Source organism: Micromonospora sp. NPDC048905 (genome assembly GCF_040649655.1).
In the GTDB taxonomy this organism is placed as follows: Bacteria; Actinomycetota; Actinomycetes; order Mycobacteriales; family Micromonosporaceae; genus Micromonospora.
In genome coordinates, this window is the sequence record NZ_JBEZFV010000005.1 from 54,865 (window position 1) to 110,342 (window position 55,478).

The window sequence follows — 55,478 nt, forward strand, 5'->3', positions numbered from 1 at the left end:
CGCACGAGGAGGTGCACGGCCCGATCGGCCCGATGGAACCGGCGCAACTGCTCCGGCTCGCCGAGGGCATGCAGCTCAAGGGCAAGGGCGGGGCGGGTTTCCCGTTCGCCCGCAAGCTGCGCGCCGTCCTGGAGTCCTGCGAACGGCAGGACCTCGCCGCCGTCGTGGTCGTCAACGCCAGCGAGGGGGAGCCGGCCAGCTGGAAGGACAAGGTGCTGCTGACCCGCGCCCCGCACCTGATCCTGGACGGCGCGGCGCTCGCCGCGTACGCGCTGGACGCCGACGAGATCGTCATCGGTGTCGCCGACGACGGAGTCGGTCGGGACTCGCTGATGGAGGCCCTCGAAGAGCGCCGGATGCCGGTGCTGACCACGATCGTCACCGTGCCGCACCGGTTCATCTCCGGCGAGGGCGGCGCGCTGGTCAACGGGATCAACGGGCTGCCGCACATCCCGCCCGGCACCAAGAAGCGCTCCAGCGACTCCGGGGTCAGTGGCCTGCCCACCCTGCTGTCCAACGCCGAGACGTACGCCCAGTTGGCCGTCGGCGCCCGCCTCGGCCCGTACGAGTACGCGGCCCTCGGCACCGACGACGAGCCGGGCACCGTGCTGCTCACCGTGACCGGCGCGGCGGGCCGACCGGCGGTGGTGGAGTGCACCGCCGGCATGCCGCTGCGCGACGTCCTCGACCTGTGCGAGGTACCGGAGATTCAGGGCATCCTGATGGGCGGCTACCACGGCAAATGGATCACCCCGGAGGCGGCGGAAACGGCCGAGGTGTCCCGCAAGGGGCTGGCGGCGGTGGGCGGCACGCTCGGCGCGGGCATCATCATCCCGCTCGGCGTCGACACCTGCCCACTCGGAGAGGCCGCCCAGGTGGTGCGCTACCTCGCCGGGGAGTCCGCCGGCCAGTGCGGACCGTGCAAGATGGGCCTGCCGGACCTGGCCCGCGCGGTGGACCTGGCTGTGGCCGGCAGTCAGCCGGCCGAGGTGGTGCGGGCCGCCGCCGGCGAGGTGAAGGGTCGGGGCGCGTGCAGTCACCCGGACGGCACCGCCCGGTTCGCGCTCTCCGCGATCGAGGTCTTCGCCGAGGACCTGCGGCTGCACAGCACCGGTGACGGCTGTGGTCGACGCGTCAAGGGTGTGATGGGGCTGCCCGGCGCACCCGACGCGAACCCGCAGAAGCTCACCCTGGACTGGTCGCGCTGCGACGGGCACGGCCTGTGCGCGCACGTCGTACCGGACTTCATCCGGCTCGACGCGAACGGATATCCCGCCTTCCCGCCCACCCCCGTGCCGACCTGGCTGCGGGAGGGTGCGTTGAAGGCGGTCAAGGTGTGCCCCGAGCTGGCTCTCCGCCTCGCCAAGGCCGAGTAGGGAAAGGGCACCTCCCGGACAACTGTGGAACGGAGACACGGATGCGCAGCTGGCACGCTCGGGGGCGACGGTCCCGGATCGGTGTGGGCCGGCGGGCCGGCGCCGCCGTGGCGCTGGCCACCGCACTGCTCGGCGTGGTCTCCTGCACCGGTACGGCCGCCCCGCCCGCGGCGGTCGCCGCGCCGGCCACCACAGGTGCCCCGCCAGCCGCCAACGCCACCGCGACCGGATCGCCGAGCACGGCCCCGGCAGCGGTCCCGGACGCGCTGCGCTTCACCGGCACCACCCTCACCGGGGCGGCGTTCGACGCGGCGCAGCTCGCCGGCAAGCCCGTGGTGCTGTGGTTCTGGGCGCCGTGGTGCGCCACCTGCGCCAGCCAGGCCTGGACGGTCGCCGAGATCGCGCCCCGCTACCGGGAAACCGTGCCGATCATCGGCGTCGCCGGCCTCGGCGAGCAACGCGCGATGAAGGAGTTCGTCACCGAGTTCGACCTCGCCGGGACGCCGCAGATCGAGGACCGCAAGGGCGCGCTCTGGAAGCGGTTCAGGGTGACCGAGCAGAGCATCTTCGTGATCATCGACCGGAACGGCCGGGTCGTCCACCAGGGCTTCCTGGACGGTGAGGCGCTCGCCGCCCGGGTCGCCGCCCTGGCCGGGGCGTGACCGCCGCCCTGCTGCTCGCGCTGACCGCCGGCATGCTCGGCGCCGTCAACCCGTGCGGCTTCGCGTTGCTGCCCGCGTACCTCTCGCTGTTGGTCGCCGGGGCGTCGGACGCCCGCGGCGCGGTCGGCCGCGCGCTCACCGCGGCGGCCGGGCTGACCCTGGGGTACGTGCTGGTGTTCGGCGCGTTCGGCCTGGCGCTCGCGCCGCTGGCCGGCTGGCTGCGGCCCCGGCTGCCGTGGCTGACCGTGGTGCTCGGCGTGCTGCTGGTGACGGCCGGCTGTTGGCTGCTCGCCGGCCGGCGGCTGCCCGCCCCCGGCTGGTCGGCCCGAGCGCCCCGGCTCACCCGCACGTGGCCGTCGATGGCGCTGTTCGGCGCGGCGTACGCGCTGGCGTCGCTCGGCTGCGCCATCGCGCCGTTCCTGGCCATCGTGGTGACCAGCCTCCGGGCCGGCTCGACGGGTCAGGGGTTGGCGCTGTTCGGCGCGTACGCCCTCGGGATGGGCCTGGTGGTCGCGGTCGCCGCGCTCGCCGTGGCGCTGCTGCGCGACGGGCTGGTGGCCCGGCTGCGCGTCGCCGGCGCGCTGGTGCCCCGCCTCAGCGGCCTGGTGCTACTGCTCGCCGGCGGCTACGTCGCCTGGTACGGCTGGTACGAGCTACGCCTGTCCGCCGGCCGCCGCGACGCCCTGCGGGACCCGGTGATCCGGGTGGCCGCCGAGGTCCAGCGCACCCTGGCCGATGCCCTTGACGCCGTCGGCCCAGCGCCGCTGCTGGCCACACTGGCCACACTCCTGCTGCTGGCCACCCTGGCCCGCCGCCCCCACCCCCGCCGCCCCCACCCCCGCGATCTTGCGGTTTCTGTCGCGACAAAAACCGCGGAACACCACGTTTCGGCGACAGAAACTGCAAGATCGGCGACGTGAGCGGGGTCGGGGCGGGGACGGGTCGGGTTGGGGTTAGGGGGTTAGGCGGTCGGTGCCCAGGCGGTCTTGGAGGACCTTGGGGATCAGGACGCTGCCGTCGGGCTGCTGGTTCTGCTCCAGGATGGCCGGGAAGAGCCGGCTCGTGGCCAGGGCCGAGCCGTTGAGGGTGTGCACGAAGCGCGTCTGCTTGCCGCCCGGCTCGCGGTAGCGGATGGCCGCCCGCCGAGCCTGGTAGTCACCGGCCCAGGAGACCGACGACACCTCCTTGTACTTGCCGGTGCTCGGCATCCACACCTCGATGTCGAGGGTCTTCTTCATCGACGCACTGGCGTCACCGGCCGAGAGCAGCGTGCGCTGGTAGTGCAGGCCCAAGCCCTCGACCAGGCTCTCCGCGTGGGCGAGCATCTCCTCCAGGGCCGCGTCGGCCTGCTCCGGCAGGGTGAACTGGAAGATCTCCACCTTGTTGAACTGGTGCCCGCGCACCGTGCCGCGCTCGTCGGAGTGCGAGCCGGCCGACTCCCGCCGGTAGCACGGGGTGTACGCGAAGGCCTTCAGCGGCAGCTTCGGGGTCTCCAGGATCTCGTCCTGGTACGCGCCGAGGATCGCCGTCTCCGAGGTGGGCAGCAGGAACTGCCCGCGCGGGGCGGACTCGGCGTCGAGGTGGTAGACGTCGTCGTAGAACTTCGGGAACTGCCCGGCGGCGAAGCCGGCCGAGTCGAGCAGCAGGTGCGGCGGGAGCAGGAACTCGTAGCCGGCCCGGACGTGCTGGTCGATGAAGTAGTTGAGCAGCGCCCACTCCAGCCGGGCGCCGATGCCCGTGTAGATCCAGAAGCCGGAGCCGCCGAGCTTGACCCCACGCTCGTAGTCGACCAGGCCCAGCGCGCGGCTCAACTCCACGTGGTCGCGGACCTTGTCGATCACCGGCGGCTCGCCGAAGGTCTTCACGACCTGGTTGGCTTCCTTGCCACCGGCCACCACGTCGTCGGCCGGCAGGTTGGGCAGCTCACTCATCGCCGTACGCAGCCGCGACTGCACGTCGTCCAGTTGGGACTCCAGCTCGGCGAGCTGTCGACGCTCGGCCTCCGGCGCGGCGGCCTGCGGCTCCTCGCCGGCCCGCTTCGCCTGCGCGTACGCCCGGGCCTCCGCCTTGCGGCGTTGCCGCTCGGCATCGATCTCCGTGATCAGGGCGCGGCGTTCCTGGTCGAGCCGCTGGATCTCGTCCAGCGCCCGAGTGACCTCGGCGGGATCCAGACGCTTCGCCAGCGCGGTCGCCACCGCCTCGCGATCCTTCCGGATCAACTCCATGTCGAGCATGCTGCTCCGTACGCCTCCGTCCGGGGTTCACAGGTGAACCACCAGATGCTACCGTCGCGGGCTTTTCCTCCCGGAACGGGGAGTGCGGGCCACCGACTCAGAGCCGGATCGGCATCAACACCGAATAGGTGTCCGCGTCGTCCGTGCGGCGCACGGCCAGCGGGGCGATCGGTCCGTCCAGCTCCAACACGAGTTGCGCCGCGCCGGCCGCGGTCAACGCGTCCAGCAGGTAGCCGCCGTCCACCCCGACCCGCAGCGCGTCGGTGCCCAGTTCGGCGGCGGCCAGCAGCCGCAGCGCGCCCTGGTCGTCGACGCCGAGCACGGTGACCGCCCGGGTCGTGCCGTCGTGGTCGCGGGCGACCGTCGGGGCCGCCGGGTCGGCCAGCGCGGCGCGCAACGCCGCCACGTCCACCGGGACCCGGCGCGCGGTGGGCCGCTCGCCGACGGCCTTACGCAGCAGCCTGCGGTAGTCCGGGAAGTCGTACGGCAGGGCGGTGCCGGTCAACGTCCGGCCGGCCACCAGCACCCGCAGCTCCGCGCCGGCCACGGTCAGCCACACCGGTCCGGCGTCGGTGGCGTCGAGCAGCGGCCGGAGGTCATCGACGAGGGCGACCGGCACGAACACCCGCGCCCGGGGGCCGTCGACGTCGGCCGTGGCGCGGGCGAGCGCCAACCGGTACCGGTCGGTGGCGACGAGCCGGACGCCGTCCGGCTCCACGTCCAGCAGGACACCGGAGAGCATCGGCAGCTCCGGGTCGACGCCGACGGCGAAGCGCACCGCGTCGAGCGCGGCGGCCAGGTCGGTGGGGGAGAGCAGCAGCGTGGTGGTGGCCGGCTGGGCCGGGTCGACAAGCGCGCGGAGTCGGGCGGCCTCCCGGCGGGCGTCGGTGAGCCCGTCGGCCAACCGGCGCAGGTGCGTGTCGAGCAACTGGTGCACGGCCGCCGGCTGGGCGCGGACGGCGGCGGCGATCTCCGGGACCGGCATCCCGATCCGGCGCAGCCCGGCCACCAACCGGGCCGGCGTGATCTGCTCGTCGGTGTACCAGCGGTAGCCGGTCACCGGGTCCACCAGGGCCGGCTCCAGCACCCCCGCCGAGTCGTAGAAACGCAGCGCGCTGACGGTCAGGCCGCTGGCCCGGGCCAACTCGCCGATGCTGTGCAGGTCACTCACGTCGGGCATCCTGCCCCCTCGACCCGGTCGAGGGTCAAGCCGAGGGTTCCAGCACCCGGAAGGTGAGCCCGGCCCGGATCAGCCGGTCCAGCAGCGCGTCACCCATCGCGGCGACGGGGGTGAGCTGGCCGGCGGTCGGCGGCAGCTCGTCGAGCGCCAGGCAGAGCGCCGACTCGGCGAGCATCTTCGCCGTCTCGTCGTACCCCGGGTCGCCGCCGGCCACCTCGGTGACCACCCGCTGCCCGCCGCCGGTGCCGACGAACCGGACCCGGAACCAGGACGCCGCCCGTTGCTCGGGCGTGGGTCCCTGCCCGGAGGCGAGCCGGCCGAGCAGCCACCGTCGGCTGGGCGGCAGCTTCACCAGCCCAACCAGGGCGCCGAGCCCGACCGCGCCGGCCAGCACGGTGGGCAGCCGCTTCACGGCGGCGAAGTGCCGGTACCGGAAGTCCGGGCCGTACTCCGGACGGGCCGCCGCCGACCGGCGGACCACCTGCGGATCGATGGTCGGCAGCGGCACGGTCCAGATGCCCAGCTCGGCGGAGCGGGCCAGCCGGCCGGGCACCGCGCGGACCCGGCGGTCGGTGGGGCGCGGCTCGACCGCCCGGCGCTCCCGGGCGGCCTGACTGGCCTGCCCGCTACGGGAGAACGCGGTGAGCGCCGAATGGTAGGTGCCGGCGGAGAACCGGCCACCGGCGCGGACGTAACCGTCCACGGTGATCGGGGCGTCGGCGGGGAGCTGCTTGACCGTGAACCAGACGCCCAGGTCGTGCGGGATGGAGTCGAACCCGCAGGCGTGCACCAGCCGCGCGCCGGTGCGGGTCGCCTCGGCGTGGTGGCGCACGTACATGAGGTCGACGAACTCCGGCTCGCCGGTGATGTCCAGATAGTCGGTGCCGGCCGCCGCGCACGCCGCGACCAGCGGCTCGCCGTGGTGGACGTACGGGCCGACCGTGCTGGCGACCACCCGGGCGCTCTCCGCCACGGCCCGCAGCGAGTCGGCGTCGGTCACGTCGGCCGTGAGCAGCGGCAGGTCGGCCAGTGTCGGGTCGACCGCCGCGAGCCGGTCCCGCACGGCGGCGAGGCGGTCCGGGTTGCGGCCGGCCAGCGCCCAGCGCAGTCCGGCCGGGGCGTGTCGGGCCAGGTAGTCGGCGGTCAGGCCACCGGTGAACCCGGTCGCCCCGAACAACACCACGTCGTACGTCCGCTCCCCAGCCATTCTGAGAGTGTGCCATTCACGGTCCCCGACGGCAGCGCACGAGGAGGGCGTCAGGGTGTGAACACGGCTCGTACACAGCCGTCGGCCCGGTCCCGGAACAGCGCGTACCCCTCGGGGCCGCGCGCCAACGGCAACCGGTGGGTGGCCAGGTGTTCGGTGCGCAGCTCGCCGCGGGCCATCCGGTCCAGCAGCATCGGCACGTCCCGCAGGTCCGGCCGACCGGCCCCGCGCAGCGTCAGCCGTCGCTCGGTCACCGCGCCCAGGCCGAACGCGTCGACGAACCCGTCCGTCCCGCCCAGCAGCACCACCACACCGCCCTTGCGGCACGCGTACACGGCCTCGCGTGTCGCGTCCGGCCGGTCGGCACGGCCGCCGAGCCGCTCGGGCGGCGGCGCGCCGACCGCCACCACGCAGACGTCCGGCCCCCGCCCACCGCTGCGCTCGCGCAACTCCGCCGCGACGTCGGTGCGACGGTAGTCAAGCGGCTCCGCGCCGACGTGCCGCTCGGCCATCCGTAACCGCTCCTCGTACCGGTCGACGACCAGCACCCGGGCGGCTCCGCGCAGCACCGCCGCCCGAGCGGTCAACTGACCCACCGCCCCCGCGCCCCAGATCGCCACCACGTCGCCGGGACGCACGGCACCCAACTCGGCGGCCAGCCACCCGGTCGGCGCCGCGTCGGCGGCGAACACCGCCCGGTCGTCGTCGACCGCGTCCGGCACCCGGAACGCGCCCACGTCGGCGTACGGCACCCGCACGTACTCGGCGTGCCCGCCCGCGAATCCGCCCGCCGCGCGGGGACGGCCGAAGGAGCCGGCGTCCGACTGTCCCCAGCCGGGGTCGGCGCTCGCCGGGTCGGCATGGGCGTTGTCGCAGCAGGAGTGCAGGCCGTGGCGGCAGTACCAGCAGCCGCCACAGGCGACGCTCGCGCCGACGACCACCCGATCGCCGGTGCGGTGCCGGCGCACGCCGGGACCGACCTCGACCACCTCGCCCAGGAACTCCGCCCCGAGCACGTCACCGGCCCGCAGCAGCGGGTTCCGGCCGGCCAGCAGCGGCAGGTCCCCGCCGGAGGTGGCGCTGCGGCGGACCCGGACGATGACGTCCCGCTCGTTGCGCAGCTCCGGGTCGGGCACCTCGCGTACCGCCACCTCATCGGTGGCCACCCAGCACAGCGCCCTCACCCGCGGACCTCGGGGCGGTCGAGCACGGACCGGTCGGCGCACAGCACCTCGCCGGTCTCCGCCCGCTGCTTGATCTGGCGCAGGACCCGGCGGACCAGCAGATGAGGGTCGTCGCCGACCAGGTGCGCGGCCAGCCCGACCGGCGGGCTGGCACCGGCCACCGGTCGGGCGGCCAGCTCGGTGCCCCGATCGCCGGGCGCGGGGCGCACCCGCACCTCGACCGCGCCGTCCAGACGGCGCAAGGGCTCCGGCCACCGACCGGCCGGAAGCACCTGCTCGGGCGGCCGATCGACGGTCACCACCTCCCACCGGAGCGAGGTGACCGGGTCGCGGTCCGCGCCGGTCCGGCGGCCCCACCGGGGTACGCGCAGCCGGCGCAGCCCGGGCAGCGCCACGCCACCGAGGCCCGCCCGCACCAGCCGTCCCATCGCTCCCACCGGTTCCACGTCCTCCCCGTCCACGTCCCCGATCGTCGGTCGCGGTCGGGTGAAGCGTGCTCGCCCGGAAGGGGTGAACCGCCCCGCGCCGGGTAACCGCACGCCGACCGGGGGCGGAGCGCGTGGTGGGGGTGGGGCTGGGTGCCAGAACAGCAGAGTCGCGTGCGCGTCGACCCCGCGGCGGAGTCACCGCTGCTGGCGTCCCGGCTGACCCCGGCCGTGCCACCGGAGCCGGTGCTCGCCCGGCCCCGGCTGCTGCGCCGGCTGGACGAGGGCGCTGCCGGACCCGTCACCGTGGTCGCCGCCCCCGCCGGCTGGGGCAAGACCACACTGCTCGCCACCTGGGCCCGGCTCGACGGTGGGACGCCCGACGTCGAGCCGGGCGCGGTCGTACCCGACTCTGGTGACCTCTCGGTGTCGCCCGAGGACAGCCCGGTCTCGGCCTGGGTGTCGGTGGAGGTCGGCGACGACGCCGACCGGCTCTGGGCGTACCTCGCGGCGGCGTTGCGGACCGCGACCGGGTCGGCGGAGGACGGCCCGGTGCCCGACCGGCCACCCCGCCCCGACCAACTGGAACTGTTGGCCGCCACCCTCGCCGCCGCGGACCGGCCGGTGCTGCTGATCCTGGACGACCTGCACCGGGTCGCCGACCCGGCGGCGCTGCACGGCGTGGAGTTCCTGCTGCGGCACGCCGGGCAGCGGCTGCGTCTGGTGATCGGGGCGAGGGCCGGGCTGCATCTGCCCCTGCACCGGCTCCGCCTCGCGGGCGAGCTGACCGAGATCGGCCCGGACGAGCTGGCGTTCACCGACGACGAGGTGGCCGACCTGCTCACCGCGCACGGCGCGGCCCTGCCGGCGGCCGACGTGCGCCAGTTGCGCGAACGCACCGGGGGCTGGCCGGCCGCGCTGCGCATCGCCGCCCTGGCGGTACGCGGGCAGCCCGACCCGGGGCGCTGGGTGGGGCAGTTCGGGGGCGACCAACCGGAGATCGCCGGCTACCTGCGTGAGGAGGTGCTGGCGACGCTCGACGCGGCCGAGGAGGACCTGCTGCGCCGGACCGCCGTCGTCGAGAGCGTCTGCGCCGACCTGGCCGGGGCGCTGACCGGCCGCGCCGACGCCGGGCAGGCGCTTGCCGACCTGGCCGGGACGGGTGGCCTGCTGCACCGGGAGGACACCCGTCCGCCCTGGTACCGCTGCGATCCGCTGCTCGCCGACCTGCTCCGCGCCGACCTGGCCCGGCTGCCCGGCCCGGAGCTGCGCGATCTGCACGTGCGGGCGGCCGACTGGTACGCGGGTGACGGACGGCCGGCCGACGCGCTGCGGCACGCGCTGACCGCCGGCCGGTGGGACCTGGCCGGCGACCTGTTCGTCGCGCACTGGCCGGAGCTGACCCGGTACGACAGTGACCCCGTGCACGCCCCGGCACCGGGCGCTCCGCCGGTGGAGGTGATCCGGGCCGACCCGGAGGTGGCCCTCGCCTACGCCGCCGAACGCGCGTACGCCGGCGACCTCCCGGCCGCCACCGGTCACCTGCGCGCCGCCGCCGGGCACGCACCGGGCCTGCCGGTGCCTCGCCGGCAACGGTTCCTGCGGCTGGTCACCGCGCTGGAGTTGACGGTGGCCCGGCTCGCCGACGACCCGGTGGAGGTGCGGGCCGCCGCCGCCCGGCTGCTGCGGACCCGCCCGCCGGGCGCCACACCGACCCGCCTGCCGGACCCCGCGTCGTCGGGCGGTGCCGCGTCGCCGGGCGGTGCCGCGTCGCCGGGCGGTGCCGCGTCGCCGGGCGGTGCGACGTTGACGGCCGGCGGGAGCGGCGCCGCCGACGACGCCGACCTTCGGGCGTTCACCGGCACCGCCCTGGGGCTGGTCGAGCTGGCCGGCGGTGGGCTGCCGACCGCCCGGTTCGTCCGGGCCCGGGCTGCCGCTCGGGAGGCGGGCCGGCCACGTACCGAGCTGGTCGGCGTCAGTCGTGCCGCACTGCTGCTCGCCGTACGCGGTGAACTGCGGGCGGCCGAGCAGGCGGCCCGGGAAGCGCTGGGCATGCCGCCCTGTCGGGGCTGGTCCTGTCGACTCGACTGCGCCTACGCGTATCTGGCGTCGGCCCAGGTGGCGCTGCTGCGCGACCAGCCCGACGAGGCCACCGCGAACCTCAACCTCGCCGGCCCGGCGCTCGGCGTCGCCGGCGGCCTGGTCGACGGCTCCGCAGGGGACGCGGGCGGCGGCCGGCTCGCCGCCGTCCGGGGCGAGCCCGTGGCCACGGCGGTGGCCGCGCTGTGCCGGGCGCACCTGCACCGCGACTCCGGCGACCCGGCAGCCGGCCAGCGACTGCTCGTCCAGGCCCGGGAGGCGCTCGTCGACCTGCCGTCCGCCGCCGAGTTGACCAGCCTGCTGCGAGCCGCCGAGGCCGAACTGCGCGCCGAGCGCGGCGACCTGGACGCCGCCCGCGACCTGCTGGTCGGCGTAGACACCGACCCGGTGCTCGCGGTGGCGTCGGCGAAGGTGGAACTGCTGGCCGGCGACGCCGCTGCCGCCGGCCGCGGGCTGCCGGCCTGGCAGGCGCCGGCGGCCACCGCCTGGCCCCTGCCGGTACGCCTGGACGCCGGCCTGCTGGACGCGGTGCTGGCCGGTCGCGCCGGGGACGGAAGGCGGGCGGGTCGGCTCCTGGAGCAGGTGCTGGATCTGGCCGGGCCGCAGGGCTGTCGGCGCGTCTTCACCCACGCCGGGCCGCCGGTGCGCGACCTGCTGGCCGCGCACCTGGACGCGGGGACCGCCCACTTCACCCTGGTCAGTGACCTGGTACGCGGGGCCGGGCCGAGCACCGCCCGGCCGGCCGCCGAGCCGAGGGGCACGCTCGACGAGCCGCTCACCGAGCGGGAGTTGACCATCCTGCGCTACCTGCAGAGCATCCTGTCCAACGTGGAGATCGCCAGCGAGTTGTCCCTCTCGGTCAACACGGTGAAGACCCACGTTCGCAACATCTACCGCAAACTCGACGCGACCCGCCGGCGCGAGGCGGTCCGGCGGGCGCGCGAGTTGCGGCTGATCTGAGCGGGCCGACAGGTCAGGCGTCGCCCGCCGCGTCCACGGCCGCCAGCAGATCGGGCAGGTCGTACCCGCCCTCGTGGCGGACGCCGTTGACGAACAGGGTGGGGGTGCCGTTCACCCCGCTGCGGATGCCGCCCACGAAGTCCCGGCGCACCCGGTCCGCGTGCGCCCGGTTCTCCACCTCGGCGTTCAGCTCGTCCGGCGGCAGTCCGACCTGCTCGACACCGAGCGAGAGGTGCACCGGGTCGAGTTGGTCCTGGTGCTCGTAGAGCCAGTCGTGCATCTCCCAGAACCGGCCCCGGACCGCGGCGGCCTCGGCCGTCTCGGCGGCCCGTTCGGCGTACGGGTGCACGTTGGCGATGGGGAAGTAGCGGTAGACCAGCCGGACGGTGTCGGCCCGCTGCCGCAGCAACTCGTGCAGGTTCGGGTAGGCCGCACCGCAGAACTGGCACTGGAAGTCGCCGTACTCGACGACGGTCACCGCCGCGTCGGCCGGCCCCCGGACGTGGTCCTCGGTGGTGACCGGGTCCCGGAGTCGGGCGGTCACCTGCAGTGGCGTGGTCATCCGGTCATCACCTTCCGATCGGCGGCGAGTTGGTCGAGCGCGTCGAAGATGCCGTCGGCGCCCGGGTTGACGTCGGGCGGCGAAACGAAGCTCCAGGTCACCTGCCCGGCCGGGTCGAGCACCACGAGTGCGCGGTCCGCCTCACCCTGCGAGTTGTACGCGCCGTAGCGGCGGGCCACCTCGCCCTTCGGCTCGAAGTCGGCAAGCAGCGGGAACTCGATGCCCCGGCTCTCCGCGAACGCCCGGTGTGACCAGATGCTGTCCACCGAGATGCCGAGCACCACCGCCCGGTACTGCGCGAAGACGGGTGCCGCCGACTGGTAGAGCGACATCTGGTCGCCGCACACCGGGCTCCAGTCGGCCGGATAGAAGGCGAGCACGACCGGTCGTCCGCGGAACTGCTCGGGCCCGGTCAGGGCACCGTCCGGGGTGGCCGGCAGGGTGAAACCGGGCGCGGAACGCCCCGGCTGGATCAGCCCGTTCGGATCACTCATGCCCCCAGCCTGCTCCCGGGGTGGGTGAGTCCGGCTCACCCACCCCGGGTGGTTTCGCGCTCGCTCAGTGCCAGCCGGGCGCTCGCCCGCGCTCGCTCAGCGCAGCACCGGGGCGACCGCGATGTGGTTCTGCACCTCCCGGATGCCCGGGGCGGACCAGGCCACCTGCTCGACCTCGGCCCGTTCGGGCATGGAGTGCACCAACCCGGCGAGCACCGCGGTGTCGCCGTGCACCCGCACGCTGATCCGTTCGGCCTCGGTCGCTCCGGCTCGGGCGAGCGCGTCGACGATCCGATCGGCGAGCTGTCGGCCGTCCGGTGCGGTCGCGGGCCGTACGGTGATGCCGTTGCTCAGCCCCCGTACGCCGGTGAGCCGTCCCACCGCCCGCTCTGCCGCGCGGCGCTGGTATTCCCACTCGACGTCGCCGTGCAGCGTCACCCAGCCGGCCGAGACGGTGACCTGGAGCTTCTCGATGGGTACGAACGCGTCCCATTCCAGCGCGTGGCTGGCCGCGGCGGCCAGGTCGGGATCGGTGCGTTCGGCGGCGTCGGCCAGCTGCACGGCCAGGTCGTTGGCGACCGCCCGGACCCGGGCGACCCGGTGGGCGGCCCGTTCGGCGGCCCACTTCTTGGCGTAGCTGTCCACCCGGCCGGTCAGCGTGACGACGCCCTCGGCGACGGTCACACCGATCTCGTGCGGCTGCACCCTCGGTTCCCAGGTCAGCTCGTCGAGTACGGCGGACTGGATGTCCTGGTCGGTGCGGTCGATGTCCGCGATCGCCATCTGGGCCTCCTCCCTGCGTGGGTGGCGGACCGGTGGCGGCTGCGGCCGGAGGTCCGCCGGGGTCCGAGCCTGCCGTCGGTCCGGGTGAACCGTCCTCACCCACGGTGGGTGAGGAGTCGCAGCTCCGAGTGCCAGGGTGTCCGAAGGCAGATGCATGGGAGCGCTTCCAAAGCGAGCGCCTTTCGGTTACCGTAATCGCAGTCCTCGATTGCGGGAGCCGTCGCGTCGGGTGGTGGAAGTCAGGGCAACTCCACCTCGTCCCCGTCGTCGTGCTCGTCCCCCGGGCCACGACGTCCCCAGCGGATCGACTCCGTCCCCCGGTCTCGATCCGCGAGCAAGCCACCGATACCCGCACGTCTCGCGGGCCTGGTCCGCTGCGTGCTGGCCACCGCCGTCGTGGTGGGTCCGCACCCCGCCGGCCCCCGCCCGAACACCGGTCCGCCGGGCTGCCTGAGGGGTCCGGCACCCGGCGGGCCGGCCCACAACTTCATATTGGGTACGGCACCGGCCGGCGGCACGACGACGGACCCCGCCCGACCAGGGGTGAGCGGGGTCCGTGCTGGTGCTGGTGGACCTGTCGGTCAGACCGCCGGGGAGTTGGGTCGGTCCACGTCGACGAACTCCACGTCGTCGACAGCGTGGGCGTCCCGGCTGCCGGCGGCCCGCGCGGCGGAGCCGACGGCCCAGCCGACGGCGGCGCCGACAAGCGCGGCGCCGATCAGCAGCGTCCACGGCAGAGCCGGCTGTCGACCGGCGAGCGCGTCGAAGGCCAGCGAGGCCCGGCGTCGCGCCTCCTCGGCGGCGGAGCCCACCAGGTCACCCGCACCGTCGGCGATGTCGCCGCTGTTGCGACGGGCCGAGCGGGCGGTGTCCCGCACGCTGTCTCCGGCCGAGTTCACGGCAGAGAGCAGCTGCTCCCAGGCATGGTCCGCAATCCGCTCCGGCTTGCTGCGGCGGTCCAGCACGTTGGTTCCGAACATCGTGGTTACCTCCTCGGGTGCCGAAGCCGCCGGCCACTTCGGACTTCGGCGTCTGTTCAGCGCGTCACGGTTCGCCTACCCCGCCAGTGCCCAGGGCCGCCCGAGCGCAAACCCGGCCGGCTCCGGCCCGCCGCCGCGACTCAGCGCACCACCACCACGGCGACGCCGCGGGCGAAGTCGTCGTCATCGTCGTCATCGTCGTCTCCACCGCCGAAACCGCAGGCCAGTACGAGAGCGAGTAGAACGCCGACGCCGGCCAGACCGGCAAGTCGTTTGATCATCGAAGGTCCTCTCCGTATGGGGGGTGTCCCGGCCCGATGCTAGGTGGCGTCGGCAACTGGTGGGCCCGGGTCGGGGGGTGTCCGCGCGCGACACGCCGGTGGCACGGGGCGGGCCGCCGGTCGGGGGTCGGTTGTCGGGCGCGTCGGGTCGGGACGGCTACCCTGGTCCGCGGCGCATCGGTCGCGACCGGTCGTCGGAGGTCAAATAACAAAAAGTCTTGAGCAATCAGATACTCAAAAGTGCGGATATGGGTGCCTTTGTGGGTCCGGATCCGTGAATTGCTCATCCCGAGGGGTGGCGACCGAGGCTGTCAGAGGAATACTCTCGGTCGCGGCCCGCGTACTGATGAGGCGCCCGGGGGACGGGCGGGTGGAGGTGCTCGCGTGAGCCTGTCGATCGTGAAGTCTGTTCTGTCCGGTGGAGTCGTGGAGATCGCCCCGCGGGGCGAGATCGACGTCGACACAGCGTACGAGGTGCGCGAGGCGATCGCGGAGGTGCTGGCCAAGGGCCGGCCGCTCCGCATCGAGCTGAACATGAGGCTGGTCACCTTCATCGACTCCGTCGGCATCAGCGCCATGGTTGCCGGCTTCCAGACGGCCGAGGTCAGCAACGTCAAGCTGGTGGTCACCGAGCCGAGCCGGTTCGTGCACCGGCAGCTCTGGGTGACCGGTCTGCTCGGCCTGTTCGGTGCCCCCGAGCCCTACTTCGCCGGTGCCGCCACCCCCGAGGTGCTGCCTGGCGCCTGAGCGCCACCAGACAGCACGGTCAGGGCTGGTCGTCCAGTCCGGTCAGGTCGATGTCGGTCGCCTCGGTGACTGCTCGGATGGCCGTCACCGACGCGTACCCGGCGGCCAGCAACGCCACATCGGTGCCGGGCTGCGCGGCCTGCCCCGGCTCCTCCAGTGAGGTACGCACGAAGCCGTGGCCGGATTCGGCCACCGTCATCTGCACCTGACCGAAGCTGGCCAGCGTGCCGCGTCGCACCCCGCGCAGCCGCCCGTGCGGCAGATCCGGGGCGTTCACGTTGAGCACGCTCTCCATCGGCCCGGAGGTCAACCGGGGGAGCAGGTCCAGGGCGACCCGCGCGGCGGTGCTCCAGTGCCGCTCGGCGTCGCGTACCCGGGCGGCGGCGTCCACCGCGGCACCACCGCTGGCTGCCGTCGCCTCGCCCGCGGACAGCACGTCGAGGGAGACCGCCATCGCCCGGCAACCGTTCGTGGCGGCGGTGAAGGCGGCTCCCACCGTTCCGGAGTGCAGCACGGCCCGCCCCGCGTTGGCACCCCGGTTGATCCCGGAGAGCACCACCGACGGCGGTGGGCCGAATGCGCCGTGCAGCGCGATCAGGGTGATGAAGCCGGGGGAGCCACCCACCCCGTACGCCGGCACGCCAGCCAGGTCCGGCAGCGGATGGTCGTTCACGACGACCCTCCCGTCGCGCTCCACGGCGCTCATCGCGGCGCTGGTCCCGCTCGCCTCCTCCAACGGCGCGGCGACCACCACGTCCAGGCCCCGCTGTGCCGCCGCCCAGGCCAGTGCCTGAATGCCGGGCGCGGCAATCCCGTCGTCGTTGGTGATCAGCACCCGCAGCGTCATCGTTCGACCACCCGGCCGGCCAACTCGTCCGGGGTGGTCCGCTCCTGGGGTCGGCTGTCCGCCGGCACCAGCCGGACCCGGTCGACCAGGCCGGTGATCGAGTCCAGTCGTCCGGTGCCCAGACCGTGCCGGGTCACGTTCATCGCGCCGGCGGCGGCGCCGGTGCGGATGGCGGTCCGGATGTCCCCGCCCCGGGCCACGACGGCGGCCACCCCGGCGGTCATCGAGTCGCCCGCACCGCGCGGATCGGCGGCCTCCAACCGGGGCATCTCGACCTCGAACAACTCGCCGTCGATGAGCGCCAACGCCGGCTGTTCGGCCCGGCTCACCACCACCGTCTCGGCGCCGGCGGCGTGCAGTTCGTACATGGCCCGGGTCAGCTCCAGGCTGTCGTCGCTGCAGGCGCGGCCGTCGCGGATCAGCTCCTCGTGACTCACCTTGAGGAAGAACACACCGCTCTCCAACACCGCGCCGAGGTGGTCGCCGGAGAGGTCGACCACCACCCGGCCGCCGTTGGCGGCGAGGTCGGCGGCGAAGCGCCGGTACAGATCGGCCGGGACCAGCCACGGCTCGTTCGGCCCACTGAGGATGCTCACCGCGGCCCGCAGGCCCTCGCCGAGGGCCAGGTTGTACAGCTCGTCCAACTCGTGTCGGCTCAACGGCTGCCCCGGTATGTCGGCGATCTCCTGCCGCGAGCCGTCCCGGCGGTCGTGCACGTACCCGCCGCTGCCGGAGTCACGGACCACCACCTTCAGGTCCACGCCCTCGCTGACCAGGAGCGGCTCCAGCACCTGACCGATCTCGCCGCCGAGGGCGGCGCAGAGCACCACGTCGACACCGAGCGACATCGCCATCCGCGCCTGCCAGACGCCCTGCCCGCCGGGGTGCAGATGCAGCTCGGGGTGCTCGTTCGGCTGGTCCACGGTGACCGTGAGCTGCGGGGTGGGCGCGAAGACCATCACGTGCCCGCTCATCCGTCGTCGCCACTCATGATGCCGCCCTCCTGCACGGTTGGGTGATTCCTCACCAACCGACCCTAATGCGACATCTGGCGGCGGGGCATCCCATCGGCCGCGGTTCGCCCTGGCATCGGCGGCCGTCGGGCGTTGCCAGGCAGACATCGGTACGGGACGATCGTGCGACACGCGACGGTGGGAGAAGAGTGCTCAGCAGCGATACCTTCAGCTACACCGTCCAGGCCCGGTGCACGCTGGCCGACGCCGCGGCGATGCTCAGCGACCTGACCCGACAGGGCGAACTGCATCCGCTGATCGTCCAGGTCCGCCAACTGCCGCCCCGACCCGGCGCCCGGGCCAGCTACACGATCAACGACAGGCTGGTGGCCGGCCCACTGCGCTTCCGGACCACGTACCACGCGGACGTGCTGATCAGCGAGCACGACGAGATCGTCACGGTGGCCCGCCAGTGGCCCGCCACCACGGTGCGCAACCACACGCGACTGCGCGCCGAGCCGGAGGGTCTGGTCCGGATCGACGTCGAGATCACCCTGACCGCGCCGACGCCGCTGTTCCGGTACGCGTTCCGCCAGGCGCGGGCCGCTCACCTCGCCCTCGCCGCCCGCCTCGGCCCGGCCCTCGACCGAGCCGGTGACCCACCACCCCCAGCCTGACCGCCCCCGCCCCGCCGCCCCCGGCCTGGCCCCTCCACGCCGCCGTCCCGCCTCATGATCGTGCTCGATCCAGGATGTAGTGGCCTGCGGGCGTCGGGAGGCCACTACATCCTGGTTTTAGCGCGATCTCGGCGGCGCGATCTCGGCAGCCTGGTCGTGGTGGCGCGGTCACGGGTTGCGGCCGTGGCCTGCCAGGGCGGGTCGGGCGGCGGGACGTCGGCCCCACGGCTTGTACGTGGACAGCACCGTCGCGATGATCATCAAGGTCGTCGACACCGCCGGCGCGATGACCAGGTCCACGCGGTCCCGGGCGGGGAGGGTGGCGCCCACCGCACCGGCGTGCCGCAGATTCGGCGTGAGCAGGAACAACACCAGCCCGACCATCACCGTGGTGAGCACGAGCTTGGCCAGCACCCAGCGATGGCGCCACAGCCCCCACGGGGTGAGTAGCGCGCTGGCGACCCCGATCAGCCAGACCAGGACGCTCAGCGGCGCGAACAGCACCGTGCCGACCAGCGCCGTGACCGGGTAGACCACCGCCGGGTCGGCGCCCCGCTGCACGGCGATGCCGAGGGTGAGGAGCACCAGGTCGGCGCCGAGCCAGCCGAGCGAGGTGACCAGGTGCAGGGTGAGGAGCCCCTTGCGGGCGGTGGGTGGGATCCGACGCATACCGCGATGCTGCCCGCCGACCCGCGCCGGGTCGTCCGACCGCCGACGACATCCGGGGTACGCCCGGCGACGTACCCCGGCCCGGCGACACCATCCTGATCAACACGACAATCGCCGACTCCGGGGTATCCCGTCGTCCGGACACCCCGGAGTCGGCGACCGCGAGTGGATCACCCCCGGACCGGTCCGGGGGAGCCGTCGGGTGGGTCAGTAGACCGACAGGTGTACGTGGTTGGTGTGGTCGGTGGACGGGGTCCCGCTCGCGCCGCTGTACGACTTCCACCCGCTGCTGGGCAGCCAGATCTGCCGGTACCAGATCACGTACAGCACGGCGAGCCGGTCGGCGTTGCGGATGAAGTACGCGGCCAGGTTGTTGCCGTACGTCTTGTCGCCGCCGGTGGCGTTGCCGCCGAAGCCGCTCGCCTGGGCGGCGAAGTCGCAGGCCCGGCCCTTGGGATGTTCACCGGAGCCGCTGGGGCGGTGACAGGAGACGTACCGGGTGAAGCCGGCGGCCTTGGCCTGGTTGAGCGCGTGCAGGGTGCGCGGGGTGATGCAGCCGTTGGCGGGGGTGGGGTCGTTGACGCTGCACGACTCGGATGGCCAGGAGCCGTCGGAGTTGCGGGGTGCCGCCTTCGCGTTGGCGGTGGAGGTGCCCCGGTTGGAGCCGCTGTCGGCGGTGGGCTGCGGCTTGGGGGTGTTGGCCACGGTCAGGGCCCGTTCGGCCTGGTCCTTGCGCTTGGCCATCACCGCGACCTGCTTGCGCTGTTCGGTGATCTCGCCGTTCAGGGCGGTCCGGGTGCGGTTGGCCTGGTCCTTGGTGGCGAGCAGATCGCGCAGCACTCGGTCCTCGTTGGCGGCCACCGCCTCCAGGGCGGCGGCCCGGTCCATGAAGCCCTCCGGGCTGTTGCTGTTGAGTAGCGCCGACACCGCGCCGAGCCGGCCGGTGCGGTACGCCACGCCGGCGATCTGACCGACCTTGCCGTCGCGCTGGGCCAGCTCGACCTCGATGGTCTTCAGTTGGGTGGCGAGTTGCTGCTGCCGCTGCACGGAGGTGTCCAGAGCGCGCTTCGCGTCCAGGTAGCCCTTGCTGGCTGCCTCGAGTTGGGCGCGGAGCGAGGGGGTGCCGCCCTCCTCGTCGGAGTCGGGTGCGGCTGCGGCCCGCAGGCCGGTCGGGGGAGCGGCCGAGGCGGTGCCGGCCGGGATCGCGACGCCGAGGGCGAACATCGCGACGATCAGGGCCGCCAGTCGGGCGGCGGGTGGTCGTGCTGGTGCCACTGCGCATGTCCTTCCGTCAGCCGCCGACCGGGTTAGCTGACGGGTTCGGGACGGAAGATCCCTACCGCTGACGCGGATGCACCCCAGGAACGTGGTTCCCCGGTTCGCCCGGTTGGGCGATTAGGCGGCGGCCGCCACCGGCGCCTGGAGGGCGCCGCCTGGTGGAGGCCGGGACCGAGCCTACCGGTGCGGGTGGGGCGGCTGCAGCCGATGTGACGGACGGTGCGTACGTCGTCACGAGAAAAGTGTCACCACTCGATCGAGCCGCAGGCTCCGGAGGCGGCGCCGGGCTCGATCTGCAACGTCGCGTGTTCGATCCGGAAGTCGTCGTGCAGGGCGGTACGCGCTGCGGTGAGCACCGCGCCGACCTCGGCGCCGGGTGCCATGGTCAGGTGCGCGGAGGCCACGTCCATGCCGGAGGTGAGCGTCCAGACGTGCAGGTCGTGCACCTCGACCACCCCGGGGACCGCGGCCAGCCGGTCGTGCACGGCGGTCACCTGGAGGTGCTCCGGGGCGGCCTGCACCAGGATGCGGACGGCGGCCCGTGCCAGCCGCCAGGTGCGCGGCAGGATGAACACGCCGATGGCGACGGCGACCAGTGGGTCGGCCCACCACCAGTCGGTGACGGAGATGAGGAGCGCCGCGCCGATCACGCCGAGTGAGCCCAGCAGGTCGCCGAGCACCTCCAGGTAGGCGCCCTGGATGTTGATGCTCTCCCGGGCTCCGGCGCGGAGCAGGGCGAAGGCGGCGATGTTGGCGAGCAGGCCGAGCACGGCCACCACGAGCATCGGGCCGGCGACGACCTCGTGCGGGTCGCCGAAGCGGCGGATCGCGGTGATCAACACGTAGATCGCGACGCCGGAGAGCAGAACGGCGTTGGCCAGCGCGGCGAGGACCTCGAGTCGGTAGAGCCCGAAGGTGCGCTGGGGGTCGATGGTGGCCCGGCGGGTCGCGGTGATCGCGGCGAGCGCCATCCCGATGCCGAGCACGTCGGTGAACATGTGTCCGGCGTCGGAGAGCAGGGCGAGTGAACCGGTGTGCAGGGCGGTCACCGCCTCGACCACCATCAGGGCGGCGAGCAGCCCGAATGCCGCCCAGAGTCGACCCCTGTGCTGGTGTGCGGCATTGGCGACCGACCCATGGTGGTGGTCATGACCTGCGCCCACGAGATCCACCTTCCGCCGCCGGTTGGGGCCCGGTCAAATGTATGCTCACATCGCTATGTATGCAAGTGTGGCGTGGACCGCTGGTCCGCCGGGCGAGACGCGCCGGATCAGCCGGTTGGATCGATGGTGGTGAGCCGTTGCGTGGCCCGGGAGAGCGCCACGTACAGGGTGCGTACCCCCGCACCCGGATCCGCCCGGATCTCGCTCGGGGCGACGAGCACGACCCCGTCGTACTCCATGCCCTTGGCCTCCAGGCTGGTCACCACCTGGAGGCGCGGCGCGTCGAGCGCGGCGAGCCAACCGGCGACCTCGTCGCGGCGGGGGACCGGCGTGATCACCCCGACCGTGCCCTCCACCTCGGCCAGCAGCCCGGCGGCCGCCTTCACGACGGCGGTCTCCAACCCGCTCGCGGGCACCACCAGCTCGACCGGATCGACCCCGGTGGAGCGCACCGCGGTCGGCAGCGGCAGGTCGGGGTAGAGCCGGCGGATCTCCGCCGCCGCCACCGCGAAGATCTCCGCGGAGTTGCGGTAGTTGGTGGTGAGCGTGAAATCGTGCCGCCTACGCCGGCCCAGCGCCTGGTCCCGGGCCCGGGTCAGCTCCTCCGGATCGCCGGTCCACGCGGTCTGCGCGGGGTCGCCCACCACCGTCCAGGAGGCCAGGCTGCCGCGCCGTCCGACCATCCGCCACTGCATCGGCGAGACGTCCTGTGCCTCGTCCACCACCACGTGCGCGTAGTCCCGGTAGTCCTCCGGACGCTCCCGGGCCGCCGCCCGGGCCGCCCGCTGCCGCTCGCTCGCGGTGGTCAGCTCGCGTACGCCGCCAGCGAGCTGGAACGGGTCGCGGCGGGCCTTGGCCGGCTGCGCCGGCTTGCCGAGCAGGGCGTCCAACTCGTCGAGCAGCGCGATGTCGGCGATGGTCAACCCGTCGGATTCCAGGCTCCGGTACGCGGCGCCGAGCAGCCGGATCTCCGCGGAGGAGAGGATCCCGCCCGCGTACCGGCGCAGCCGCTCCGGCCGGGCCAGCCAGCCGAGCACGTGCCGGGGGTGCAGCCGGGGCCACCACGCCTTGAGGAACTCGCGGAACTCGGCCCGGTCGGCGATCTCCGCCTCGAAGGTCCGCTGGTCCGGCAGGCGAACGCCCACCTCGCGGGCCTGCGCCCAGAGCGCGGCGAACACCCCGTCGAAGCCGGCCCGGCGCACCTCGTTGCGACGGGCGCCGCGGTGCAGCGCGCGGTCCCGGATCCGGTCCAGTGCGGCCCGGTCCAGCCGCAGCAGCGTGCCCCGGTAGAGCAGCCGCAGCTCACCCGGGCCGTCCGGAACCGCGTCCCGGACCGCGCGTTCCAGCACCCGACGCATCCGCAGCGAGCCCTTCACCGCCGCCACCTCGGGCGGGTCGGTGCGGGTGGCGGTCATCCCCGGAAACAGAGTGCCCAGCGAGTGCAGGGTGGCGGTGTCCTCGCCGAGCGAGGGCAGCACCGAGGCGATGTACTCGACGAAGACCCCCGACGGGCCGACCACCAGGATCCCGCCCCCGGCGTAGCGGCTGCGCTCGGAATAGAGCAGGAACGCCGCCCGGTGCAGGGCGACCGCGGTCTTGCCGGTGCCCGGGCCGCCCGCGACGATCGTCACCCCGGAGCCGGGAGAACGGATCGCCTCGTCCTGCTCTCGCTGGATTGTCGCCACGATGTCGCGCATGCCCCGGCCGGTCGCCTTGGACAGGGTGGCCAGCAGGGCGCCGTCGCCGACGACCGTCATCCCCTCCGGGGCGGCGGTCGGGTCCAGCAGGTCGTCCTCGATCCGGGTGACCCGCTCGGCACGGGACTGGATCGTGCGGCGACGCACCACGTCCAGTGGCTGCGCCGGCGTGGCCTGGTAGAAGGCGGCGGCGGCGGGTGCCCGCCAGTCGACGACGAGCGTGCTGGCGTCCTCGTCCCGGATCCCGAGTCGCCCCACGTGCAGCACCTGCCGGTCCCGCAGGTCCAGCCGGCCGAAGACCAACCCCTCGTACTCGGCGTCCAGGACGTGCCGCCGCTGCGCCGCGTGGAAGACCATCGCGTCGCGCTCGACCAACGCGCCGAACGTGCCCACCCGGGCGATCCGGTAGCCGTCACGCTCGGCGCGGACCGCCGAGCGCCGCAGTTCGGCCAGTCGGGCGTACACCCGGTCGAGGTGTCGTTGCTCGACGGCGATCTCCTGCTCCAGGCCGGTCTGGTCGGTCAACACACGCTCCTTCGAAGGTCGCCGGCAGGCGGCGGAAACCGCGCAAGCCAACCGCAGAAGGGTACGGCCCCGGGCCGTGCCCGCCGCGCCCGAGGTGCGGGAACGCGCTCAGCCGCCCGTCCCGGCGGCGGCCGCGCCGGCGATCGGGGACGTCGGCCCGGTGAGTACCCGCCGCAGGACGCCGGTGAGCGCGGCGTTGACCTCGTCCGGGCGCTCCATCATCAACATGTGCCCGGCGCCCGGGCAGACGGTCAGCTCGGTGGCCGGGAGGGCCGCCGCGATCGACTCGGCGCAGGGCGGCGGGGTCAGCCGGTCCCGGTCGCCGACCAGGGCGGCGGCCGGCAGGTGCGCCAACGCGCCGAGGGTGTCCAGTCGGTGCTGGGTGCCGATGGAGGCACGGAACCCGCCGATCGAGCGCAGCGAGGCACGAGCCACCGCCGACGTCACCAGCCGGATGTCGGCCGGCTCGCAGCGGTCTCCGAACAGCATCCACCTGATGCTCGGTTGCAGCGCGTTCAGCAGCGCCCGGGGCGCTCGCCACGAGCCGCACCGGGCCAGCACACCGGCGCCTGTCGTCTCGGCCAGCCGGATCAGTCGGGCGATCCGCGGCGAGAGCCCGTAGACGGTGTGGGTGTGCCCCTCGGCGGTGGTGGACACGAAGACCAGACCGGCGGTACGGGCGGCGAAGTGCGCGGGGTGGCGGTGGGCGTACTCCATGATCGTCATGCCGCCCATCGAGTGCCCGACCAGCACCACCGGGCCGCCCGGCGCCACCGTGTCGAGCACCGCGGCCAGGTCGTCGCCGAGTTGGGCCAGGGTGGCCGAGGGCAACGCCATGCAGCTGGACCGGCCGTGGCCCCGCGCGTCGTAGGTGACCACCCGCACCGACCCGCCGACCGACGCCGCGGTGAGCGCGTCGACCTGCCGGTGCCAGGCGCGCCCGTCCAACGTCCAGCCGTGCAACAGGACGGCGGTGACCTGGGCGTCCGTCGGCCCCGTCACCTCGACGTTGAGCCGTACACCGTCGGGCATACCGACCTCGAAGCGCTCCGGCATCGTCACCTCCCCAGGGCCGCCCGGCACCACCAGTCCCTCCAATATCCGGCTACCCGCCAGGACACCACGCCAATCGCGCCGCGGCTGACATTCCCCGACCTCGCCCGTGGGGCCCGACGGCGGGCCAAGCTGGAGGACATGGGGTCGTCGGGAGCGCCCATGGGCGAGGCGTCGGGGCAGCGGCGGCAGGCCGGCGGCACTCCTCGCTCGGCACTGGCCGACCTGCTCGCCGGTAACCGGCGGTTCGTCAGCGGGCAGCCGATCCACGGGCACGACGTCACGGCCGCCGCGGCCGCCGCCTCGGGCGACCAGCAGCCGTACGCCGTGGTGCTCGGCTGCATCGACTCGCGGGTGCCGCTGGAGGCGATCTTCGACCAGACCTTCGGCGCGATCTGCGTGATCCGTACCGGTGGGCACGTCCTCGACCGGGCGGTGTGCGGGTCGATCGAGTACGTGGTCGGTCAGCTCGGCGTACCGCTGGTGCTGGTCCTCGGGCACGAGCGGTGCGGCGCGGTGGAGGCCACGGTGGCGGCGGTGCGCGCCGGGGAGCGCCCCGGTGGCTCGCTGGCGTACCTGGTGGACGAGATCGCCCCGGCGGTGACCGGGGTGGGGATCGACGACCCGGCGGTGCTGCCGCTCGCGATCCGCCGGCACGTCCGCCGGACGGTGCGCACCCTGCGCGAGGACGACCTGCTGGCCGGGCCGGTCGCCGCCGGTCGGGTGGCCGTGGCCGGCGGCCTCTACGACCTGGCCACCGGCGAGGTCGCCCTGCTCGATCCGGGCTGACCGGGACCGTGGACACGCGAAACCGCCCGCCGGGACTCCCGACGGGCGGTTTCGATGATGCGGTGGGGGAGGGCTCAGCCCTCGAAGACACCGGCCGCGACCAGGCGCTTCTCGGTGGCCTCCCAGCCGTCACCCGGGTGGGTGACAGCCAGGTTGTTGATCTCGGCCCGGATCTTGGCGGCGTGGCCGGCGGCGGCCAGCACGCGGATCTCCTCGACGAAGGCGTCGGAGTCCGTGCGCAGGTGCGCGGTCTTGCCGTTGGTCAGGTTCCGCACGTAGGCGTGCTTGCCGCCGTTGAGCGGGATGAGGTACTTGAACTCGCCCAGCACGCTGAGGGCGCCACCCTGGCCAGCCTGGCCGGCCCGGACGGACGCGCGCGCGGTCTTAGAGGTGTTGCTCGCCACGGAGGTACTCCTTGCAAGACGTACGGGAGGACTGGACGTCCGGGGGCTGTGTGCGGGCCACACTGCGCTCGGCCCGCGAAGGTGTAACGCGGCATAAGCCGCCGGTGGAACTGTACAGGACCACGACATCATGCTGGTCGTCGCGGTGTCCTGAGAGGTAACCGCAGCCACCCGTCCGGCTATTCCGGCCGGCGTTTTTTCCGATTCCCTGGCGCACCACGCGTCACAGGAGTCATCATGTGTTGCAGCAGCCACCTGGGTGGACGAGGTCGTAGGGGAAGACGCACCTCGCTCTCCCGGGAGGTCACCGTGCCAACGCGTGGCGTCGTATACGTCCATTCGACCCCGCTCGCCGTGTGCTCACACGTCGAGTGGGCGATCGCGCGCGTCCTAGCCGCGCCGGTCAACCTGCAGTGGACGGCTCAGCCCGTCGACCCCGGCGCACGCCGGGCCGAGTGCGGGTGGACCGGTCGTCCGGGGACGGGCGCCGAGCTGGCTGTTGCCCTCCGGCAGTGGCCCATGATCCGTTTCGAGGTCACCGAGGAGCCGAGTCCCGGTGTCGACGGCGAGCGGTTCATGTACGTGCCCGCGCGGGGTCTGTTCCGGGCCACCGTCGGTGTCGCGGGCGACATCCAGCTCGGCGAGGACCGGCTCCGCGCCCTGATGGTCGCCTCCCGGGCGCCTGAGGCGCTGGCACACGCTCTGGACAAGGCGCTCGGCACCGCGTGGGACGCCGACCTGGAGCCCTACCGGTACGCCGGCGACGGCGCCCCGGTGACCTTGCTCACCCGCGTGGGCTGACCCGGTCGCCCGTCCGCTGGCCGTACGCGTCGGGCCGGGCGCGACCGGTAAGGTCAAGTTGCCCCGATAAGGGAGAAGCTGGTGGGATGGGCGGCGTGTCGAATCGCCCCTGGCGCGCCACCGTCGCAGTCGCCGCCCTGACCGCCCTGCTCGTCTCCGGCTGCTCGGGTGCCGCCGAGCGCCCCACGCCGACGGCCAGCCCGGTCGGCGCGTCCGCCGCCCCGAGCGCCCCCGCCGCGACGCCGGCCAGCGACCCCGCCGCCCGTGCCGCGGCGCTTGTCGCCACGCTGTCCGACGAAGATCTTGTCGGTCAGGTGCTGATGCCGTACGCCTACGGCGACTCGGCGACGAAGGTCTCCGCCGGCTCGGCCGCCGGCAACCAGGCCCTCGCCGGGGTCGACACCCCCGCCGACATGATCACCAAGTACCGGCTGGGCGGCCTGATCCTGGTCGGCTTCAGCGCCGACGACCCGACCAAGGGCAACCAGGAGACCACGAACGTCGACAACCCGAAGCAGGTGCACGAACTCACCAGCGGGCTGCGTGCCGCCGCCGGTCGGCTCGCCGCCGGCCCCGCGCCACTCCTGGTCGGCACCGACCAGGAGTACGGCGTCGTCACCCGGGTGACCGACGGGGTCACCGTGCTGCCCAGCGCCCTCGCGGCGGGCGCGGCTGGCGACCCGAAGCTGACCGAGGCCGCCTGGCGGGCCGCCGGTGCCGAGCTGGCGGCGATGGGGATCAACGTCGACTTCGCCCCGGTGGCCGACGTGCTGGCCACCCGCAGCACCGTGATCGGCTCCCGTTCGTTCGGCGCCGACCCGAAGCAGGCCGCGGCGCAGGTGGGTGGCGCCGTCCGCGGCCTCCAGGCGGAGGGTGTCGCGGCCACCCTGAAGCACTTCCCCGGGCACGGCCACAGCGCCGACGACTCGCACCAGGATCTGCCGGTGCTCACCCAGTCGGCCGCGGCGTTGCAGAGCGGCGCCTGGCCGCCGTTCACCGCCGGCATCGACGCCGGGGCGATGGCGGTGATGTCCGGGCACCTGGACGCGCGCGCGATCGACCCGGGGACCCCGGCGACGTTCTCCCACAAGCTGCTCACCGACGTGTTGCGCGGTCAGCTCGGCTTCAAGGGCGTGGTGATCACCGACGGGATGAACATGCCGCCCGCGAAGCGCTGGGCTCCCGGCGAGGCGGCGGTCCGGGCGCTCAACGCCGGCAACGACCTCATCCTGATGACCCCGAACGTCGGTCAGGCGTACGACGGGCTGCTCGCCGCTCTGCGCGGCGGGTCGCTGCCCCGGACCCGGCTGGTCGAGGCGGTCACCCGGGTGCTGACCATGAAGTTCCGGCTTGCGGAGACCCCCGCCGCGCAGATGTCCACGCTCAACGCCCCGGCTCACCGCGCCGCGGCCGACGCGCTGGCCGCCGCCGCCGTCACCGTGCTGCGCGGCACCTGCGGCGCCCCGGTACGCGGGCCGGTCACCGTCACCTCCTCCGGCGGTCGGGACGGCACCCGCGCCGCGCTCACCGCCGCGCTGACCGCCGCCGGGGTGCAGGTCAAGCCCAGCGGCGGCACGATCGTGCACCTGGTGGGCTACGGCGACGGCGCCAAGGACCTGCGCGCCGACGCGGCGGTCACGGTCGCCATGGACACCCCGTACGTGCTGAGTGGTGCGACGTCACCGACGCTGCTGGCCACCTACTCCTCCAGCCGGGCGTCCATGACCGGGCTGGCCGCCGTGCTGGCCGGCAAGGCCCGGCCGGGCGGACGGTCCCCGGTGACCGTCCCCGGACTGCCCGCCACGACCTGTGGCACCTGACCGGTCGGCGCGGACCGGTCGGCACCCACCTCACTCGCTCTTCGCGAGCCCTCGCACCGCGAGCCGATACGCCGGCAGCACGTCGGTCCGTTCGACGATCAGCCCCTCGCTGACCTCGAAGACCAGCGTCTGACCCGCCGACTGGACGGCCAGCGCCCAGTTTCGCGACTCCTCCTCGGCCAGCGCGTCGGTGGCGAGCCAGGTCATCTCGGTGGCGTCGAAGCCGCCGGCGCGCAGGTCGCGGAACTGCTGGCCGGCAACTTTCTCGCCGCCTCCGGTGGCGTAACTCTCCAGCGCGGCGCGCGGGGTGACCGTCGGTGAGTCCGCCGCCCAGATCCGCAGGAACCCGCCACCGGCCGCCCGGCCGTCCACCTCGCAGCGCACGGTGGTGCCGCCGCGTTTGGTGAGCGCCTCGCCGACCAGTTCGGCCAGCTCGCCCTTGGGCGGCTCGATCGCCTTGGCCGTCCACCCTTCGGCCAGCGGAAACGACACAGGTACCGGGCAGGGGGAACCCGGGCCGCCGGCGGTGCCGCTGGGCGATGCCGGGGCCACCTCGTCGTACCAGGGCTCGCCCGTGGCCTGCGGGGCCGGGCCGCCGGCCGCGGGCCGGGCGGGAGCGGCGGCGTCGTCGCCGCAACCGGCCAGCAGGCCGAGGGCGAGCGCCGCCGACACGGCGACGCGGGTACGAGTGTGCATGGTGGTGGTCCCCGTCAATTGATCTACAGTCGGCCCATCCAATCCGTGCGGTGTTTCCATGTCAACAGGGGATCGTGTGCCCGCGCGACGGAAATCGGGTCGCCGCCGCCCCGCTCGGTCTGACAACCTCACCGCATGGGAGAGGCAGCGGGATTCCGGCACACGCAGCGGGCGGACGGCACGGTGGTGATCACCCACCACGGACGGGTCGCCGGCACGTTGCGCGGCGCTCGGGCCGCGGAGTTCCTCGCCGAGGTCGACGACGACCCGCAGCTGGTGATGGCCCGCTGGACCGGCAACTACCGCCACGGCAACGAGCGCACCGCGAAACAGCACCCCCGCAACCGCGGCTGAACGACGCAGGGCCCCTCCTCGACGAGGAGAGGCCCTGCGCGCAGCGTCTCAGGGACGGGCGAAGACGAGCGCCACGTTGTGGCCGCCGAAGCCGAACGCGTTGTTCAACGCGGCCGGGATCTCCATGTGGCGGGCCTTGTGCGCCGCGACATCCAGCGTGAGACCGGGCTCCGGGTCGTCGAGGTTGATCGTCGGAGGGACGACACTGTCGCGGATCGCCAGGATGGTGGCGATCGACTCCAGCGCGCCGGCCGCACCGAGCAGGTGACCGGTCATCGACTTCGTCGCGGACAGCACCGGGTGGTCGCCGAGCGCCTTGTGCAGCCCGCCGATCTCCAGCATGTCACCGACCGGCGTCGAGGTGGCGTGCGCGTTGACGTGCACGATGTCCCGCTTGGCCACGTCTGCGTCCGCGATCGCCTTGGCGATGGCCCGGATGGCGCCCTCGCCCTCGGCGTGCGGCTGCACGATGTCGTACGCGTCGGACGTGATGCCGGCGCCGGCGAGGCGCGCGTACACCCGGGCGCCCCGGGCCGCGGCGTGCTCGGCCCGCTCCAGCACCAGGATGCCGGCGCCCTCGCCGAGGACGAAGCCGTCGCGGCCCCGGTCCCACGGGCGGGAGGCGCGCTCGGGCTCGTCGTTGCGGGTCGACATGGCCCGCATCGAGCTGAAGCCGGCGATCGGCAGCGGGTGGATGACCGCCTCGGTGCCGCCGGCCACCACCACGTCGGCCCGGCCGGAACGGATGATGTCCAGGCCCAGCGCGATCGCCTCGGCGCCGGTGGCGCAGGCGCTGGCCACCGCGTGCACCCCGGCCTTGGCGCCCAACTCCAGCCCGACCCAGGCGGCCGGACCGTTCGGCATCAGCATCGGGATCGTGTGCGGGGAGACCCGCCGTGGCCCGGACGCTTCGAGGATGTCGTCCTGGGCGAGCAGGGTGGTGGCACCGCCGATGCCGGAGCCGACGCTGACGGCCAGCCGCTCCCCGTCGAGGTCGGAGCCGGCGAGGCCGGCGTCCGCCCAGGCCTGCTGCGCCGCGATGATCGCGATCGCCTCGGAACGGTCCAGTCGGCGCAGGCGGATCCGGTCCAGCACCTCGGACGGCTCCACGGCCAACTGGGCGGCGATCCGGACCGGCAGTTGCGCGGCCCACTCCTGGGTGAGGGCACTCACCCCGGAGCGGCCGGCGAGCATGGCGTCCCAGGTCGACGCGACGTCCCCGCCGAGCGGGGTCGTCGCGCCGAGCCCGGTGACGACGACGTCAGGACGACTCATGATCAGGACTGCGCCGCGATGTAGCTGACGGCGTCACCGACGGTCTTGAGGTTCTGCACCTCGTTGTCCGGGATCTTGACGCCGAACTTCTCCTCGGCGGCCACCACGACCTCGACCATGGAGAGCGAGTCGACGTCGAGGTCGTCGGTGAAGGACTTCCCCTCGGCCACGTCGTCCGGGTTCACTCCGGCAACCTCTTCGAGGATCTCGGCGAGGCCGGTGGTGATCTCGTCACGGGTCATTGCGGTTGGTTCCTTTCATCGGGGTTGTCCGACGGACGGCGTCGCCGACCGCCACTCCTCGACGCGTACGCGTCGAAGGGGGTCTTCAGGGGCAGCGGACGACCTGACCGGCGTAGGTCAGGCCGCCGCCGAAGCCGAACAGCAGCACCGGTGCGCCCGAGGGCACCTCCCGGCGCTCGACCAGCTTGGACAGGGCCAGCGGCACGCTCGCGGCGGAGGTGTTGCCGGACTCGACGATGTCCTTCGCGATGATCGCGTTGGGGATGTTGAGGCGCTTGGCGATGCCGTCGATGATCCGGGAGTTGGCCTGGTGCGGCACGAACGCGGCCAGCTCCGACGGGTCGACCCCGGCCCGCTCGCAGGCCTGCAGGGCGAGCGGCGCCAGCTCGGTGGTGGCCCAGCGGAACACCGCCTGTCCCTCCTGCTGGACGTACGGGCGCCAGCCCTCGATGCGGACCGCGTCGCTCTTCTCCGGCACCGAACCCCAGACCACCGGCCCGATCCCGGACGGCTCGTCGTCGGCGGTGGCCGTGACCACCGCCGCACCGGCGCCGTCGGCGAAGATGATGCAGGTGGAACGGTCGGTCCAGTCGGTGAAGTCGGACAGCTTCTCCGCCCCGATGACGATCGCGTTGCGCGACGCGCCGGCCCGGATGGCGTGGTCGACGGTGCCCAGCGCGTACGCGAAGCCCGAGCAGGCGGTGTTCAGGTCGTACGCGCCCGGGGCGGTGATGCCCAGCTTGGCGGCGACCCGGCAGGCCACGTTGGGGCTGCGGTCGATCGACGTGCAGGTGGCGACCACGACCAGGTCGATGTCGGCGGCGCTCAGACCCGAGTTGGCCAGCGCCTTGCCGGCGGCGGCGGCGGCCATGTCGGCCACCGTCTCGGTGTCGGCGATCCGCCGGCTGACGATGCCGACGCGGTCGCGGATCCACTCGTCGTTGGTGTCGACGAGCTGGGCGATGTCGTCGTTGGTCACCACCCGGGACGGCTGGTAGTGCCCCATCGAGACGATGCGACTGCCAGTCATGAACGACCTCCGATGCGGGCGATCAGGTCCCGTGCGGCCGGCAGGTCGTCCGGGGTGTTCAGGGTGACGATCTCCGGCGCGCCCTCGCCCTTGAGGTCTCGCTTGACCAGCCCGGCGAGAGTGCCGGCCGGTGGTAGTTCGATCACGCCGGTGACCCCGAGGTCGGCCAGCGTACGCATGCACAGATCCCAGCGCACCGGCGCGGTGACCTGGCGGACCAGGCGCCGCACCAGCTCGGGGCCGTTGTCGACGGCGGTGCCGTCGAGGTTCGACAGCAGGATCCGGACCGGGTCGGCGGGGGTGATCTCGGCGGCGACGGCGGCGAGCGCGGTCTCCGCCGGGGCCATGTACGGGGTGTGGAACGCGCCGGCCACCTTGAGTCGGATGACCCGGGCACGGGCGGGCGGCTCGGCGGCGAGCTTGTCGAGCCCGTCCAGCGCGCCCGCGGCGACGGTCTGCCCGGCGCCGTTTCGGTTGGCCGGGTACAGCCCGTGCGTCGTGATCGCGGTGAGCACCTCGTCCGGGTCGCCGCCCAGCACGGCGGCCATGCCGGTCGGCTCCAGCGCGCAGGCGGCGGCCATCTCCCGGCCGCGTACGCCGGCGAGGGTGATCGCGGCTTCCGGGGTCAGCACGCCGGCGACGGCGGCGGCACCCAACTCGCCGACGCTGTGCCCGGCGGTGAGTCCGACGCCGTCCAGGGGCAGGTGTTCGGCCGCGAGCAACGCCGCCGCGACCAGCAGCGGCTGGGTGCGGGCGGTGTCCATGATCTCGTCCGCGTCGGCGGCGGTGCCCAGGTGCACCAGATCGACCCCGGCCAACGCCGACCACTCGCGCAGCCGCGCCTCGGTGCCGGTCAGGTCGAGCCAGGGGGTCAGGAAGCCGGGTTTCTGAGAACCCTGGCCGGGACTAAGTACGGCGAGCACGCCTAAGACTCTCCCGGATTCGCGCGGGTAACGCTGTGCCGCCTTCGACCAAACCGCACTAGAACCTTTGGAGGTTTCCTACAAAAATCGGCGAGGATCATCCTCGTTTTGTGCCGTTTTCCGGTTGGCCGGGGTCATTGTCTGGGTCGGTCCGGTCGAGGAGAGCGGGACGACCGGGTCCAACCGCCCCACGGTCAGCGCGACCTGAAGCGCGAACGCGTCCCGGGGCGACAGCGGCGAGAAGCCGGTCACCTCGGCGATCCGCCGCAGCCGGTAACGCACCGTGTTCGGATGGACGAACAACGCGCGGGCGGCGCTCTCCAGCGTGCCACCGGCGGCCAGGAAGGCGTCGAGCGTCGCCAGCAACTCGCCGCCGGCGCGCACCAGCGTCGCGTACACGTCGTGGCGCAACCGTCGACGAGCCTCCGCGTCGCCGGCCAGGGCCCGCTCCGGCAGCAGATCCGCGGCCGGCACCGGGCGGGGAGCACCGGGCCAGGCCGGCGCGGCCCGGAAACCGGACAACGCGGCCCGCGCCGACTCGGTCGCCTCGTCCAGACTCGGTACGGCCGGACCGACCACCACCGGCCCGTCGCCGAACGCGCCGAGGAGTTTGGCGGTGGCGGTCAACGGGTCCGCCGCCCCGCCCAACACGATGACCAACCGGTCGCCGTGCACCCCGCCGATCACCTCCACACCGATCCGGCGGGCCTGCCGATAGACCACGTGCAGCACCGCGGAGACCTCCCCACCGGGGGAGCGACCGACCGCCACCGCCACCGGCGGCGCGTCCGCCCAGCCGAGCGCGGCGGCCCGACTGGCCAGCACATCGGGTGAGTCACCGCGCAACAGCGCGTCGACGAGCAGGGCCTGCAACCGGGCGTCCCACGCACCACGCGACTCGGCCGCCCGCGCGTACACCCGGGCGGCGGCGAACGCGATCTCCCGGGAGAAGCGCAGCACCGCTTCGCGTAGCTGCTGCTCCTCACCCTCGGCGGCCAGGTGCGACACCTGCTCCTCGACCACGTCGATGGTCACCTTGATCAACGCGACGGTCTGCTGGAGGGTGATCGACCGGGCCAGCGCCTGCGGGGCGGCGGCGAAGACCTCGTCCGAGACCTCCTGGGTGCTGTCCGCCGTGCCACCACCCTCGCTCAACCACTGCACCAGCGACCGGGCGCCCGCCTGGGCCACCAGCATCACCCAGGAGCGCTGGTCGGCCGGGAGCGCCCGGAACCACGGCAGCGTCTCGTCCATCCGGGCCACGCTGGAGGTGGCCAACGCCCCCGCCGAACGCTCGATCCGGCGCAGCGTGGCCGCCAGCTCTCCACCCCCCGGCGTACTCACCGCCCTAGCCTGACACGTCGTGAGCAGGCCATCCACGTCGGCACCGGTCAGCGGGTCGCCGGGAGCACGCGTCGACCGGCGCCCTTCACCGAAGTGTTGAGCACTCGGCCGGGGCTGTGCAGGAAACACCAGGCGCCGGCGCCCGCCTGCCACTCGGGCTCGGTCGTCGGGAAGAGCGCCGCCACCTCGAACCGGTCGCCCAGGTCCCGCTCCGGCAGCCCGACGTGTTGCGCGATCCGTGACCGGCAACCCGCCTCCATGACCTCGTCGGTGACCTCGCCGGCCTCCGGACCGGGCCGCCAGAGGCCGGCGAACTCGGTGGCGTGCGGCCCGGTGCAGTCGGTTGGCGGCAGGTTGACGCCGCTGGCGGTCTCCTCCGGTTCGGTGAAGCAGCTCAGCCGCAGCGGCGAGTCACCGGTCAGGGCGCCGGCCAGGGTGTTGGCCCGGGGATTCGGAAACCACCGGTCCACCGCATGCATCTCCAGCAGGTCGCAGCGGTACCACCGCTCACCCGCATCCCAACGGGCCGCCGACGGGGTCAGCACCCGCATCGCCAGCCGTGACTCGCGCCACTCGCCGCCCAGGAACAGGGCAGCCTCGGCGTCGCAGGACTTGTACGCCCGCCCGATGCCCTCGCTGTCGGCGGGCGGTGGCTTCGACGCGTCGGCGTCCGCGCCACCGAACAGGCCGGCCAGAAAGGTCTCCGTCTCGTGCTTCGACGAGCAGGGGATCGGCGTGTACGCCTCCGGGCTGCGCTCGTCGGAGGCGGTGGCATGGCACACCCCGGCCTCGGGCATGAGGAACGAGGATGGTTCCTCGGCGAGGATGGCGTCGCAACCGCCCGCGCCCATGATCAACACCGTCAGGGCCGTCGTCCCCCACCACCGTCGCACGGTCTCCCCATTCTCAGCGGCCGACATCGACGTCGGTGGCGCGCAGCGTACGGCAGGCAGGCGGTCCGTCGGCGTCCGGAGTGGACGCGGGGACTCACGGTTGCGGGGGAGCGGGCAACCCCAGCTCCTGGGCCAGGATCGCGGCCTGTACCCGGCTGCGCAGCCCCAGTTTCGCCAGGATCCGGCTCACGTGCGTCTTGGTGGTGCTCTCCGCCAGCACCAGCCGGTCGGCGATCTGCTGGTTGGACAGGCCCAGGCCGAGGCAGGCCAACACGTCGCGTTCCCGCGGGGTGAGGGTGCCCAGCGCGGCCCGGGTGTCCGCCGACGCGCCCGGTGCGGTGGCCGCGAAGGCGGCGATCAACCGGCGGGTCACCGCAGGGGCGATGAACCCGTCGCCGCTCGCCACCGTCCGCACCGCGGCCACCAGGCCCTCGGCGTCGGTGTCCTTGAGCAGGAACCCGGCCGCACCGGCGCGCAGCGCGCCGAAGACGTACTCGTCGAGGTCGAAGGTGGTGAGCACCAGCACGTCGGCGAGTAGTTCGGCGACGATCGCCCGGGTCGCGGAGATCCCGTCCCGGCGGGGCATGCGAACGTCCAGCACGGCCACGTCCGGGCGCAACTCCCGGCACAGCCGGACCGCCTCGTCGCCGTCGGCCGCCTCGCCGACCACCGTCAGGCCGGCGGCGGCGCCCAGGATCAGGGCCAGGCCGGCGCGTACCGCCGGCTGGTCGTCGGCAAGCACCACCCGCACCGTCGCGTCGTCCGCCGGCCCGGTCACCCGACCTCCCCGGTGGGCAGGGCGGCCCGGACCTGCCAGCGCCCGTCCTGCGGCCCGGCGGTGAACCGCCCGGCCAGCAGCGTGGCCCGCTCCCGCATCCCGATCAGCCCGGCTCCGGCGCCCGGCAACCCGGCGCCGGGTGCGCGCACCGGATTCTCCACCGTCACCACCACCTCCGCCGGCCGGTACGCGATGGTCAGCTCCGCCTCACCCGTGCCGTGCTTGAGCGCGTTGGTCAGCGACTCCTGCACGATCCGGTACGCGGCGAGGTCCACCCCCACCGGCAGCGGGCCGGGGGTGCCGTCGGTGCGCACCCGCACGGCGAGGCCGGCGGCCTGGATCCGCTCGACCAACCCGTCCGCCTCGGCGAGCCGCGCGGTGACCACCTCCGGCAGCGCCGGGCCGTCGCCCGTCGGAGCCGGCCCGCGACCGGTCGCCGGCTCGCGCAGCAGCTCGATCATCTGACGCATCTCCGCCAGGCCCTGCACGCTGCTCTCCCGGATCACCCGCAACGCCGAGGAGATCTGACCGCGGTCCAGGCCGGGTACGGACAGCACGGCGGTGGCGTGGATGGCGACCGCGCTGAGGTGGTTGGCGACGACGTCGTGCAGCTCCCGGGCCATCCGGGCCCGTTCGGCGCTGACCGCCTGCTGGCGGTCCAGCTCGGCCAGCCGGGCGGTCTGCTCGGCCCGCGCCCGTTCGGCGGCGGCCTGGTCGCGGTACTGACGCACGCTGATCCCGGTCAGGACCGGCAGCAGCCCGGCGAGCACCACCAGCACCCCGATGGTGACGCCGCGCCAGTTGTCGAGGGAGATTACGCCGACGACGGCACCGACGAGGCTCAGTCCGATGGTCACCCGCAGCAGCCAACGCCACAGCCGGGGCGGGCCGTACACGCAGGCGTCGTAGAGCACCTGCGTGTAGACCAGGATCGTGCCCAGCGAGTTGCCGAGCGCGGTGTCCACCGCCAGCGCCCCGGTGCCCACGGCCAGGCTGGCGCGTGGGGCCACCCGACGCATGCCCACGGCGGCGCACATCACCAGCAGCGGCGGCAGGAACAGCGCCGAGGGCACGCCCGTGTTCGGACGGACCTGCGGCTGCCAACCCAGGGCGTAGAGGACCAGGCCGCCGGCCAGCGACGCGGCGGCGAGCGCGAGGTCGCGGCCGAGGGTGCCGGAGCCGAGCCACGGTGGCGGTCGCATGCCCACGATCCCACCACAGCCGCCGACGCTTCGACACCGCCCGGAGAAGGAGCCCGACGGCACCGACATGCGCCGAAAGGGGTACGCGCGGCAGTGCTCGACAGCGCGAGAATGATCAACATGACTGATCGGGAGAACCTGGCCGCCCTGGCCCGCGAGATCGACGCGACCTGCCGACTGACCGGCACGTTCGTGCTCCGCTCCGGGCGGACCGCCGACGAGTACTTCGACAAGTACCGCTTCGAGGCCGATCCCCGCCTGCTGGACCGGGTGGCCGCCCACCTCGCGCACCTGGTCCCGACGGGCACCGAGGTGCTGGCCGGGTTGGAGATGGGCGGGATCCCGGTGGTGACCGCGCTCGGCCGGCACACCGGGCTGCCCTGCGCGTTCGTCCGCAAGAGCGCCAAGCCGTACGGGACGGCCCGGCTGGCCGAGGGGGCGGACCTGGCCGGGCGGCAGGTGCTGGTGGTCGAGGACGTCGTCACCTCCGGCGGACAGGTGGTCATCTCCACCGGCCAACTCCGCGAACTGGGTGCCCGGGTGGAGCACGCCCTCTGCGTCATCGACCGCGCCGAGGGCGGGGCCGAGGCGCTCGCCGGTCACGGCGTGGCATTGCGGGCGCTCCTGCGCCGGGCGGATCTGGAGGCGCACCGCGCCCGCTGAGCGCCCGCCCGACCGGGTTGCGGGCCGCCGCGTGAACGGCACGAAAAGAAGCTGTGAACTGCGCGACCAGGTTCCGCGCTCGCCGTCGTCTGCGTGAGCTGGCCGGTGCCGACCCCGGGTACGCGGCGCGCGGCCCGTCGGTCCCGGCCAGTACGGTGACAGGGGCACGTCGGGGAAGTACCCGCGGGTGAGGCGAGCGTGAGGAGACCGGGAATGGCGCACGGGGAGGCCGAGCACGGCTGCGCCCAGGGCGAGCCCTGCCGGCCGGGGCACCACGACCCGCAGGCGAGTGGCAAGCACCGTCGGCCGACCGCCGGCGCGCCGTCGCACCCGGTCGAGCCGTGGGCCGACGACGAGACCACCCTCCCGCGTCAGCGCTCCGCCGAGCCGCCCGCCCGGAGCGAGCCCGACGCGGACGTCCCCGCTGGTTGCCTCAGCGACCTTGCCGGCTGGGCCGGGGCCCATCGGCACGGTCCGGTCCGGCCGCGCCGACGCGCCACCCGCCGGGAGCGGCCACCGCGCCGCTGGTGCTGAGCCCCCGGCGCCTCGGCGACGGCGGCCCGGAGCTAACGGGTACGACGGCGGATCAGCAGGGCGATCCCGGCGAGGCCGACCGTGATCGTCAGCATCACTCCGACGTTGAGCAGTAGCAGGCGCTGCAGATCGCCGAGCGCGTCGTCGAGGTCCTTCGCCGGGTCGAGCGTGTCCTCCGGGAGCACCCGCTCGCCACCGCCCGCGCCGCCACTGACCGTGTCGAACTGCCGCTCCAGCGGCACACCGGCGGTGCGCAGGGTCTCGGACATGCTGAGCCGACCCAGGAACCAGCCAGCACTGATCTTGCGGGCGTCCGGCTGCTTCGCCGGTCGGTAGACCCGCGGGCCGCCGACCGCCTTGGGATAGAGGTCGTACGTCTGCTGCGCCGTCTCACCGGCGAACACCACGACCGTGTACTTCGGACCGAGGTCGGCCGGCTTCGGCCCGGTCCGCATGCCGGTCTGCCCGAGGAAGTTGACCTGGTCGATGACCGCGCCGACGTGTGCGGGCTGCGTGTCCGCGCGCAGGCGCAGCGGCGCGTCGAGGCCCACACCGGTGATGTCCACCCCGGCTGGTGCCGGGTTCGGCGCCGCCGAGGCCGGACCGGCGGTGCCGAACGACAGCAGCGCCGTCGCCAGCGCGCCCACCACCACGGTGGCCAACCGCCTCATGTGTCGGACCATCCCGCCTCCTCGCCCCGTTCGATGGATGGCTTCGGTGTGACGCCTGGAGCGGTCTGCCGATGCGACGCCGACCAGGAGGGTCGGTCCTACACCTACAGACTCCGCAAAACGTCGATGAGTTGCAGCCTGTGGAACAGTAATTGGAACTATCTGCGATCTCTGCTCGACTAATGAGGAGCCGTTTGATCAGCGGGCGGATCGTACCCTTACGGAGGGGTTCATGGGGGGCAGGGTTACACGTATGGCACGGGTCGTGCCAGTGGTGCTCGGCGTGGCGTTCGGTGTGTCGTTTCTGGTGCCGGCCACTCCGGCCGCCGCGCACAACTCGCTGACCGGCAGCGATCCGCGCGACGGTGCCCGAGTGGCGACGGCGCCCGCCCGGATCGAGCTGCGGTTCCTCGCCACGCCCGCACCGGCTACGACGAAGATCACAATAACGGGACCGGACAATGTGGTCGCTGGCGGCCCGCCCGTCTTCGCTGGCAAGCGGGTGCGAGTGCCGTTCACGCCGGCGGCCGCGGGGCTCTACGTCGTCGGCTACCAGCTCGCGTCCAGCGACGGGCACCCGGTGAAGGGCGAGGTGCGGTTCACCCTCACGACCGGGACCGCCGCCAGCCCGGCCGTCCTGCCGTCGGCTGACGGTGGCGCCAGCCCGGCCGGTTCGCCCTCGGCCGTCGGCACACCCTCCGTCGGTCCCGCGTCGGAGACGCCTGGCAGCTTGACGGCCCCTGCGCTGCCGGCGGCGTCGGAGCAGTCCGACTCCGGCGGTCGCTGGTGGATCTGGGCGCTCGGCGGCCTGCTGCTGCTCGCCGCACTCGCAGCCGGCCTCTTGTTCCGCCGCCGGCAACGAGTTCGGTGACCCTCTGCTACTCACCGCTCCCGGTGGGCCAGGTGAGCACTCGGCTTTGACCAGAGCCGTGTGAGTTCTGAGCGCAGATCGTGCCCCTGCTGGTGGTCGGGAGACAGAACCGCTGATGGGATGTCGCGCTATCGGGAACGACGCTCGGTCTCCGGCGGCAAGAGTGACACCGCCGACGCCCACACGCTGGCCGACATGGTCCGCGCCGACCGGCACCAGCTGCGCCCGGTGGCCGGCGACAGCGACCCGCCACGGTCCGCCGCTTGACGGCCCAGCCGTAGCTTCCAGCAAGAGACCAACGATTTCCGTTGGCCAGGCCCGCGACTCCTCACCGTACGGACCGGTCGACGGGGTCAGGGCAGAGGCTACCCGCGCGCCTGCCGCAGCAACCGAAGTTGGCCGACCTCGGCGGCATTCTTCATCAGCTCGGCGTTCACCCAAGCGATCATGTGGGCGACGGTGTGCACGGGATCGTCCTGCCACGGAAACGGCGCGGTACCGTCGAGGTCGGCGTCGCTGAGCTGGTCGAACACCGCCAACCATTCGGTACGGAGGTCACACAGCCACGCCACCGTCTTGTCGCCGTCACCGGGCCAGCTGATCTCGGTACGCTCCCGTGGCGTGCGCCCCTGGGCATGGTCGATAGCGACCGTCCACCACCAGCCGATATGCCAGGTGATCCACCCGACCGTCGGGACGGGAATCGGGTCAGGTTCGGCATCCGCCCAGTCCGGCGCCCACCCGCCGTCGGCATCCGGGCGTACCGTCCAGCAATGCGTAGCGGGCTCCCAGAGGAAGTCCGCCGGCTCCAGGCGTTCCAGGTGGTACTCGAACAGCGACCAGGTCAGGTCGAACTGCCAACGCAGCAAGTCACGACGGGATACAGGCACCAGGCGACCTTGCCACACCCGCATGTTCCGGGTCGAACGGGATTCTTGCCCCGATCGGCAACCCCAGGGACCATCACGGCGGCCGGCACGGGTTGCCGCCTCCCTCAACTGGCCCCTCAACGTTGATCTTTTCGCTGGAAGCTGCGGCGGGCCTTGACAGCCAACGCACATGGGATGCCTTTGCTCTGCACCCGCGGATGCGACGGCTACGGTCTGTGACCGGCGCCTATCGGGGTGCAGAGCAAAGGCGGGGCGGTGCGGAGTTGCGCCGGTGACGCGTTCTTGACGCGTCGCCGAGCGACAGTCAGACCAGTCGGAGTCGGGCGGCGCGCATCCGGGTCAGGGTGCGCTCGCGACCGAGCACCTCCAGCGACTCGAACAGCGGCAGGCCCACGGTGCGGCCGGTGACCGCGACGCGTACCGGTGCCTGGGTCTTGCCGAGCTTGAGGCCACGCTCGGCGCCGACCGCCTCCAGCGTCGACTTCAGGGCCTCGGCGTCCCACGGCTCCAGCGCCTCGAACGCCGCGATGGCGGCGTCCAGCAGTTCGGCCGAGCCGTCCTTCATCGTCTTGGCCCAGGCGGCCTCGTCGATCAGCGGGGAGGCGAGGAACAGGAAGTCGACGTTCGGCACGATCTCGCTGAGTAGCGCGAGCCGGGTCTGGGCCAGCGGGGCGACGGCGGCGAACGCGTCGGCGTCGAACTCCTCGGGCTGCCACGGCGGCGGCGCGATGGTCCCGGTGCCGGTCAGCCACGGCTGGCAGGCGTCGATGAAGTCGGGCACGGGCAGCGCGCGAATGTACTCGCCGTTGAACGCGCGCAGCTTCTTCTCGTCGAAGAACGCGGGGGAGGGGTTGACCTCCTCCAACCGGAACTCGTCCTCGATGACCGACCAGGGGACGATCTCCCGGTCGCCGGACGGTGCCCAGCCGAGCAGCATCAGGTAGTTGCGCATCGCGCCGGCGAGGTAGCCCTCGTCGCGGTACGCCTCCAGGGCGACCTTGTCCCGGCGCTTGGAGAGCTTCTGCCGCTTCTCGTTGACCACCACCGGCACGTGCGCCCAGATCGGCGGCTTGACCCCGAGGGCGTCCCAGAGCAACTGCTGCTTGGGCGTGTTGGGCAGGTGCTCCTCGGCCCGGATCACGTGGGTGATCCCCATGGTCATGTCGTCGACGACGTTGGCCAGCAGGAAGACCGGCGAGCCGTCGCCGCGGGCGATGACGAAGTCCTCGATGAGCTTGTTCTCGAAGGTGGGCTCACCGCGGATCAGGTCGACCACCACTGTCGTGCCCTCGTCGGGCGTCCGGAAGCGCAGTGCGTGCCCCGGACCCGGGCCGAGGCCACGGTCGCGGTGGTAGCCGTCGTAGCCCTGGTACTGGGAGCCGGTGCGGGCCTGCACGTCCTCGCGGGTGCAGTCGCAGTAGTAGGCGCGGCCCGAGTCGTAGAGACGAGCGGCGGCGGCCCGGTGCTCGCCGGCGTTCTCCGACTGGAAGTACGGACCCTCGTAGCTGCCCCGGGAGATGCCGATCCAGTCCAGCGCGGAGAGGATGCCCTCGGTCCACTCGGGCTTGTTGCGCGCCGCGTCGGTGTCCTCGACGCGCAGCACGAACACCCCGCCCTGCTGCTTGGCGTAGATCCAGTTCTGCAGCGCCGAGCGGGCACCGCCGACGTGGAACATACCGGTCGGGGAGGGGGCGAAGCGCACACGTACCGTCACGTCCCCCAGCCTACGGCGGCCCGCGACCGCATTCCGCCAGGGGCCTCGACTCACGGCACCGAGCGGATCTTCACCACCAGGGCGCTGCCGACCAGGGTGACCACGGCGGTGACCGCGTAGAGCGTGGGGTAACCGCCCAGGTACACCACGAGCGGGGCGGACAGGGCTGGGCCGAGCACCTGCGGCGCCGAGTTCGCGATGTTGATGACGCCCAGGTCCTTGGCCCGGTCGGTGGCCCGGGGCAGCACCTGGGTGATCAACGCGGCGTCCACCGCGAGGTAGACGCCGTAGCCGGCGCCGAGCAGCAGCGCGGCGACGATCGCCATCGGCCAGACCGGCGCGACCGCGAGCAGCAGCGCCGCCACCGCCATGATCAGCCCGGACACGATGACGTAGATCTTGCGGCGCCCGGAGCGGTCCGAGAGCCGGCCGGCGACCACCGCGGTCAGCATCATGCCGAGCGTGTAGAGCAGGATCAGCACCAGCAGCCCACCCTCGGGGTCGGGGTGGCGCACCCCGTCGGTGAGGAAGTACAGCAGGTAGAGGGTGCCCAACGCGTTGCCGAGCTGGACCAGGAACCGGGTGATCCAGGCCCAGGCGAAGTCCGGGTGTCGACGCGGGCTGATCCACATCGAGGCCAGCAGCGCCCGCGTGCGCACCACGGGCCGATGCGCACGCGGCAGCGGTTCGTCGGGAGTGAACAGCGCGAACGGCAGCGACAGCACCAGAATGGCCACCGCGATGGCCAGGTAGCCGGCCGCGTTGCCGGTGACCACGGCCGTGACCAGCACCGCGCCGAGTACCAGCCCGAGCGCCTGCGGGATGCCCACCCAACCCGAGACGCCGCCGCGTTGCGTGACCGGCACCCGATCCGGGATGGCCGCGCTGAGGCTGGCCAGCATCGCGTTGAAGCAGACCTGCGCCGCCACCCAGCCGAGGGCCACCCCGAGGATGGTCCGCTGCTGGGCCAGCAGCACCAGGGCCACCGCGCCGAGCAGCGCCCCGCCCGCGGTCCAGACGTGCCGGCGGCCGAACTCCCGGCCGGCGATCCGCAGGCAGGTCCGGTCGGAGTACGCCCCCGCGAGGGGGTTGGCGAGCACCGCGGCCAGGGCGCCGAGGCCGGTGACCACCGCCAGCATGTTCTCCTTGTCGCCGGGCGCGATCTGCTCGATCTGTTGCGGCAGCAGCACCTGGATGGGCGTGAAGAACGCCATCCACACCCCGAGGTTGGCCGCGAAGATCAGACCGATCCAGCCGCGCCGGACCGGCACGGTCGGCTCGGCGAGCGCGGCCGGCAGCGACGCCGGCGTCGGGTCGAGGGTGGTCACCGCGCCGACCCGTCCCGGGAGGCCGCGATCACGTCCCGCAACCAGGTGTACGACGACTTCGGCGTACGCGTCTGGGTGGCGTAGTCGACGTGCACCAGACCGAAGCGCTTGGTGAACCCCTCGGCCCACTCCCAGTTGTCCAGCAGCGACCAGACGAAGTACCCGCGGACGTCCACGCCGTCGTCGATGGCGGCCCGGACCGCCCGCAGGTGCCCGTCCAGGTACGCGATCCGCTCCGGATCGGCCACCTGCCCGTCGGCGTCGGGCGCGTCGTCGTACGCGCAGCCGCCCTCGGTGATCTCGATGGGCGGCAGGTCGTCGCCGTAGGTGTCGCGGAGCCAGCCGAGCAGCTCGCGCAGGCCGTCGGGGGCCACCGGCCAGTCGAAGGCGGTCCGTGGATAGCCGTCCAGCGGCACCAGGTCGAACGGCAGCGGCGAACCCTCCTCGGCGGCCCGTACGCCGGTGGGGTTGTAGTAGTTGACCCCGAGCACGTCGATCGGCGCGGCGATGGTGTCCAGGTCGCCGGGGCGCACGACGCTCGGGTCGAGGCCGGGCAGCTCCGGGTAGCCGCGGCCGAGCAGCGGGTCGGTGAAGAGCCGGTTGTGCAGCGCCTCGTACGCCGCCCCGGCGGCCCGGTCGGCGTCGCGGTCGCCGAGCACCCGCACCGGCGAGTAGTTGTTGGCGATCGCCACCGGGCTGCTGGTGTGGGTGCGCAGCGCGGCGACCGCGAGCCCGTGCCCGAGCAGTTGGTGGTGGGCGGTCGGAAAGGCGTCGAAGAGCAGCGCCCGGCCGGGGGCGTGCTCGCCCATGCCGTACCCGAGGCTCATGTGGATGAACGGCTCGTTCAGGGTGATCCAGAGCCGGACCCGGTCGCCGAGTCGGGCGGCGGTCAGGTCGGCGTACTCGGCGAACCGGGCGGCGGTGTCGCGGTGCAGCCAGCCGCCGGCCTCTTCGAGTGGCTGCGGCAGGTCCCAGTGGTAGAGGGTCGCCACCGGGTCGACGCCGGCGGCCAGCAACTCGTCCACCAGTCGGTCGTAGAAGTCCAGGCCGGCCGGGTTGGTCGGGCCGGTGCCGGTGGGCCGCACCCGGGGCCAGGCGATGGAGAACCGGTACGCGCCGACGCCCAGGCCGGACATCAGCGCGACGTCCTCGGCGTACCGGTGGTAGTGGTCGCAGGCGACCTCGCCGCTGCTGCCGTCGCTGATCCGTCCGGGGGAGTGGGCGAACGTGTCCCAGATGGACGCTCCGCGACCGTCGGCCGTGGCGGCGCCCTCGATCTGGTGGGCCGAGGTGGATACGCCCCAACGGAAGCCGGCGGGGAACCCCGGCATCGGTGCGGTCGACATGCGCCCTCCCGGTCAACGTGAAACGTGCTCGGGACTTTAGGGCGCTCTCCATCAATGCGCCATAGGCCGGCTTGGCGCAATCCGCAATGGTTGATCGGCGTGTCTTTTTCCGAACCCGTCCAGGTAAGTCCGATTTAGCGCATAGAGTGCCGATATCGTGTGATGTCCTCACCGGAGGAAAGACGGAAATGATCCTCGTTGAACGCAGTGCGCACGTGGCGGCGCCAATTGAAGTGGTCTGGGATGTCGTCCAGCGGGCCGAGCAGTTGCCGGCCTGGCTGGCGGGCGTCCGCGCGGCCGAGGTGCTCTCGGGAGAGGGCTTCGGCCGGCGACAACTGGTCCAGGCCGGGCGCGGCTCGGCGCATGAGGCCGAGGTGATCGCCTACCAGGAGCCGACGCTGATCGGCTGGCGGGAACGGGCCAAGGGCGCGGGCTCTCGGGCGGAGGCGCGCACCGAGATCTACGTCCAGCTCACCACCGACGAGGAGGAGGGCGGGACCATCGTGCGGCTCATCGTGGTCCGCTGGCCGGCCGGCCCGGTCAAGGCCGCCCTGCTGCGCCTCGGACTGCGTCGGGTCGGCGCCGACCTGGAGGACTCGCTGGCCCGGCTCACCGACCTGGCCGCCGTCGGCTGACGAGCGCCCATCCTCCCGGCGTCACCCGCGACGGCGGTGGTCCGGATCCCCGCCAGGGACCCCGGACCGCCGCCGCTTCCGGCTCCCGACCCCGCCGGCCCGCGGTCGCGCCCACCCCTGCTCGGGTCGATCATGGAGTCGTGGTGCCCGGTGCGAGGTGTCTTGACTGCTTCGTCCCCCACCACAACTCCATGATCGACCCGAGCGGGGGGTGTGGGTTGTGATCGAACAGAAGGGCCCGGCGCGCAAGCGCCGGGCCCTTCTCGATGGTGCTGGATCAGCTGTCGCCGCCGGTCTCGCCGACCGGGGCGGCGTTGACGTCGTCGATCGCGTACTTCTTGGCGGCCTCGGCCGGCACGCTGGCCGCCACCGCACCGCTGCGGGCAAGCTGCCGCAGCGTGGCCACCACGATGGACTCCGCGTCGACGTGGAAGTGCCGGCGCAGCGCGTGCCGGGTGTCCGACATGCCGAAGCCGTCGGTGCCGAGCGACGTGTAGTCGCCGGGCACCCAGCGGGCGATCAGGTCCGGCACCGCCCGCATCCAGTCGCTGACCGCGACCTTCGGCCCGTCCGCGTCGGCGAGCTTCCGCGCGATGTACGGCACCTTCGCCTCGGCGCCCGGGTTGAGGAGGTTGTACTCCTCGGTCTCCACCGCGTCGCGACGCAGCTCCGTCCAGGAGGTCACCGACCAGACGTCGGCGGCCACCCCCCAGTCCTGGGCGAGCAACTGCTGGGCCTTGAGCGCCCACTGCATGCCGGTGCCGGAGGCGAGCACGTTGGCCTTCGGGCCGTCGACCTCCGGCGCCGGGGAGTAGCGGTAGATGCCCTTGAGCAGGCCCTCCACGTCCACCCCGGCCGGCTCGGCCGGCTGCAAAATCGGCTCGTTGTAGACCGTCAGGTAGTAGAAGACGTTCTCCTGCGCGTCCCCGTACATCCGGTGCAGGCCGTGCTCCATGATGTGCGCGATCTCGAACGAGAACGCCGGGTCGTACGCGACCACGGCCGGGTTGGTGGCCGCGATCAGCATCGAGTGGCCGTCCTCGTGCTGGAGGCCCTCACCGTTGAGCGTGGTCCGACCGGCGGTGGCGCCGAGCAGGAAGCCTCGCGCCATCTGGTCGGCTGCCGCCCAGAGCCCGTCGGCGGTCCGCTGGAACCCGAACATCGAGTAGAAGATGTACATCGGGATCATCGGCTCGTCGTGCGTGGCGTACGCCGAACCCGCGGCGGTGAACGAGGCGACCGAGCCGGCCTCGTTGATCCCCTCGTGCAGGATCTGCCCGGTGGTCGACTCCTTGTACGACAGGAACAGCTCCCGGTCGACCGAGGTGTAGCGCTGGCCGTGCGGCGAGTAGATCTTCGCGGTGGGGAAGATCGAGTCGAGACCGAAGGTACGGGCCTCGTCCGGGATGATCGGCACCCAGCGCTTGCCGAACTCCTTGTCCTTCATGATGTCCTTGAGCAGGCGGACGAAGGCCATCGTCGTGGCCACCTTCTGCTTGCCCGAGCCGCGCTTGACGTCGGCGAACCGCTCCGGACCGGGGATGGTCAGCCGCTTGGTGCTGGTCCGCCGGGACGGCAGGTAGCCGCCGAGCTGCTCGCGCCGCTCCTTCAGGTACTGGATCTCCTCGGACTTCTCACCCGGGTTGTAGTACGGCGGAAGGTAGGGGTTGTCCTCCAGCGCCTTGTCCGGGATGTCCAGGTAGAGCCGGTCGCGGAAGGTCTTCAGGTCCTCCAGCGTCAGCTTCTTCATCTGGTGGGTCGCGTTGCGGCCCTCGAAGTGCGAGCCGAGCGTCCAGCCCTTGATCGTCTTCGCCAGGATGACGGTGGGCTGACCGGTGTGCTCGGTGGCCGCCTTGTAGGCCGCGTAGAGCTTGCGGTAGTCGTGCCCACCCCGCTTGAGGTTCCAGATCTCGTCGTCGCTGAGCGGGTCGACCATCTTGCGGGTCCGCGCGTCGCGGCCGAAGAAGTGCTCCCGCACGTACGCGCCCGACTCCGCCTTGTAGGTCTGGTAGTCGCCGTCGGTCGTGGTGTTCATGAGGTTGACGAGCGCGCCGTCGGTGTCCGCGGCGAGCAGCGGGTCCCACTCCCGGCCCCAGACGACCTTGATGACGTTCCAGCCGGCACCCCGGAAGAACGACTCCAGCTCCTGCATGACCTTGCCGTTGCCCCGGACCGGGCCGTCCAGCCGCTGGAGGTTGCAGTTGATCACGAAGGTGAGGTTGTCCAGCTCCTCGCGGGCGGCCACGCCGATGGCGCCCAGCGTCTCCGGCTCGTCCATCTCGCCGTCGCCGAGGAACGCCCAGACGTGCTGCTGCGAGGTGTCCTTGATGCCGCGGTGCTGCAGGTAGCGGTTGAACCGGGCCTGGTAGATCGCGTTCAGACCGCCGAGACCCATCGAGACGGTGGGGAACTCCCAGAAGTCCGGCATCAGCCGCGGGTGCGGGTACGACGGCAGCCCACCGCCGGGGTGCGACAACTCCTGGCGGAACCCGTCGAGCTGGTGCTCGCTGAGCCGCCCCTCCAGGAACGCCCGCGCGTACATGCCGGGGGAGGCATGGCCCTGGTAGAAGATGTGGTCGCCGCCGCCCGGGTGGTTCTTGCCCCGGAAGAAGTGGTTGAAGCCCACCTCGTAGAGCGACGCCGAGCTGGCGAAGGTCGAGATGTGCCCGCCGACGCCGATCTCCGGGCGCTGCGCCCGGTGCACCAGCATCGCGGCGTTCCACCGGACGTACGCCCGGATCCGCCGCTCGACGTGCTCGTCACCCGGGAACCACGGTTCGCGTTCCGACGGGATGGTGTTGATGTAGTCGGTGGTGGTCAGGGGCGGAACCCCGACCTGGCGCTCACGGGCCCGCTCCAGCAAGCGCAGCATGACGTAGCGGGCGCGCTTGGCACCGCGTTCGTCGATGACACCGTCAAGCGACTCGACCCATTCGCTTGTCTCTTCAGGGTCGATGTCCGGAAGCTGGCTCGGTAGGCCGTCGCTGATCACCGGGCGCTTGCGTTCCGTAGCCACAGGCGTTCCCTCGGTTGTGTGTGGGATAGGTCTCTAGCGCCATCCTGCCCTCTCGTGGCACCCCTCGTCACGCCTAGGTCCCCCGGACGCGATGCTGAACACAGGTACCCGCCGGTAACTTAGCGCTACGAAGTGCCCTCGACCCCTTGTCTGGGCCTTTTATCGTGACGCCATGAATGGGCGACGAGTGGGTGCGGGCGGTGCGCTTCTGGCGGTCGGGAGGCGCTGAGGGCTGGTCCGACGGCGGTGGCTGGTCCGGAGGCGGTGGCGGTTCCGGTGGTGGCGGTGGCGGCGACTCGGGTGGCGGTGGCGGCGGATCCTGACTCGTGCCTGCGGCAGAATGCGACGTATGCGCAGCGACGTCATCACCGTCCAGACCGGGTCACGGCCGACCGTCCGGGACATCACCGCAGAGGCCCAGCAGTTCGTCTCCGGCGAGGACGACGGCCTGTTGCACGTCTTCGTGCCGCACGCCACCGCCGGTCTGGCGATCATCGAGACCGGGTCGGGCTCCGACGACGACCTGCTGAGCGCGCTGGACGACCTGCTGCCCACGACGGATCGTTGGCGGCACCGGCACGGATCGCCCGGCCACGGCCGCGACCACGTGCTGCCGGCGCTCGTCCCCCCGTACGCCACGCTGCCGGTGCTCGGCGGCCGGCTCGCGCTCGGCACCTGGCAGTCGATCTGTCTCGTCGACACCAACGGCGACAACCCGACCCGCCAGGTCCGCTTCTCGTTCCTCCCCGGCTGATCGCCGTCCTGGGCCTCGACCCGTGCCGCCGCTCCGTGCCGGCGCTCAGCTCAAGATCCGCGCAACATCTCCGAAACTGCTGCCTCAGCCTGTGCCGAGGCAGCAGTTTCCCCGATGTTGCGCGGATCTTGCGGCGTCGGGCGGTTAGGGGCGGACGGTTTCCTGATCGACGGTCTGCTGGCCGGGGTCCGCGGACGGCGCGGCGCTGCGAACCGCCGACGGGACCGGGTTGTCCGCCGTCTGGTGCAGGCCGGGCACGCGGTCCTCGATCACGAACGAGGCCCGGGTGTACGCGGGCGCGCCCGGTCGGCTGACGTACGGCAGCACGTCGAAGTCGGCGGTGAGCTGTCCCGGGGTGATCGTGGTGCGCACGTATCCCCGCAGGTTGTTCTGGAAGCGCAGGTGCGGGTTGAACGCGAACCACGGGTGCGAGCCGGACGTCGAGTCCGCGCCGTCACCCGTCGAGGTGATCGAGGAGCAGACCAGCTCGGTACCGACGGTGCGCGAGGTCGGATCGGCGTAGTCCAGCTTGAGGTCGCTGGCCCAGTGCGCGTGCACGTCGCCGGTCAGCACCACCGGGTTGCGTACCCCGGCAGCCAACCAACCCCGGGTGATGCGGTCCCGGGAGGCGACGTAGCCGTCCCAGGAGTCCATGCTGGTGACGGTGAGCGGACCGGAGTTGTTGTCCCGTTGAGCGAAGAAGACCTGCTGGCCCAGGATGTCCCACTGGGCGTCCGAGCGACGGAAGCCGTCCAGCAGCCACGCCTCCTGCTCGGCCCCGGTGATCGACCGGGACGGGTCGGCTGCCGCCGCGCAGTCCCGATAGCCGTCGCCGCAGGCCTGGTCGTCGCGGTACTGCCGGGTGTCGAGCAGGTGGAACGTGGCGAGCCGCCCCCAGCGCACCCGCCGGTAGAGCTGCATGTCGATGCCGCGGGGGATCGAGGTGCGCCGCAGCGGCATGTTCTCGTAGTACGCCTGGAACGCCGCCGCCCGCCGCGCGGGAAACTCCGGGTCCGGCGCCTCGGGCACCTCGTCGGCCCAGTTGTTCTCCACCTCGTGGTCGTCGAACACCACCGCCCACGGCGCCACCGCGTGCGCGGCCTGCAGGTCGGCGTCGGTCTTGTACTGGGCGTGCCGCTGCCGGTAGTTGGCCAGCGTCCGGGTCTCCGGTCCCTCGTGGTCACGCGGGTTGCCACCGGGGACGTTGTACGTGTCCGGGGCGTACTCGTACTGGTAGTCGCCCAGGTGCAGGATCAGCTCCGGCTCGGTCTCGGCCAGCCGCCGGTAGGCGGTGAAGTAACCGTGCTCGTACTGGGAGCAGGAGGCGAAGCCCATCGCCAGGGCGGCCGGCATGCTCCATGGTGCCGGGGCGGTGCGGGTACGTCCGGTCGGCGAGACGTGGCGCTCGGCCCGGAACCGGTAGAAGTACTCGCGCCCGGGCAGCAGGCCGGCCAACTCCACGTGCACGCTGTGCGCCGAGCGGGTGCGGGCGACGGCGACGCCGCGGCGCACCACATGCCGGAACCGCTCGTCGACGGCCAACTCCCAGTGGACCGGCACCGCGCGGTCCGGCATGCCGCCGAGGCCGTCCTCGGCCAGTGGCTGCGGGGCCAGGCGGGTCCACAACACGAATCCGTCGTGGTCGGGGTCGCCGGAGGCCACACCGAGGGTGAACGGGTAGGCCAGCGGCCGGGCCGCCGCCGCGCCGGCCGCCGCCGGCAGCCCGGTGACCGCGCCTGCGGCGCCGATTGCGGCGCCGGACAGCAGGATGGTACGTCGGGACAGTGACACGAATCCTCCCCAGAGTCCGATCTGCGTGACACCGGGAGCCTGGCGAGCCCCGGTGGCCGACAGATGACAGTCAGTGGCCCGGCTCGTCGCCGGCAGTCGAACACCGACGACCGCTGTCGATTCGTCCTGGGCGCACTGCGTACGATGTGGCCGTGACGCAGGAGGTGGGTTCCGCAGCAGGTGGACCGGTGGATCGGGCTGATCTCGCCGCCGACGTGCTGCGCCGGATGGCCCACGTGAGCGACGCTCTGCGTCACCGGCAGGGCTCCGCGTTCGCCGAACTGGGGCTCACGCCGGCGGCGGCCCGGGCGTTGCGCGAACTGGACCCGGACCACCCGCTGCCCGCCCGTGATCTCGCCGGTCGACTGGGCTGCGACAGGTCGAACGTGACGATGCTGGTCGACAAGCTGGAGCAGGCCGGGTTGGTCGAGCGCCGCACCGACCCCGGGGACCGTCGGCAGAAGACGTTGGTGGTGACCGAGAGGGGACGCATCGAACGGGACCGGGTGACCGAGGTGATGTCCGACTCCCGACTCCTGTCCGGGCTGACCGACCGGGAGCTGAGCACCCTTCGTGACCTGGTCCGGAAGGTGTCCTCCGGTGACCGTCTGGAGCCCTGCGGGCCGGAGTGAGTCGACACGCGCCGACCGTGTCCCACTGGGCGACCAGGGCCCTCGTCGGTAATGCTGTCCCACGTGACAACCCCGCAAGATCTCGACGACCGGTTCCGGGAGACCCTGGCGGCTCTGCCCGCCGCGGGGCGGCGGCGTGATCCCGCCGACCCGGTCAGCGACGATGCCCCACTGACCGGCGCGCAGGTGCTGGACCTGTTCGACGCGCAGGTGACCAGCCGGCAGCTCGACCTGGCCGGCCGTTGGCTGCGCAGCTTCGGGGAGGGTTTCTACACCATCGGCTCGGCCGGGCACGAGGGCAACGCCGCGGTCGCCGCCGCGCTGCGCCCCACCGATCCGGCGCTGCTGCACTACCGCTCCGGCGCCTTCTACTGCGTCCGCGCCGCGCAGGTCGCCGCCGACTCGGCATCGACCGCCGACCCGAAGCCGCCCGACGCCGAGCCGACCGACTCCGAGCCGAGCAACTCCGAGCCGACCGACTCCGAGCTGACCGACGCCCAGCCCATCGGGTCCGAGTCGCCCACCGGCGGGTTCGCGCCGTACGTGGACGCGGCCCGGGACGTGCTGCGCGGGATGGTCGCCTCCAGTCAGGAACCGGTCGCCGGCGGCCGGCACAAGGTGTTCGGCCGGGCCGATCTGGCCATCGTGCCGACCACCTCCACCATCGCCTCGCACCTGCCCCGCGCGGTCGGGATGGGGCTGGCCGTGCAGCGGCTGCGCCGGCTGGACAACGCCGGGCGACGTACCGGGGTCGGCAGTGGCGCGGTCCCAGCGGCCGCCCCGTGGCCCCCGGACGCGATCGTGGTGTGTTCCTTCGGCGACGCCTCGGTCAACCACGCCAGTGCCACCGCGGCACTCAACACCGCCGGGTGGTACGACCACGCCAAGCTGCGCATCCCGGTGCTCTTCGTCTGCGAGGACAACGGGCTGGGCATCAGCGTCCGTTCACCGGAGGGCTGGGTCGAGGCCACCCTGCGGGCCAGGCCGGGCATCCGCTACTTCAGCGCGGACGGGGCCGACCCGGTGCAGACGTACGCGGTGGCGGCGGAGGCCGCGGCCTGGGTACGCCGTACCCGGCGGCCGGCCGTGCTGCACCTGCGGACGGTACGGCTGATGGGACACGCCGGGGCGGACGCGGAGTCGGCGTACCGGAGCGCGGCCGAACTGGCCGAGGACCTGGACCGGGACCCGGTGGTCGCCACCGCGCGGCTGCTCGTCGACGCCGGCGTGGCCACCGGCGAGGAGTTGCTGGCCCGGTACGACGAGACCGGCTGGCAGGTACGGCGGCTGGCCGAGGAGGTGCTGGGCGAGCCGAAGTTGGCCTCCGCGGCCGACGTGGTGTCGGCGCTGGCGCCCCGCCGTCCGGTGCGGGTGGCGCGGGCGGTGGGCGACGCCGCGGCGCGGGCCAGCGGACCGGGCGCCGGTGCCCGGGCCGAGGCGTTCGGGGGCAAGCCGCCGGAGCTGGCCGGGCCGATGACCCTGGCGCAGAGCATCAACGCGGCACTCGCCGACGGGATGCTCGACCACCCGCAGATGGCAATCTTCGGCGAGGACGTGGCGGCCAAGGGCGGCGTGTACGGGGTGACGAAGGGGCTGCGTGACCGTTTCGGGGCGGCCCGGGTCTTCGACACGTTGCTCGACGAGACGTCGGTCCTCGGGTTGGGCCTCGGCGCCGGGTTGGCCGGGATGCTGCCGGTGCCGGAGATCCAGTACCTGGCGTACCTGCACAACGCGGAGGACCAACTGCGCGGCGAGGCGGCCACCATGCAGTTCTTCTCGCGGGGTGCGTTCCGCAACCCGATGGTGGTCCGGGTGGCCGGGCTGGCGTACCAGGAGGGGTTCGGCGGGCACTTCCACAACGACAACTCGGTGGCCGTACTCCGGGATGTGCCCGGTCTGGTGGTCGCGGTGCCGGCGCGGCCGGACGACGCGGCACCGATGCTACGGACCTGCCTGGCCAGCGCGGCGGTGGATGGCAGCGTCTGCGTGTTCGTGGAGCCGATAGCGCTCTACCACACGCGCGACCTGTACGCCGAGGGCGACGGGGAGTGGCTGGCCGGCTATCCGGAGCCGGGCGCGTGGGTGTCCGGGCACGTGCCGATCGGTCGGGCCCGGGTCTACCGGGTCGGCTCGGCCGACGACCTGACCATCATCACCTTCGGTAACGGGGTGCGGATGTCGCTGCGGGCCGCGGCGGTCCTCGCCGAGGAGGGGGTGGGCACCCGGGTGGTGGATCTGCGCTGGCTGGCGCCGCTGCCGGTGGCCGACATCATCCGGGAGTCGTCGGCGACCGGCCGGGTGCTGGTGGTGGACGAGACGCGCCGATCCGGCGGGGTGGGCGAGGGGGTCATCGCCGCCCTGGTCGACGCCGGATATGTCGGTGCCGCACGTCGGGTGGCCGGAGTTGACTCGTTTGTACCATTAGGTCCGGCAGCGCGTCACGTACTGGTCTCCGCGGAAGCCATTACCGACGGTGCCCGTACGCTGCTGGCACGGTAAATTCCGTTCCACCCGGTGCGCCACTTGCGCGCGGACCAACAACTGTGTGGACTTTGCCTGACGGCCGTCGCACCGACGCCGCGAGCAGGGACGAGATGAGGAGGCACGCGACAGTGAGCGCGACCGCTGGTCAGGCCGCCGACGGGGTACGCAGCCTGGCGGACCGGTTCGGTATCGAACCGGGGATGGTCGTCATGGAGATGGGGTACGACGACGACGTCGACCAGGATCTCCGAGACGCCCTGACCGACCGCTGTGGAGATCTGGTCGACGAGGACACCGACGAGGTGGTCGACGCCGTGCTGGTGTGGTACCGCGACGGCGACGGTGACCTTTTCGAACTTCTCGTCGACGCCCTCGGCCCGCTGGCCGACAACGGGGTCGTGTGGCTCCTCACCCCGAAGGCGGGGCGTGACGGGCATGTCGAGCCGAGCGAGGTCGCGGAGTCCGCGCCCACCGCCGGCCTTCAGCAGACCTCGACCGTCAACGCCGGCCGGGACTGGAGCGGCGCACGTCTCGTGCTGCGCCGAGGGGCCAAGGCCAAGAAGTAGCCCGCGCCGCTTCGCAGCCCGGCGGTCCGCACCGTCGGGTGGCAGGCTGGTGCCGTAACCCGACTCGACCCCCGAGGAGAGTACGCATGCCCATCGAGGTTGGTGCCGAGGCGCCGGACTTCGTCCTGAAGGACCAGAACAACCAGGAGGTCCGACTGTCGGACTTCCGGGGCAGGCGCTCCGTCCTGCTGGTCTTCTACCCGCTCGCCTTCACCGGCACCTGCCAGGGTGAGCTGTGCGAGGTGCGGGACAACCTCGACGCGTACGCGAACGACGACGTCCAGGTGTTGACGGTCAGTGTCGACTCGGTCTACAGCCACAAGATCTGGGCCGACCGTGAGGGCTACCAGTTCCCCATGCTTGCCGACTTCTGGCCGCACGGCGCCGTCGCCCAGGCGTACGGGGTCTTCAACGACGTCGCCGGCATCGCCAACCGGGGCACCTTCGTCATCGACAAGGCCGGCGTGGTCCGCTTCGCCGAGATGAACGGCCCGGGCGAGGCCCGCGACCAGCAGGGCTGGCGCAAGGCCCTCGCCGAAGTGACCGGCTGACCGGAGTACGCCGTGCGCCGGGGCCGGCGGCGAGCAGGTAAGCTTGCCAGCCACCGGCCCGCCGCACGGGCGATCCGGGCGCGTAGCTCAGTGGGAGAGCACCCGCCTTACAAGCGGGGGGTCGCAGGTTCGAAACCTGCCGCGCCCACCCCTCAGTCCAGCAAGCGAGATGGGCTGCCGGTGATCCGGCGGCCCATCTCGTCTCCTGGCCCAGCCCACGAGGCCTGCTCGCGCTTCCGCTCACGACCCCGTGGCCTCCGCTCGCTGTCCACCCCCGGGGCACTCCTCGGGCGGGGCGTAGGCACGAATGGTGCCGTTGTGTCGCGCCACGTCGCCCTCGGCGGTGAGGGGTACGAGGCGTTTGCAGACGGGACACCGGCCCCGCTGGTGCGGCGGGCGCTGCGTCACCGCGCCTCCCCGGGTCGGTCGTCGCACGTCATCGGT

The 55,478-nt window shown here is 72.9% G+C and carries 52 protein-coding genes, 1 tRNA gene, 2 pseudogenes and 1 riboswitch (1 of these 56 running past the window's edge); of the genes and pseudogenes, 21 read left to right on the forward strand and 34 right to left on the reverse strand.

Going from position 1 to position 55,478, the window contains the following annotated elements:
* The 3 genes in view from AB0C01_RS14735 to AB0C01_RS14745 are tightly spaced (at most 41 nt apart) and all read left to right on the forward strand, a layout consistent with a single transcriptional unit that may run on beyond the window.
* Nucleotides 1-1,376 carry the 3' portion of an NADH-ubiquinone oxidoreductase-F iron-sulfur binding region domain-containing protein gene (locus AB0C01_RS14735; RefSeq protein WP_357244797.1) on the forward strand. It extends 88 nt beyond the left edge of the window, so 1,376 of the gene's 1,464 nt are visible here — the last part of the coding sequence; the start codon falls outside the window, past its left edge; the stop codon is at nucleotides 1,374-1,376.
* A 41-nt stretch (nucleotides 1,377-1,417) separates the two neighbouring features.
* On the forward strand, nucleotides 1,418-2,038 hold the full coding sequence (locus tag AB0C01_RS14740) for a redoxin domain-containing protein (RefSeq protein ID WP_357244799.1): 621 nt from the start codon (nucleotides 1,418-1,420) through the stop codon (nucleotides 2,036-2,038).
* Nucleotides 2,035-2,958, forward strand: coding sequence for a cytochrome c biogenesis protein CcdA (locus AB0C01_RS14745; protein ID WP_357571372.1), 924 nt, complete (start codon nucleotides 2,035-2,037; stop codon nucleotides 2,956-2,958). The genes AB0C01_RS14740 and AB0C01_RS14745 overlap by 4 nt, the downstream gene beginning before the upstream one ends.
* 33 nt (nucleotides 2,959-2,991) lie before the next feature.
* Here AB0C01_RS14745 and serS read toward each other — a convergent pair whose 3' ends face one another.
* The 5 genes from serS to AB0C01_RS14770 all read right to left on the reverse strand — a co-directional run bounded on the left by serS (nucleotide 2,992) and on the right by AB0C01_RS14770 (nucleotide 8,271).
* Nucleotides 2,992-4,272, reverse strand: coding sequence for a serine--tRNA ligase (gene serS / locus AB0C01_RS14750; protein ID WP_357244803.1), 1,281 nt, complete (start codon nucleotides 4,270-4,272; stop codon nucleotides 2,992-2,994).
* Nucleotides 4,273-4,369: 97 nt separating this feature from the next.
* Nucleotides 4,370-5,434 (reverse strand): MerR family transcriptional regulator, encoded by a 1,065-nt coding sequence (locus AB0C01_RS14755; protein WP_357571552.1) that lies wholly within the window; start codon nucleotides 5,432-5,434, stop codon nucleotides 4,370-4,372.
* Between the two features lie 43 nt (nucleotides 5,435-5,477).
* A complete protein-coding gene (locus tag AB0C01_RS14760) occupies nucleotides 5,478-6,659 on the reverse strand; it encodes a saccharopine dehydrogenase NADP-binding domain-containing protein (protein WP_357571373.1) in 1,182 nt (393 codons plus the stop codon).
* Between the two features lie 50 nt (nucleotides 6,660-6,709).
* The gene (locus AB0C01_RS14765) at nucleotides 6,710-7,843 is read right to left on the reverse strand and encodes an alcohol dehydrogenase catalytic domain-containing protein (RefSeq protein WP_357571374.1); all 1,134 of its coding nucleotides are present in this window, start codon (nucleotides 7,841-7,843) and stop codon (nucleotides 6,710-6,712) included.
* The gene (locus AB0C01_RS14770; RefSeq protein WP_357571553.1) at nucleotides 7,840-8,271 is read right to left on the reverse strand and encodes a hypothetical protein; all 432 of its coding nucleotides are present in this window, start codon (nucleotides 8,269-8,271) and stop codon (nucleotides 7,840-7,842) included. The genes AB0C01_RS14765 and AB0C01_RS14770 overlap by 4 nt, the downstream gene beginning before the upstream one ends.
* Nucleotides 8,272-8,442: 171 nt before the next feature.
* Here AB0C01_RS14770 and AB0C01_RS14775 point away from each other — a divergent pair, with 171 nt between their 5' ends.
* Nucleotides 8,443-11,328, forward strand: coding sequence for a LuxR C-terminal-related transcriptional regulator (locus tag AB0C01_RS14775; protein ID WP_357571375.1), 2,886 nt, complete (start codon nucleotides 8,443-8,445; stop codon nucleotides 11,326-11,328).
* Nucleotides 11,329-11,341: 13 nt separating this feature from the next.
* Here AB0C01_RS14775 and AB0C01_RS14780 read toward each other — a convergent pair whose 3' ends face one another.
* From AB0C01_RS14780 to AB0C01_RS14800, 5 genes are all read right to left on the reverse strand, one after another.
* On the reverse strand, nucleotides 11,342-11,890 hold the full coding sequence (locus tag AB0C01_RS14780; protein WP_357244813.1) for a DsbA family protein: 549 nt from the start codon (nucleotides 11,888-11,890) through the stop codon (nucleotides 11,342-11,344).
* Nucleotides 11,887-12,384, reverse strand: coding sequence for a redoxin domain-containing protein (locus AB0C01_RS14785; RefSeq protein WP_357244815.1), 498 nt, complete (start codon nucleotides 12,382-12,384; stop codon nucleotides 11,887-11,889). Before AB0C01_RS14785 ends, AB0C01_RS14780 begins: the two co-directional genes overlap by 4 nt.
* 96 nt (nucleotides 12,385-12,480) lie before the next feature.
* A complete protein-coding gene (locus tag AB0C01_RS14790) occupies nucleotides 12,481-13,167 on the reverse strand; it encodes a BON domain-containing protein (protein ID WP_357571376.1) in 687 nt (228 codons plus the stop codon).
* Between the two features lie 581 nt (nucleotides 13,168-13,748).
* Nucleotides 13,749-14,147 carry a hypothetical protein gene (locus AB0C01_RS14795; protein ID WP_357244819.1) on the reverse strand — a complete coding sequence of 133 codons (399 nt, stop codon included), beginning with the start codon at nucleotides 14,145-14,147 and terminating at the stop codon, nucleotides 13,749-13,751.
* 140 nt (nucleotides 14,148-14,287) lie between these two features.
* Nucleotides 14,288-14,428, reverse strand: coding sequence for a hypothetical protein (locus tag AB0C01_RS14800; RefSeq protein ID WP_204941479.1), 141 nt, complete (start codon nucleotides 14,426-14,428; stop codon nucleotides 14,288-14,290).
* A gap of 384 nt (nucleotides 14,429-14,812) precedes the next feature.
* On the opposite strand from AB0C01_RS14800, the gene AB0C01_RS14805 reads away from it, so the two are divergent.
* On the forward strand, nucleotides 14,813-15,175 hold the full coding sequence (locus AB0C01_RS14805; protein WP_357244821.1) for an STAS domain-containing protein: 363 nt from the start codon (nucleotides 14,813-14,815) through the stop codon (nucleotides 15,173-15,175).
* Between the two features lie 19 nt (nucleotides 15,176-15,194).
* Here the strand turns inward: AB0C01_RS14805 and AB0C01_RS14810 are convergent, their stop codons facing one another.
* Together AB0C01_RS14810 and AB0C01_RS14815 are read right to left on the reverse strand one after the other, a co-directional pair.
* Nucleotides 15,195-16,022, reverse strand: a complete 828-nt coding sequence (locus AB0C01_RS14810) for a 5'/3'-nucleotidase SurE (RefSeq protein WP_357244823.1) — start codon at nucleotides 16,020-16,022, stop codon at nucleotides 15,195-15,197.
* Nucleotides 16,019-16,996, reverse strand: a complete 978-nt coding sequence (locus AB0C01_RS14815; protein WP_357244824.1) for a PfkB family carbohydrate kinase — start codon at nucleotides 16,994-16,996, stop codon at nucleotides 16,019-16,021. The genes AB0C01_RS14810 and AB0C01_RS14815 overlap by 4 nt, the downstream gene beginning before the upstream one ends.
* Nucleotides 16,997-17,184: 188 nt before the next feature.
* Here AB0C01_RS14815 and AB0C01_RS14820 point away from each other — a divergent pair, with 188 nt between their 5' ends.
* Nucleotides 17,185-17,652, forward strand: coding sequence for an SRPBCC family protein (locus tag AB0C01_RS14820; protein ID WP_357244826.1), 468 nt, complete (start codon nucleotides 17,185-17,187; stop codon nucleotides 17,650-17,652).
* 168 nt (nucleotides 17,653-17,820) lie between these two features.
* Here AB0C01_RS14820 and AB0C01_RS14825 read toward each other — a convergent pair whose 3' ends face one another.
* The 5 genes from AB0C01_RS14825 to AB0C01_RS14845 form a co-directional block, all read right to left on the reverse strand.
* On the reverse strand, nucleotides 17,821-18,321 hold the full coding sequence (locus tag AB0C01_RS14825) for a hypothetical protein (RefSeq protein WP_357571377.1): 501 nt from the start codon (nucleotides 18,319-18,321) through the stop codon (nucleotides 17,821-17,823).
* Between the two features lie 207 nt (nucleotides 18,322-18,528).
* Complete coding sequence (locus AB0C01_RS14830; protein ID WP_357245193.1) at nucleotides 18,529-19,545, reverse strand: hypothetical protein; 1,017 nt, start codon at nucleotides 19,543-19,545, stop codon at nucleotides 18,529-18,531.
* A gap of 56 nt (nucleotides 19,546-19,601) precedes the next feature.
* A riboswitch (cyclic di-AMP (ydaO/yuaA leader) is annotated at nucleotides 19,602-19,733 on the reverse strand.
* A gap of 111 nt (nucleotides 19,734-19,844) precedes the next feature.
* On the reverse strand, nucleotides 19,845-20,762 hold the full coding sequence (locus AB0C01_RS14835; protein WP_357244830.1) for a cation diffusion facilitator family transporter: 918 nt from the start codon (nucleotides 20,760-20,762) through the stop codon (nucleotides 19,845-19,847).
* A 107-nt stretch (nucleotides 20,763-20,869) separates the two neighbouring features.
* Nucleotides 20,870-22,984, reverse strand: a complete 2,115-nt coding sequence (locus AB0C01_RS14840; protein WP_357571378.1) for an AAA family ATPase — start codon at nucleotides 22,982-22,984, stop codon at nucleotides 20,870-20,872.
* Nucleotides 22,985-23,092: 108 nt separating this feature from the next.
* On the reverse strand, nucleotides 23,093-24,040 hold the full coding sequence (locus AB0C01_RS14845) for an alpha/beta hydrolase (protein ID WP_357244834.1): 948 nt from the start codon (nucleotides 24,038-24,040) through the stop codon (nucleotides 23,093-23,095).
* Between the two features lie 159 nt (nucleotides 24,041-24,199).
* Between AB0C01_RS14845 and AB0C01_RS14850 the strand changes: the two genes are divergently transcribed.
* A complete protein-coding gene (locus AB0C01_RS14850; RefSeq protein ID WP_357244836.1) occupies nucleotides 24,200-24,826 on the forward strand; it encodes a carbonic anhydrase in 627 nt (208 codons plus the stop codon).
* 74 nt (nucleotides 24,827-24,900) lie between these two features.
* On the opposite strand, the gene AB0C01_RS14855 is transcribed toward AB0C01_RS14850, so the two are convergent.
* Entirely contained in the window at nucleotides 24,901-25,230 is a 330-nt protein-coding gene (locus tag AB0C01_RS14855; RefSeq protein WP_238687209.1) for a hypothetical protein, read from the reverse strand.
* A 309-nt stretch (nucleotides 25,231-25,539) separates the two neighbouring features.
* On the opposite strand from AB0C01_RS14855, the gene AB0C01_RS14860 reads away from it, so the two are divergent.
* Together AB0C01_RS14860 and AB0C01_RS14865 are read left to right on the forward strand one after the other, a co-directional pair.
* A complete protein-coding gene (locus tag AB0C01_RS14860; protein ID WP_357244838.1) occupies nucleotides 25,540-26,031 on the forward strand; it encodes a DUF3145 domain-containing protein in 492 nt (163 codons plus the stop codon).
* An 86-nt stretch (nucleotides 26,032-26,117) separates the two neighbouring features.
* Complete coding sequence (locus AB0C01_RS14865) at nucleotides 26,118-27,851, forward strand: glycoside hydrolase family 3 N-terminal domain-containing protein (protein WP_357571379.1); 1,734 nt, start codon at nucleotides 26,118-26,120, stop codon at nucleotides 27,849-27,851.
* Nucleotides 27,852-27,881: 30 nt separating this feature from the next.
* Here AB0C01_RS14865 and AB0C01_RS14870 read toward each other — a convergent pair whose 3' ends face one another.
* Nucleotides 27,882-28,547 (reverse strand): lipoprotein, encoded by a 666-nt coding sequence (locus AB0C01_RS14870; protein ID WP_357244841.1) that lies wholly within the window; start codon nucleotides 28,545-28,547, stop codon nucleotides 27,882-27,884.
* Between the two features lie 135 nt (nucleotides 28,548-28,682).
* On the opposite strand from AB0C01_RS14870, the gene AB0C01_RS14875 reads away from it, so the two are divergent.
* Complete coding sequence (locus AB0C01_RS14875; protein ID WP_357244843.1) at nucleotides 28,683-28,901, forward strand: hypothetical protein; 219 nt, start codon at nucleotides 28,683-28,685, stop codon at nucleotides 28,899-28,901.
* A 48-nt stretch (nucleotides 28,902-28,949) separates the two neighbouring features.
* Here the strand turns inward: AB0C01_RS14875 and fabF are convergent, their stop codons facing one another.
* From fabF to AB0C01_RS14915, 8 genes and pseudogenes are all read right to left on the reverse strand, one after another.
* On the reverse strand, nucleotides 28,950-30,176 hold the full coding sequence (gene fabF, locus AB0C01_RS14880; protein WP_357244845.1) for a beta-ketoacyl-ACP synthase II: 1,227 nt from the start codon (nucleotides 30,174-30,176) through the stop codon (nucleotides 28,950-28,952).
* A 2-nt stretch (nucleotides 30,177-30,178) separates the two neighbouring features.
* Nucleotides 30,179-30,418: an acyl carrier protein gene (locus AB0C01_RS14885; protein WP_030330276.1), complete on the reverse strand. Its 240-nt coding sequence runs from the start codon at nucleotides 30,416-30,418 to the stop codon at nucleotides 30,179-30,181.
* Between the two features lie 85 nt (nucleotides 30,419-30,503).
* Nucleotides 30,504-31,448, reverse strand: coding sequence for a beta-ketoacyl-ACP synthase III (locus AB0C01_RS14890; RefSeq protein ID WP_357244847.1), 945 nt, complete (start codon nucleotides 31,446-31,448; stop codon nucleotides 30,504-30,506).
* A gap of 14 nt (nucleotides 31,449-31,462) precedes the next feature.
* Nucleotides 31,463-32,371: pseudogene (locus tag AB0C01_RS14895) on the reverse strand (ACP S-malonyltransferase); the annotation flags it as partial.
* 78 nt (nucleotides 32,372-32,449) lie between these two features.
* Nucleotides 32,450-33,751 carry a helix-turn-helix domain-containing protein gene (locus tag AB0C01_RS14900; protein WP_357244849.1) on the reverse strand — a complete coding sequence of 434 codons (1,302 nt, stop codon included), beginning with the start codon at nucleotides 33,749-33,751 and terminating at the stop codon, nucleotides 32,450-32,452.
* An 11-nt stretch (nucleotides 33,752-33,762) separates the two neighbouring features.
* Nucleotides 33,763-34,566 (reverse strand): septum formation family protein, encoded by an 804-nt coding sequence (locus AB0C01_RS14905; protein ID WP_357244851.1) that lies wholly within the window; start codon nucleotides 34,564-34,566, stop codon nucleotides 33,763-33,765.
* A gap of 136 nt (nucleotides 34,567-34,702) precedes the next feature.
* Nucleotides 34,703-35,386, reverse strand: coding sequence for a response regulator transcription factor (locus AB0C01_RS14910; RefSeq protein ID WP_357571380.1), 684 nt, complete (start codon nucleotides 35,384-35,386; stop codon nucleotides 34,703-34,705).
* Nucleotides 35,383-36,588, reverse strand: a complete 1,206-nt coding sequence (locus AB0C01_RS14915) for a histidine kinase (protein WP_357571381.1) — start codon at nucleotides 36,586-36,588, stop codon at nucleotides 35,383-35,385. Before AB0C01_RS14915 ends, AB0C01_RS14910 begins: the two co-directional genes overlap by 4 nt.
* Before the next feature lie 120 nt (nucleotides 36,589-36,708).
* On the opposite strand from AB0C01_RS14915, the gene AB0C01_RS14920 reads away from it, so the two are divergent.
* Both AB0C01_RS14920 and AB0C01_RS14925 read left to right on the forward strand, forming a co-directional pair.
* Nucleotides 36,709-37,251, forward strand: coding sequence for a phosphoribosyltransferase family protein (locus AB0C01_RS14920; RefSeq protein WP_357571382.1), 543 nt, complete (start codon nucleotides 36,709-36,711; stop codon nucleotides 37,249-37,251).
* A gap of 213 nt (nucleotides 37,252-37,464) precedes the next feature.
* Nucleotides 37,465-37,785 carry a hypothetical protein gene (locus AB0C01_RS14925; RefSeq protein WP_357571383.1) on the forward strand — a complete coding sequence of 107 codons (321 nt, stop codon included), beginning with the start codon at nucleotides 37,465-37,467 and terminating at the stop codon, nucleotides 37,783-37,785.
* 32 nt (nucleotides 37,786-37,817) lie between these two features.
* Here AB0C01_RS14925 and AB0C01_RS14930 read toward each other — a convergent pair whose 3' ends face one another.
* Nucleotides 37,818-38,468 carry a hypothetical protein gene (locus tag AB0C01_RS14930; protein WP_357244861.1) on the reverse strand — a complete coding sequence of 217 codons (651 nt, stop codon included), beginning with the start codon at nucleotides 38,466-38,468 and terminating at the stop codon, nucleotides 37,818-37,820.
* A gap of 241 nt (nucleotides 38,469-38,709) precedes the next feature.
* On the opposite strand from AB0C01_RS14930, the gene AB0C01_RS14935 reads away from it, so the two are divergent.
* Together AB0C01_RS14935 and AB0C01_RS14940 are read left to right on the forward strand one after the other, a co-directional pair.
* The gene (locus tag AB0C01_RS14935; RefSeq protein WP_357571384.1) at nucleotides 38,710-39,327 is read left to right on the forward strand and encodes a copper resistance protein CopC; all 618 of its coding nucleotides are present in this window, start codon (nucleotides 38,710-38,712) and stop codon (nucleotides 39,325-39,327) included.
* A gap of 123 nt (nucleotides 39,328-39,450) precedes the next feature.
* Nucleotides 39,451-39,570: pseudogene (locus tag AB0C01_RS14940) on the forward strand (transposase); the annotation flags it as partial.
* Nucleotides 39,571-39,692: 122 nt separating this feature from the next.
* Here AB0C01_RS14940 and AB0C01_RS14945 read toward each other — a convergent pair.
* The 4 genes from AB0C01_RS14945 to AB0C01_RS14960 all read right to left on the reverse strand — a co-directional run bounded on the left by AB0C01_RS14945 (nucleotide 39,693) and on the right by AB0C01_RS14960 (nucleotide 44,605).
* A complete protein-coding gene (locus tag AB0C01_RS14945) occupies nucleotides 39,693-40,241 on the reverse strand; it encodes a DinB family protein (RefSeq protein WP_357571385.1) in 549 nt (182 codons plus the stop codon).
* Nucleotides 40,242-40,521: 280 nt separating this feature from the next.
* On the reverse strand, nucleotides 40,522-41,931 hold the full coding sequence (gene gltX / locus AB0C01_RS14950; protein ID WP_357244864.1) for a glutamate--tRNA ligase: 1,410 nt from the start codon (nucleotides 41,929-41,931) through the stop codon (nucleotides 40,522-40,524).
* 50 nt (nucleotides 41,932-41,981) lie between these two features.
* Nucleotides 41,982-43,259 carry an MFS transporter gene (locus tag AB0C01_RS14955; RefSeq protein ID WP_357571386.1) on the reverse strand — a complete coding sequence of 426 codons (1,278 nt, stop codon included), beginning with the start codon at nucleotides 43,257-43,259 and terminating at the stop codon, nucleotides 41,982-41,984.
* Nucleotides 43,256-44,605, reverse strand: coding sequence for a GH1 family beta-glucosidase (locus AB0C01_RS14960; protein ID WP_357244868.1), 1,350 nt, complete (start codon nucleotides 44,603-44,605; stop codon nucleotides 43,256-43,258). The genes AB0C01_RS14955 and AB0C01_RS14960 overlap by 4 nt, the downstream gene beginning before the upstream one ends.
* A gap of 188 nt (nucleotides 44,606-44,793) precedes the next feature.
* Here AB0C01_RS14960 and AB0C01_RS14965 point away from each other — a divergent pair, with 188 nt between their 5' ends.
* On the forward strand, nucleotides 44,794-45,240 hold the full coding sequence (locus AB0C01_RS14965; RefSeq protein WP_088988232.1) for an SRPBCC domain-containing protein: 447 nt from the start codon (nucleotides 44,794-44,796) through the stop codon (nucleotides 45,238-45,240).
* Nucleotides 45,241-45,517: 277 nt separating this feature from the next.
* On the opposite strand, the gene aceE is transcribed toward AB0C01_RS14965, so the two are convergent.
* Nucleotides 45,518-48,256, reverse strand: coding sequence for a pyruvate dehydrogenase (acetyl-transferring), homodimeric type (gene aceE, locus AB0C01_RS14970; RefSeq protein ID WP_357571387.1), 2,739 nt, complete (start codon nucleotides 48,254-48,256; stop codon nucleotides 45,518-45,520).
* 349 nt (nucleotides 48,257-48,605) lie between these two features.
* Here aceE and AB0C01_RS14975 point away from each other — a divergent pair, with 349 nt between their 5' ends.
* Entirely contained in the window at nucleotides 48,606-49,010 is a 405-nt protein-coding gene (locus AB0C01_RS14975; RefSeq protein WP_357244874.1) for a YjbQ family protein, read from the forward strand.
* Nucleotides 49,011-49,154: 144 nt separating this feature from the next.
* Here AB0C01_RS14975 and AB0C01_RS14980 read toward each other — a convergent pair whose 3' ends face one another.
* Complete coding sequence (locus AB0C01_RS14980) at nucleotides 49,155-50,801, reverse strand: alkaline phosphatase D family protein (RefSeq protein WP_357571388.1); 1,647 nt, start codon at nucleotides 50,799-50,801, stop codon at nucleotides 49,155-49,157.
* A 227-nt stretch (nucleotides 50,802-51,028) separates the two neighbouring features.
* Here AB0C01_RS14980 and AB0C01_RS14985 point away from each other — a divergent pair, with 227 nt between their 5' ends.
* The 5 genes from AB0C01_RS14985 to AB0C01_RS15005 all read left to right on the forward strand — a co-directional run bounded on the left by AB0C01_RS14985 (nucleotide 51,029) and on the right by AB0C01_RS15005 (nucleotide 55,182).
* Entirely contained in the window at nucleotides 51,029-51,433 is a 405-nt protein-coding gene (locus AB0C01_RS14985) for a MarR family winged helix-turn-helix transcriptional regulator (protein ID WP_357245195.1), read from the forward strand.
* Between the two features lie 51 nt (nucleotides 51,434-51,484).
* Nucleotides 51,485-53,932, forward strand: coding sequence for a thiamine pyrophosphate-dependent enzyme (locus tag AB0C01_RS14990; RefSeq protein ID WP_357571389.1), 2,448 nt, complete (start codon nucleotides 51,485-51,487; stop codon nucleotides 53,930-53,932).
* Nucleotides 53,933-54,045: 113 nt separating this feature from the next.
* Nucleotides 54,046-54,483, forward strand: a complete 438-nt coding sequence (locus AB0C01_RS14995; RefSeq protein ID WP_007463483.1) for a DUF3052 domain-containing protein — start codon at nucleotides 54,046-54,048, stop codon at nucleotides 54,481-54,483.
* An 86-nt stretch (nucleotides 54,484-54,569) separates the two neighbouring features.
* Nucleotides 54,570-55,034 carry a peroxiredoxin gene (locus tag AB0C01_RS15000; RefSeq protein WP_357244880.1) on the forward strand — a complete coding sequence of 155 codons (465 nt, stop codon included), beginning with the start codon at nucleotides 54,570-54,572 and terminating at the stop codon, nucleotides 55,032-55,034.
* A gap of 76 nt (nucleotides 55,035-55,110) precedes the next feature.
* Nucleotides 55,111-55,182, forward strand: a tRNA-Val gene (locus AB0C01_RS15005).
* Nucleotides 55,183-55,478: the final 296 nt, after the last annotated feature.

Coding starts and splice junctions, on each gene's coding strand:
- AB0C01_RS14935 (WP_357571384.1), top strand. CDS start 38,710: ATGGCACGGGTCGTGCCAGTGGTGCTCGGCGTGGCGTTCGGTGTGTCG.
- AB0C01_RS14870 (WP_357244841.1), bottom strand. CDS start 28,547: ATGCACACTCGTACCCGCGTCGCCGTGTCGGCGGCGCTCGCCCTCGGC.
- AB0C01_RS14990 (WP_357571389.1), top strand. CDS start 51,485: ATGCTGTCCCACGTGACAACCCCGCAAGATCTCGACGACCGGTTCCGG.
- AB0C01_RS14885 (WP_030330276.1), bottom strand. CDS start 30,418: ATGACCCGTGACGAGATCACCACCGGCCTCGCCGAGATCCTCGAAGAG.
- AB0C01_RS14945 (WP_357571385.1), bottom strand. CDS start 40,241: ATGCGGGTGTGGCAAGGTCGCCTGGTGCCTGTATCCCGTCGTGACTTG.
- AB0C01_RS14740 (WP_357244799.1), top strand. CDS start 1,418: ATGCGCAGCTGGCACGCTCGGGGGCGACGGTCCCGGATCGGTGTGGGC.
- AB0C01_RS14815 (WP_357244824.1), bottom strand. CDS start 16,996: ATGAGCGGGCACGTGATGGTCTTCGCGCCCACCCCGCAGCTCACGGTC.
- AB0C01_RS14795 (WP_357244819.1), bottom strand. CDS start 14,147: ATGTTCGGAACCAACGTGCTGGACCGCCGCAGCAAGCCGGAGCGGATT.
- AB0C01_RS15000 (WP_357244880.1), top strand. CDS start 54,570: ATGCCCATCGAGGTTGGTGCCGAGGCGCCGGACTTCGTCCTGAAGGAC.
- AB0C01_RS14830 (WP_357245193.1), bottom strand. CDS start 19,545: ATGTTCGCCCTCGGCGTCGCGATCCCGGCCGGCACCGCCTCGGCCGCT.
- AB0C01_RS14845 (WP_357244834.1), bottom strand. CDS start 24,040: ATGCCGGAGCGCTTCGAGGTCGGTATGCCCGACGGTGTACGGCTCAAC.
- AB0C01_RS14915 (WP_357571381.1), bottom strand. CDS start 36,588: ATGCGACCGCCACCGTGGCTCGGCTCCGGCACCCTCGGCCGCGACCTC.
- AB0C01_RS14890 (WP_357244847.1), bottom strand. CDS start 31,448: ATGACTGGCAGTCGCATCGTCTCGATGGGGCACTACCAGCCGTCCCGG.
- AB0C01_RS14790 (WP_357571376.1), bottom strand. CDS start 13,167: ATGGCGATCGCGGACATCGACCGCACCGACCAGGACATCCAGTCCGCC.
- AB0C01_RS14975 (WP_357244874.1), top strand. CDS start 48,606: ATGCGCAGCGACGTCATCACCGTCCAGACCGGGTCACGGCCGACCGTC.
- fabF (WP_357244845.1), bottom strand. CDS start 30,176: ATGAGTCGTCCTGACGTCGTCGTCACCGGGCTCGGCGCGACGACCCCG.
- AB0C01_RS14925 (WP_357571383.1), top strand. CDS start 37,465: ATGGCGCACGGGGAGGCCGAGCACGGCTGCGCCCAGGGCGAGCCCTGC.
- AB0C01_RS14785 (WP_357244815.1), bottom strand. CDS start 12,384: ATGAGTGATCCGAACGGGCTGATCCAGCCGGGGCGTTCCGCGCCCGGT.
- AB0C01_RS14920 (WP_357571382.1), top strand. CDS start 36,709: ATGACTGATCGGGAGAACCTGGCCGCCCTGGCCCGCGAGATCGACGCG.
- AB0C01_RS14800 (WP_204941479.1), bottom strand. CDS start 14,428: ATGATCAAACGACTTGCCGGTCTGGCCGGCGTCGGCGTTCTACTCGCT.
- AB0C01_RS14825 (WP_357571377.1), bottom strand. CDS start 18,321: ATGCGTCGGATCCCACCCACCGCCCGCAAGGGGCTCCTCACCCTGCAC.
- AB0C01_RS14930 (WP_357244861.1), bottom strand. CDS start 38,468: ATGGTCCGACACATGAGGCGGTTGGCCACCGTGGTGGTGGGCGCGCTG.
- AB0C01_RS14905 (WP_357244851.1), bottom strand. CDS start 34,566: ATGGGCGCGGGCGGTTGCGACGCCATCCTCGCCGAGGAACCATCCTCG.
- AB0C01_RS14760 (WP_357571373.1), bottom strand. CDS start 6,659: ATGGCTGGGGAGCGGACGTACGACGTGGTGTTGTTCGGGGCGACCGGG.
- serS (WP_357244803.1), bottom strand. CDS start 4,272: ATGCTCGACATGGAGTTGATCCGGAAGGATCGCGAGGCGGTGGCGACC.
- AB0C01_RS14770 (WP_357571553.1), bottom strand. CDS start 8,271: ATGGGACGGCTGGTGCGGGCGGGCCTCGGTGGCGTGGCGCTGCCCGGG.
- AB0C01_RS14850 (WP_357244836.1), top strand. CDS start 24,200: ATGGGCGAGGCGTCGGGGCAGCGGCGGCAGGCCGGCGGCACTCCTCGC.
- AB0C01_RS14965 (WP_088988232.1), top strand. CDS start 44,794: ATGATCCTCGTTGAACGCAGTGCGCACGTGGCGGCGCCAATTGAAGTG.
- AB0C01_RS14780 (WP_357244813.1), bottom strand. CDS start 11,890: ATGACCACGCCACTGCAGGTGACCGCCCGACTCCGGGACCCGGTCACC.
- AB0C01_RS14960 (WP_357244868.1), bottom strand. CDS start 44,605: ATGTCGACCGCACCGATGCCGGGGTTCCCCGCCGGCTTCCGTTGGGGC.
- AB0C01_RS14875 (WP_357244843.1), top strand. CDS start 28,683: ATGGGAGAGGCAGCGGGATTCCGGCACACGCAGCGGGCGGACGGCACG.
- AB0C01_RS14985 (WP_357245195.1), top strand. CDS start 51,029: ATGGCCCACGTGAGCGACGCTCTGCGTCACCGGCAGGGCTCCGCGTTC.
- AB0C01_RS14865 (WP_357571379.1), top strand. CDS start 26,118: ATGGGCGGCGTGTCGAATCGCCCCTGGCGCGCCACCGTCGCAGTCGCC.
- AB0C01_RS14810 (WP_357244823.1), bottom strand. CDS start 16,022: ATGACGCTGCGGGTGCTGATCACCAACGACGACGGGATTGCCGCGCCC.